This window comes from Streptomyces sp. NPDC052052 (assembly GCF_040680455.1).
Lineage (GTDB): Bacteria > Actinomycetota > Actinomycetes > Streptomycetales > Streptomycetaceae > Streptomyces.
Map to the genome: position 1 here is coordinate 114,617 of NZ_JBFAWU010000017.1, position 55,488 is coordinate 170,104.

Annotated in this window: 55 protein-coding genes and 1 pseudogene (1 of these 56 running past the window's edge); 19 read left to right on the forward strand and 37 right to left on the reverse strand. The window is 70.6% G+C overall.

Annotated elements, in window-relative coordinates; all coding sequences use genetic code 11:
- The 8 genes from lepB to proS all read right to left on the reverse strand — a co-directional run.
- Positions 1-110, reverse strand: the start of a protein-coding gene (lepB, locus tag AB0L71_RS21375) for a signal peptidase I (RefSeq protein WP_365245153.1). 661 nt of this gene lie to the left of the window's left edge; the window shows 110 of its 771 coding nt (coding positions 1-110); it begins with the start codon at positions 108-110; its stop codon lies beyond the left edge, outside the window.
- Positions 111-155: 45 nt separating this feature from the next.
- Positions 156-506: a 50S ribosomal protein L19 gene (gene rplS / locus AB0L71_RS21380; protein ID WP_365245156.1), complete on the reverse strand. Its 351-nt coding sequence runs from the start codon at positions 504-506 to the stop codon at positions 156-158.
- A gap of 160 nt (positions 507-666) precedes the next feature.
- The gene (gene trmD, locus AB0L71_RS21385) at positions 667-1,488 is read right to left on the reverse strand and encodes a tRNA (guanosine(37)-N1)-methyltransferase TrmD (protein WP_365245159.1); all 822 of its coding nucleotides are present in this window, start codon (positions 1,486-1,488) and stop codon (positions 667-669) included.
- Entirely contained in the window at positions 1,488-2,084 is a 597-nt protein-coding gene (rimM, locus tag AB0L71_RS21390; protein ID WP_365245162.1) for a ribosome maturation factor RimM, read from the reverse strand. Before rimM ends, trmD begins: the two co-directional genes overlap by 1 nt.
- A gap of 79 nt (positions 2,085-2,163) precedes the next feature.
- A complete protein-coding gene (locus AB0L71_RS21395; RefSeq protein WP_005311361.1) occupies positions 2,164-2,403 on the reverse strand; it encodes an RNA-binding protein in 240 nt (79 codons plus the stop codon).
- Positions 2,404-2,405: 2 nt separating this feature from the next.
- Positions 2,406-2,843 carry a 30S ribosomal protein S16 gene (rpsP, locus tag AB0L71_RS21400; RefSeq protein WP_365245165.1) on the reverse strand — a complete coding sequence of 146 codons (438 nt, stop codon included), beginning with the start codon at positions 2,841-2,843 and terminating at the stop codon, positions 2,406-2,408.
- 156 nt (positions 2,844-2,999) lie between these two features.
- Positions 3,000-3,593 carry a hypothetical protein gene (locus tag AB0L71_RS21405; RefSeq protein ID WP_030928573.1) on the reverse strand — a complete coding sequence of 198 codons (594 nt, stop codon included), beginning with the start codon at positions 3,591-3,593 and terminating at the stop codon, positions 3,000-3,002.
- A gap of 202 nt (positions 3,594-3,795) precedes the next feature.
- Positions 3,796-5,211: a proline--tRNA ligase gene (gene proS, locus AB0L71_RS21410; protein ID WP_365245170.1), complete on the reverse strand. Its 1,416-nt coding sequence runs from the start codon at positions 5,209-5,211 to the stop codon at positions 3,796-3,798.
- Between the two features lie 274 nt (positions 5,212-5,485).
- Between proS and AB0L71_RS21415 the strand changes: the two genes are divergently transcribed.
- From AB0L71_RS21415 to AB0L71_RS21455, 9 genes are all read left to right on the forward strand, one after another.
- Positions 5,486-6,343 (forward strand): methyltransferase domain-containing protein, encoded by an 858-nt coding sequence (locus AB0L71_RS21415; RefSeq protein ID WP_365245173.1) that lies wholly within the window; start codon positions 5,486-5,488, stop codon positions 6,341-6,343.
- A 159-nt stretch (positions 6,344-6,502) separates the two neighbouring features.
- Entirely contained in the window at positions 6,503-7,441 is a 939-nt protein-coding gene (gene yhfZ / locus AB0L71_RS21420; protein WP_365245176.1) for a GntR family transcriptional regulator YhfZ, read from the forward strand.
- 80 nt (positions 7,442-7,521) lie between these two features.
- On the forward strand, positions 7,522-7,881 hold the full coding sequence (locus AB0L71_RS21425) for a PRD domain-containing protein (RefSeq protein WP_365245179.1): 360 nt from the start codon (positions 7,522-7,524) through the stop codon (positions 7,879-7,881).
- A gap of 277 nt (positions 7,882-8,158) precedes the next feature.
- Positions 8,159-8,515 (forward strand): DUF2620 domain-containing protein, encoded by a 357-nt coding sequence (locus AB0L71_RS21430; RefSeq protein ID WP_365245182.1) that lies wholly within the window; start codon positions 8,159-8,161, stop codon positions 8,513-8,515.
- 40 nt (positions 8,516-8,555) lie between these two features.
- Positions 8,556-9,890: a YhfT family protein gene (locus AB0L71_RS21435; RefSeq protein ID WP_365245185.1), complete on the forward strand. Its 1,335-nt coding sequence runs from the start codon at positions 8,556-8,558 to the stop codon at positions 9,888-9,890.
- A 36-nt stretch (positions 9,891-9,926) separates the two neighbouring features.
- On the forward strand, positions 9,927-10,883 hold the full coding sequence (locus tag AB0L71_RS21440) for a phosphotriesterase (RefSeq protein WP_365245188.1): 957 nt from the start codon (positions 9,927-9,929) through the stop codon (positions 10,881-10,883).
- Positions 10,884-10,885: 2 nt separating this feature from the next.
- Positions 10,886-12,001 carry an aminotransferase class V-fold PLP-dependent enzyme gene (locus AB0L71_RS21445; RefSeq protein WP_365245191.1) on the forward strand — a complete coding sequence of 372 codons (1,116 nt, stop codon included), beginning with the start codon at positions 10,886-10,888 and terminating at the stop codon, positions 11,999-12,001.
- 2 nt (positions 12,002-12,003) lie between these two features.
- The gene (locus AB0L71_RS21450; RefSeq protein WP_365245194.1) at positions 12,004-13,167 is read left to right on the forward strand and encodes an alanine racemase; all 1,164 of its coding nucleotides are present in this window, start codon (positions 12,004-12,006) and stop codon (positions 13,165-13,167) included.
- Between the two features lie 26 nt (positions 13,168-13,193).
- Positions 13,194-14,435, forward strand: coding sequence for a phosphopentomutase (locus AB0L71_RS21455; protein WP_365245197.1), 1,242 nt, complete (start codon positions 13,194-13,196; stop codon positions 14,433-14,435).
- 69 nt (positions 14,436-14,504) lie between these two features.
- On the opposite strand, the gene ffh is transcribed toward AB0L71_RS21455, so the two are convergent.
- The 5 genes from ffh to AB0L71_RS21480 all read right to left on the reverse strand — a co-directional run bounded on the left by ffh (position 14,505) and on the right by AB0L71_RS21480 (position 22,370).
- Positions 14,505-16,052 carry a signal recognition particle protein gene (gene ffh / locus AB0L71_RS21460; protein WP_365245200.1) on the reverse strand — a complete coding sequence of 516 codons (1,548 nt, stop codon included), beginning with the start codon at positions 16,050-16,052 and terminating at the stop codon, positions 14,505-14,507.
- Between the two features lie 301 nt (positions 16,053-16,353).
- Entirely contained in the window at positions 16,354-18,816 is a 2,463-nt protein-coding gene (locus AB0L71_RS21465) for a [protein-PII] uridylyltransferase (protein WP_365245203.1), read from the reverse strand.
- A gap of 29 nt (positions 18,817-18,845) precedes the next feature.
- Positions 18,846-19,184, reverse strand: a complete 339-nt coding sequence (locus tag AB0L71_RS21470; protein ID WP_365245205.1) for a P-II family nitrogen regulator — start codon at positions 19,182-19,184, stop codon at positions 18,846-18,848.
- On the reverse strand, positions 19,181-20,524 hold the full coding sequence (locus AB0L71_RS21475; protein WP_365245208.1) for an ammonium transporter: 1,344 nt from the start codon (positions 20,522-20,524) through the stop codon (positions 19,181-19,183). The genes AB0L71_RS21470 and AB0L71_RS21475 overlap by 4 nt, the downstream gene beginning before the upstream one ends.
- A 370-nt stretch (positions 20,525-20,894) precedes the next feature.
- Positions 20,895-22,370 (reverse strand): hypothetical protein, encoded by a 1,476-nt coding sequence (locus tag AB0L71_RS21480; protein WP_365245211.1) that lies wholly within the window; start codon positions 22,368-22,370, stop codon positions 20,895-20,897.
- A gap of 441 nt (positions 22,371-22,811) precedes the next feature.
- Between AB0L71_RS21480 and AB0L71_RS21485 the strand changes: the two genes are divergently transcribed.
- Positions 22,812-23,471 (forward strand): bifunctional DNA primase/polymerase, encoded by a 660-nt coding sequence (locus AB0L71_RS21485; RefSeq protein WP_365245213.1) that lies wholly within the window; start codon positions 22,812-22,814, stop codon positions 23,469-23,471.
- 123 nt (positions 23,472-23,594) lie between these two features.
- Here AB0L71_RS21485 and ftsY read toward each other — a convergent pair whose 3' ends face one another.
- Positions 23,595-24,806: a signal recognition particle-docking protein FtsY gene (gene ftsY / locus AB0L71_RS21490; protein WP_365245216.1), complete on the reverse strand. Its 1,212-nt coding sequence runs from the start codon at positions 24,804-24,806 to the stop codon at positions 23,595-23,597.
- A gap of 284 nt (positions 24,807-25,090) precedes the next feature.
- Between ftsY and AB0L71_RS21495 the strand changes: the two genes are divergently transcribed.
- Entirely contained in the window at positions 25,091-26,092 is a 1,002-nt protein-coding gene (locus AB0L71_RS21495; protein ID WP_365245220.1) for an LLM class flavin-dependent oxidoreductase, read from the forward strand.
- Between the two features lie 22 nt (positions 26,093-26,114).
- Here AB0L71_RS21495 and AB0L71_RS21500 read toward each other — a convergent pair whose 3' ends face one another.
- The 4 genes from AB0L71_RS21500 to AB0L71_RS21515 all read right to left on the reverse strand — a co-directional run bounded on the left by AB0L71_RS21500 (position 26,115) and on the right by AB0L71_RS21515 (position 32,667).
- Positions 26,115-27,533: a sugar porter family MFS transporter gene (locus AB0L71_RS21500; protein ID WP_365245223.1), complete on the reverse strand. Its 1,419-nt coding sequence runs from the start codon at positions 27,531-27,533 to the stop codon at positions 26,115-26,117.
- A gap of 196 nt (positions 27,534-27,729) precedes the next feature.
- Entirely contained in the window at positions 27,730-31,392 is a 3,663-nt protein-coding gene (locus tag AB0L71_RS21505; RefSeq protein ID WP_365245226.1) for an AAA family ATPase, read from the reverse strand.
- 343 nt (positions 31,393-31,735) lie between these two features.
- Positions 31,736-31,948, reverse strand: coding sequence for a hypothetical protein (locus AB0L71_RS21510; RefSeq protein ID WP_365245229.1), 213 nt, complete (start codon positions 31,946-31,948; stop codon positions 31,736-31,738).
- Positions 31,949-32,385: 437 nt separating this feature from the next.
- Positions 32,386-32,667 carry an acylphosphatase gene (locus AB0L71_RS21515; protein WP_365245232.1) on the reverse strand — a complete coding sequence of 94 codons (282 nt, stop codon included), beginning with the start codon at positions 32,665-32,667 and terminating at the stop codon, positions 32,386-32,388.
- A gap of 145 nt (positions 32,668-32,812) precedes the next feature.
- On the opposite strand from AB0L71_RS21515, the gene AB0L71_RS21520 reads away from it, so the two are divergent.
- Complete coding sequence (locus tag AB0L71_RS21520) at positions 32,813-33,703, forward strand: CAP domain-containing protein (RefSeq protein WP_365245235.1); 891 nt, start codon at positions 32,813-32,815, stop codon at positions 33,701-33,703.
- A gap of 19 nt (positions 33,704-33,722) precedes the next feature.
- On the opposite strand, the gene mutM is transcribed toward AB0L71_RS21520, so the two are convergent.
- The 9 genes from mutM to AB0L71_RS21565 form a co-directional block, all read right to left on the reverse strand.
- Complete coding sequence (mutM, locus tag AB0L71_RS21525) at positions 33,723-34,607, reverse strand: bifunctional DNA-formamidopyrimidine glycosylase/DNA-(apurinic or apyrimidinic site) lyase (protein WP_365245238.1); 885 nt, start codon at positions 34,605-34,607, stop codon at positions 33,723-33,725.
- A 142-nt stretch (positions 34,608-34,749) separates the two neighbouring features.
- Positions 34,750-35,574, reverse strand: coding sequence for a ribonuclease III (gene rnc / locus AB0L71_RS21530; RefSeq protein ID WP_365245241.1), 825 nt, complete (start codon positions 35,572-35,574; stop codon positions 34,750-34,752).
- Between the two features lie 19 nt (positions 35,575-35,593).
- On the reverse strand, positions 35,594-35,767 hold the full coding sequence (gene rpmF, locus AB0L71_RS21535; protein ID WP_003965982.1) for a 50S ribosomal protein L32: 174 nt from the start codon (positions 35,765-35,767) through the stop codon (positions 35,594-35,596).
- A 2-nt stretch (positions 35,768-35,769) separates the two neighbouring features.
- Complete coding sequence (locus tag AB0L71_RS21540) at positions 35,770-36,438, reverse strand: YceD family protein (RefSeq protein ID WP_365245244.1); 669 nt, start codon at positions 36,436-36,438, stop codon at positions 35,770-35,772.
- 232 nt (positions 36,439-36,670) lie between these two features.
- Complete coding sequence (locus AB0L71_RS21545; RefSeq protein WP_365245247.1) at positions 36,671-37,732, reverse strand: cell division initiation protein; 1,062 nt, start codon at positions 37,730-37,732, stop codon at positions 36,671-36,673.
- Positions 37,733-37,830: 98 nt separating this feature from the next.
- Complete coding sequence (coaD, locus tag AB0L71_RS21550; RefSeq protein ID WP_365245344.1) at positions 37,831-38,310, reverse strand: pantetheine-phosphate adenylyltransferase; 480 nt, start codon at positions 38,308-38,310, stop codon at positions 37,831-37,833.
- Between the two features lie 26 nt (positions 38,311-38,336).
- Complete coding sequence (gene rsmD / locus AB0L71_RS21555; RefSeq protein ID WP_365245250.1) at positions 38,337-38,921, reverse strand: 16S rRNA (guanine(966)-N(2))-methyltransferase RsmD; 585 nt, start codon at positions 38,919-38,921, stop codon at positions 38,337-38,339.
- Between the two features lie 126 nt (positions 38,922-39,047).
- Complete coding sequence (recG, locus tag AB0L71_RS21560; RefSeq protein WP_365245253.1) at positions 39,048-41,258, reverse strand: ATP-dependent DNA helicase RecG; 2,211 nt, start codon at positions 41,256-41,258, stop codon at positions 39,048-39,050.
- 180 nt (positions 41,259-41,438) lie between these two features.
- Positions 41,439-43,049, reverse strand: a complete 1,611-nt coding sequence (locus AB0L71_RS21565; RefSeq protein ID WP_365245256.1) for a DAK2 domain-containing protein — start codon at positions 43,047-43,049, stop codon at positions 41,439-41,441.
- A gap of 259 nt (positions 43,050-43,308) precedes the next feature.
- Between AB0L71_RS21565 and rpmB the strand changes: the two genes are divergently transcribed.
- Positions 43,309-43,494: a 50S ribosomal protein L28 gene (gene rpmB, locus AB0L71_RS21570; protein WP_030928661.1), complete on the forward strand. Its 186-nt coding sequence runs from the start codon at positions 43,309-43,311 to the stop codon at positions 43,492-43,494.
- Between the two features lie 101 nt (positions 43,495-43,595).
- Here rpmB and AB0L71_RS21575 read toward each other — a convergent pair.
- Positions 43,596-43,756 (reverse strand): annotated as a pseudogene (locus tag AB0L71_RS21575) (bifunctional hydroxymethylpyrimidine kinase/phosphomethylpyrimidine kinase); the annotation flags it as partial.
- A gap of 60 nt (positions 43,757-43,816) precedes the next feature.
- Entirely contained in the window at positions 43,817-44,788 is a 972-nt protein-coding gene (locus AB0L71_RS21580; protein ID WP_365245259.1) for a thiamine-phosphate kinase, read from the reverse strand.
- A gap of 322 nt (positions 44,789-45,110) precedes the next feature.
- Here AB0L71_RS21580 and AB0L71_RS21585 point away from each other — a divergent pair, with 322 nt between their 5' ends.
- Positions 45,111-45,344: an Lrp/AsnC ligand binding domain-containing protein gene (locus AB0L71_RS21585; RefSeq protein ID WP_365245262.1), complete on the forward strand. Its 234-nt coding sequence runs from the start codon at positions 45,111-45,113 to the stop codon at positions 45,342-45,344.
- 50 nt (positions 45,345-45,394) lie between these two features.
- On the forward strand, positions 45,395-45,850 hold the full coding sequence (locus AB0L71_RS21590) for a DUF3515 domain-containing protein (RefSeq protein ID WP_365245347.1): 456 nt from the start codon (positions 45,395-45,397) through the stop codon (positions 45,848-45,850).
- 48 nt (positions 45,851-45,898) lie between these two features.
- On the opposite strand, the gene AB0L71_RS21595 is transcribed toward AB0L71_RS21590, so the two are convergent.
- The 3 genes from AB0L71_RS21595 to AB0L71_RS21605 all read right to left on the reverse strand — a co-directional run bounded on the left by AB0L71_RS21595 (position 45,899) and on the right by AB0L71_RS21605 (position 48,959).
- Positions 45,899-47,056 carry a D-alanine--D-alanine ligase family protein gene (locus AB0L71_RS21595; protein WP_365245265.1) on the reverse strand — a complete coding sequence of 386 codons (1,158 nt, stop codon included), beginning with the start codon at positions 47,054-47,056 and terminating at the stop codon, positions 45,899-45,901.
- 143 nt (positions 47,057-47,199) lie between these two features.
- Complete coding sequence (locus AB0L71_RS21600) at positions 47,200-48,210, reverse strand: NAD(P)H-dependent glycerol-3-phosphate dehydrogenase (protein WP_365245268.1); 1,011 nt, start codon at positions 48,208-48,210, stop codon at positions 47,200-47,202.
- On the reverse strand, positions 48,207-48,959 hold the full coding sequence (locus AB0L71_RS21605) for a lysophospholipid acyltransferase family protein (RefSeq protein WP_365245270.1): 753 nt from the start codon (positions 48,957-48,959) through the stop codon (positions 48,207-48,209). The genes AB0L71_RS21600 and AB0L71_RS21605 overlap by 4 nt, the downstream gene beginning before the upstream one ends.
- A 149-nt stretch (positions 48,960-49,108) precedes the next feature.
- On the opposite strand from AB0L71_RS21605, the gene cofC reads away from it, so the two are divergent.
- Together cofC and AB0L71_RS21615 are read left to right on the forward strand one after the other, a co-directional pair.
- Complete coding sequence (gene cofC, locus AB0L71_RS21610) at positions 49,109-49,825, forward strand: 2-phospho-L-lactate guanylyltransferase (protein ID WP_365245273.1); 717 nt, start codon at positions 49,109-49,111, stop codon at positions 49,823-49,825.
- A gap of 10 nt (positions 49,826-49,835) precedes the next feature.
- A complete protein-coding gene (locus AB0L71_RS21615) occupies positions 49,836-50,039 on the forward strand; it encodes a hypothetical protein (RefSeq protein WP_327370078.1) in 204 nt (67 codons plus the stop codon).
- 100 nt (positions 50,040-50,139) lie between these two features.
- Here AB0L71_RS21615 and AB0L71_RS21620 read toward each other — a convergent pair whose 3' ends face one another.
- From AB0L71_RS21620 to leuC, 4 genes are all read right to left on the reverse strand, one after another.
- Positions 50,140-50,784: an HU family DNA-binding protein gene (locus tag AB0L71_RS21620; RefSeq protein WP_365245276.1), complete on the reverse strand. Its 645-nt coding sequence runs from the start codon at positions 50,782-50,784 to the stop codon at positions 50,140-50,142.
- 144 nt (positions 50,785-50,928) lie between these two features.
- Positions 50,929-51,156, reverse strand: a complete 228-nt coding sequence (locus AB0L71_RS21625) for a hypothetical protein (protein WP_365245279.1) — start codon at positions 51,154-51,156, stop codon at positions 50,929-50,931.
- 104 nt (positions 51,157-51,260) lie between these two features.
- Positions 51,261-51,854: a 3-isopropylmalate dehydratase small subunit gene (gene leuD / locus AB0L71_RS21630; protein ID WP_365245282.1), complete on the reverse strand. Its 594-nt coding sequence runs from the start codon at positions 51,852-51,854 to the stop codon at positions 51,261-51,263.
- A gap of 5 nt (positions 51,855-51,859) precedes the next feature.
- Positions 51,860-53,284, reverse strand: a complete 1,425-nt coding sequence (gene leuC / locus AB0L71_RS21635) for a 3-isopropylmalate dehydratase large subunit (protein WP_365245285.1) — start codon at positions 53,282-53,284, stop codon at positions 51,860-51,862.
- Positions 53,285-53,456: 172 nt separating this feature from the next.
- Here leuC and ndgR point away from each other — a divergent pair, with 172 nt between their 5' ends.
- Complete coding sequence (gene ndgR / locus AB0L71_RS21640; protein WP_365245289.1) at positions 53,457-54,173, forward strand: IclR family transcriptional regulator NdgR; 717 nt, start codon at positions 53,457-53,459, stop codon at positions 54,171-54,173.
- A gap of 58 nt (positions 54,174-54,231) precedes the next feature.
- On the opposite strand, the gene AB0L71_RS21645 is transcribed toward ndgR, so the two are convergent.
- Positions 54,232-54,729, reverse strand: coding sequence for a DUF4188 domain-containing protein (locus AB0L71_RS21645; protein ID WP_365245292.1), 498 nt, complete (start codon positions 54,727-54,729; stop codon positions 54,232-54,234).
- Positions 54,730-54,821: 92 nt separating this feature from the next.
- Here AB0L71_RS21645 and AB0L71_RS21650 point away from each other — a divergent pair, with 92 nt between their 5' ends.
- On the forward strand, positions 54,822-55,463 hold the full coding sequence (locus AB0L71_RS21650; RefSeq protein ID WP_365245295.1) for a MerR family transcriptional regulator: 642 nt from the start codon (positions 54,822-54,824) through the stop codon (positions 55,461-55,463).
- Positions 55,464-55,488 lie beyond the last annotated feature (25 nt).

Genomic DNA, 55,488 nt, shown 5'->3' on the forward strand with positions numbered 1-55,488 from the left:
ATCGAGGCGGTCAGCCGGTCCGGGATACGCGAGAAGCGCGACCCCTCCTGCGACCCGGTCGGGGGTGCGCAGGAGCGATCGCGCTCCGAGGGCTTGGCTTCCGTGTCCATCGGGGCCAGAGCTTAACCGGCTGTCCTGTGGACGCGGGAGTGAGCTCAGTGGTCGCGCTTCTCCTTGATCTTCGCGGCCTTGCCGCGCAGCTCACGGAGGTAGTACAGCTTGGCGCGACGGACGTCACCGCGGGTGACGAGCTCGATCTTCTCGAAGATCGGGCTGTGCACCGGGAAGGTGCGCTCGACGCCGACGCTGAAGGAGACCTTGCGGACCGTGAAGGTCTCGCTGACGCCCGCACCCTGGCGACGGATGACTACGCCCTTGAACTGCTGGATACGGGAGCGGTTGCCCTCGATCACGCGGACGTGGACGTTGACGGTGTCACCGGCGCGGAACGCCGGGACGTCGGTGCGCAGCGATGCGGCGTTGACGCCATCGAGCAGGGAAGACATGGTGTCTGCTTTCTTCGCCGATGCCACAGGTCATCGACGGGAGGTAGTGAGGATCTGGAAGCGCTGATCGCGTCGGACGGGCGTCGGGACCTTCCCCATGTGCATGGGGCCGGTCACTTCCCCCTGTGGCAGGGGCGCACGCCGGACGTACAGCAGCGGCCTATTCTTCCACGGCTTCCGGTCTGCGCCAAAATCGGCCACCGGGCTCCGGCGACCAGCCGAGTATGGAGAGGATCTCGCGGTCCTTCTTGTCGAAGCCGCTCGCCTCGCAGCGCTCGATGAGATCGGGCCGGTTGAGCGCGGTACGACGGAACGCCTCGTCCCGCCTCCACCGTGCGATCTTCCCGTGGTGACCGCTGAGCAGGACCTCCGGGATGCCTCGGCCGCGCCACTGGGGCGGCTTGGTGTAGACGGGTCCTTCCAGCAGGTCGGCCATCGCGCCGGGGGCGAAGGAGTCGTCCCGGTGCGATTCGGCGTTGCCGAGCACGCCGGGCAGCAACCGGGCCACCGCCTCCGTGATCACCAGTACCGCCGCTTCCCCTCCGGCCAGCACATAGTCGCCGATGGACACCTCGACAACCGGCATGCGGGTCGCGTACTCGTCCATCACCCGTCGGTCGATGCCCTCGTAACGGGCCGGTGTGAAGATCAGCCAGGGCCGCTCGGAGAGCTCCACGGCGAGTTCCTGGGTGAACGGGCGGCCGCTGGGGGTGGGGACCACGAGCACCGGGGAGTGCGCTCCGGCCTCGTACCCGCCCGCCAGCGCGTCGTCCAGGGCCTCGCCCCACGGCTCGGTCTTCATGACCATGCCGGGGCCGCCCCCGTACGGCGTGTCGTCGACCGTGTTGTGCCGGTCGTACGTCCAGTCCCGCAGGTCGTGCACGTGCACATCGAGGCGACCGCGTGCGCGGGCCTTGCCGACGAGGGAGACGTTCAGCGGTTCCAGGTACTCGGGGAAGATCGTGACGATGTCGAGGCGCATCAGGCGTCCTTCCCCGGCCCGGGCGTCTCGTCCCCGTCTTCTCCTGCGTCGTTCTCCGCGTCGCGCGAGGAGGCGATCACCGCCTGGGTCTCGTCGATCAGGCCGGGCGGCGGGGCGATCACCGCGCGCTGCTCCTCCAGATCGATCTCGGTGACGATCTCCTCGACGAACGGGATCATCACCTCGCTGCCGTCGGGCCGCTCGACGATGAAGAGGTCCTGGGAGGGCAGGTGGGAGATCTCGGTGATCCGGCCGATCTCGGTGCCGTCGGTGAGGACCACATCGAGGTCCATGAGCTGGTGGTCGTAGAACTCGTCGGGTTCCTCGGGGAGTTCCGCCGGGTCGACCTCGGCGATCAGGAGCGTGTTGCGCAGGGCCTCGGCGGCCGTACGGTCGCGTACTCCCTCGAAGCGCAGGAGCAGCCGCCCGCTGTGCACCCGGCCGGTCTCGATCGTCAGCGGTCCGGCGCCGGCCGGTTCGGTGGCGAGCACGGCCCCGGGCGCGAGCCGCAGCTCCGGCTCGTCCGTCCGCACCTCGACGGTGACCTCGCCCTTGACCCCATGGGCACGGCCGATCCGCGCGACTACCAACTGCACCTTGTGTCTCTCCTGTCATACGACGACGGGCCGGGGTGGGCGCTTGGCCCTCCCCGGCCCGTGCCGGTGTTCAACTCTGTCAGCGAACCTGATCCACATCGACGAGGTCGACACGGATACCGCGGCCGCCGATGGCGCCCACGACGGTACGCAGTGCGCGTGCGGTGCGGCCGTTGCGACCGATCACCTTACCGAGGTCGTCGGGGTGCACCCGGACCTCCAGCACGCGACCACGGCGCAGGTTGCGCGAGGCGACCTGCACATCGTCGGGGTTGTCGACGATGCCCTTCACGAGGTGCTCGAGAGCCTCCTCGAGCATGCTCAGGCCTCGGTCGACTCGGCCGACGCAGCTGCGTCAGCAGCCTCGTCCGCCTTCTTGTCGGACTTCTTCGCCTTCTGCGTGATGGCCTCGCCCTTGGCCTCCGTGGCGTCGCCCAGAGACTCGAACAGGGCGCGCTTGTCGGCCTTCGGCTCCGGCTGCAGCAGCGGCGCGGGGGCCGGGAGACCCTTGTGGGCCTGCCAGTCACCGGTGAGCTTCAGGATCGCGAGAACCGGCTCGGTCGGCTGGGCGCCGACGGACAGCCAGTACTGCGCACGCTCCGAGTTGACCTCGATGCGCGAGGGGTTCTGCACCGGGTGGTACAGGCCGATCTCCTCGATGGCCCGGCCGTCACGGCGGGTGCGGGAGTCGGCGACGACGATGCGGTAGTGAGGCGAACGGATCTTGCCCAGACGCTTCAGCTTGATCTTGACTGCCACGGAAGTGGTGTCTCCTGGTCTCTGCGTGGTTGGGCACAACGAAGATGCCACGTGGGGTTGCGGTACTCGGGTGCCCGATGGACGCGTCAGCCGGAGGAGAGAGGGGTCCTGTGCGACTGTCGAGTACAGCTAGCCATTGTGCCACACCCCATCGGGTCACCCCACCGCGACCGCGGCTTCCGGGATACGGAACGGCTTTCCGCAGCCACCGCAGACGATCGGCGCCTGCGCCAGGACCGAGGGGACGACGCGCACATTGCGTCCGCAGTCGCAGACGGCCTTGACGCGGACCCCTCCGCCGGAGGAGCCGTGCCGGGCGGCCGGGCCACGGAAGGAGCGCTTGGTGTCGGCGGCGGTGGCGACCGTGTGCGCCTTGAGGGCGCGCTGGAGCCGCTCGATCGTCGGCCGGTACCGGCGCTTCGCCTCGGGGTTGAGCGTGACCAGCGAGAAGCCACTGCTGGGATGGGGCTCCTCGGCGTGGTCGAGACCCAGCTCCTCGGCGATCGCAAGGAATCGACGGTTGTGGTAGCGGCCCGCGCGCGAGGTGTCACGGACACCTCTCGCGGCGGCGATGCCATGGACTGCCTCGTGGAGCAGTCGTTCGAAGGAGAGTTCCGCGCCACAGGCGGACGAGGACTCTCCGATCAGGGACTCTGGTGCGGCCAGATCCGGCAGCTCGGGGTGGTACCGCTGAATGTCGGCCCACGCCTGCGCCAGTTCTGCGGCAAGTACAGGTGGTGTCGTGCTCACGTCGTGAGAACGAGCGCAAGGGCCCCGGTGTTCCGATTCCGGGCCATCCCAAATAATTTGCACGTACCAGTCAGTTGCCATTCATACATCCTGACGAGGGCGGCTACGCCGATCTGTGGAGAAGTCTCACAGCTCGCACCAAGGTGGTGCGTAGACGCTCATACGTCCAGCTACGTAGTCGGCGGCCACGGGCGGCCCCGCGTCAGTAGGCGCGGGCCACCAGGGCGACAGTACCGGGGGTGTCGTCCGCCTCCGGAACCGACCCGTCCTCGGCAACCAGGCACCGCACGGACACGCCGTGCTCCGCGAGCCGGGCCTCCCCCGCCGGCCCGAGGGCCGACCAGCGGATACGTGCCCAGCCGCCCGCGGCCGCCGCTTCCACGGCCTCCGCCTCGGAGGAGACCTCGCGGGTGGACGACTCGCGCCGGCTCCGGGACTGGCGCAGCAGAGTCGCCTGGTCCTCCTCCAGGACCGCCGGGAGCAGGGCGGGCAGGGCCTCGATGGCCACCGGCTCCTTCCCGCCGGGGATCCGCCTGGCCAGCATCGCGGTGCCGTTCTCCAGATCGCGGGGCCCGACCTCGATCCGTACCGGCACTCCCTTCAGCTCCCAGTCGACCACGCGCCGGCCGAACGGGGTGGCGGTGCGGTCGTCGACCTCGGCCCGGATCCCCGCGGCCTGCAGCCGCTGCCCGATGGACCGGACCTCGGCGAGCACCGCTTCGTCCTCCTTGACCGCGAGGACGACCACCTGGACCGGCGCCAGCCGCGGCGGCACCCGCAGCCCGTGGTCGTCGCCGTGCACCATGATCAGGCCGCCGACCATACGGGTCGAGGAGCCCCACGAGGTCTGGTGAACCAACTCCTCCCGGCCCTCCCGGGACAGGTAGCGGGTGTGGAAGGCGCGGGCGAAGTTGGTGCCCAGCTCATGGCTGGTGCCCATCTGCAGGGCCTTGCCGTCGCCCGTCATCGCTTCGAGGGTGAGGGTGTTGACCGCGCCCGCGAACCGCTCGGCCGGGGTCTTGCGCCCCAGGACCACATCGATGCCCAGGACCTCGGCCATGAAGTCCGCGTAGACGTCACGGTGGATGTACGCGGCGTAGTCCCGGGCCTCCTCGGCTGTGGCGTGGGCGGTGTGCCCCTCCTGCCAGAGGAACTCCGTCGTACGGAGAAAGACCCGCGGACGCATCTCCCAACGCACGACGTTCGCCCACTGGTTGATCAACAGCGGCAGATCCCGGTAGCTCTGCACCCACTTCGAGAAATACTCGTTGATGATCGTTTCGGAGGTCGGCCGCACCACCACGGGCTCTTCGAGCTCCTTCCCGCCCCCGTGGGTCACGACCGCGAGCTCCGGCGCGAAGCCCTCGACGTGCTGGGCTTCGCGTGTCAGGTAAGACTGGGGGATGAAGAGCGGGAAGTAGGCGTTCCGGGCGCCGGCCTGTTTGATCCGGGCATCCATCTCCTGCTGCATCCGCTCCCACAGGCCGTACCCGTACGGCCTGATGACCATGGTGCCGCGCACCGGACCGTTGTCCGCGAGTTCGGCCTTGTTGATCAGATCCTGGTACCAGCGGGGAAAGTCCTCGGCCTGGGGCGTGAGAACGGGTGCCTTTGCCATGGCGCGCATCGTACGGCGACACCGCCCGCCACGCGGGGCGACGGGCCCTGCCTCCCCGGACGGTCCGCACAGACGCAGCACCGGAGCAGACGAGTACGGTCGTCCGACCCTGGGAAACGGGCTCGGACGACGCGGATTCACGGGTCGCTGAGACAGCGGCCCCTGGGAGCAGCGGCTCCTGGGAACACACGGGGGGAGCGGGCGCACACACCGGGGGCGCTCGGGCACGACCGATCGGACACGACTCGACCTCTCGGCGGATTGGAGCGCTTCCATGACCCCTACGCTCGTCCGGCACCACAGCTGCGCGGACCCGGCCACCTCGGTGGAATCCGGTGACCGCGCCCGGGACTGGGCCGAGATCCAGGAGCGCATGCTCGCACCTCTGTACGAAGCGGTCTACGAACGGCTCGAAGTGGGGACGGGCACCAGACTGCTCTCCCTCGGCTGCGGCTCCGGCCTCGCGCTGCTGATAGCGGCCGCGCGCGGCGCGCAGGTCACCGGCGTCGACACCGACCCCGAGCGGCTGGCACTCGCGCGCAACCTGCTGCTGCCCGATTCGGGGAGCGGCACCGGGCCCGCTGCCGGACGTCCGCGGGTCCTCGAAGGTGATCCGCCGTCGGCCGCTCCGGCCGACGGGACCCCGTACAACCTGATCACCGCGTTCACTCCGATCGGCTGCTCGCCCGGCGACGGGGAGAGGCTGGTGGACACGCTGCGGTCCGCGGTACCGCTGGCCGCTCGGGGCAGCACGGTCGTCCTGACCGGCTGGGGGCCGCCGGAGCGGTGCGCGGCGACGCCGGTGCTGCGGGTGGCGGGCCGGCTGGGTGGCGGGGCCCCGCGGCGCAGGGGTGGCTGGCGTCCGTCGGGCCGGGACGATCTGGAAGAGGTCGCGTTCCGGGCCGGCCTGAATCCGGACGGCTCCGGCCGGGTGGCGTGCCCGTTCGGGTACGCGGACCTGGACAGTGCGGTGCGGGGGCTGCTGTCGACGCGGTTCTTCGACACGGTGGTACGGGCGACGGACCGGGAGCGATTGGCGAAGGTGGTCGCCAAGGCCCTGCATCCGCACCGGCGCCGGGACGGCACGGTCTGGTTGCCGAACGTCTTCCGCTATCTCGTGTGCACCACGTGAGCCCGGCGCCACCGGCATCGGGTCGCTCGCCCGAGGAGGAACGGCGAGCGAAGACAGCAGCGACGGCGGGGGCAGCCCTGCGCCCCCCGCCCGCACATCCCTCGATGTCCGCCATATCCGCTCTTGCCAATATCCAGGATCCTGTTTATTGTCTGGATGGTGAACGACTTCGATGCCCGCTTCCTCACTCGGAACGGTCTCGCAGCCCAGCAGCTCGCCGTCCTGCTGCTCAACCATGAGCCGGACACCCGTCTGCCCCGCGTGCGCGACTTCGCCGAGGAACTGGGCTGTGGGAACGGAACGGTGCAGGCGGCCCTCCAACTGCTGGAGGACTCCGGGGCGATCGAGACGACCGCGCGGGGCCACCTCGGCACCTTCCTGGTGCGCTCGGACCGCGGCGTGCTGTGGCGCCTCTCGGGGCTCGGCACCCTGCTCGCCGCGATGCCGCTGCCGTACTCACGCAGGTACGAGGGTCTGGCGACCGGCCTGCGCACCGCCTTCGAGCAGGCGGGTGCTCCGTTCGCGATCACGTTCATGCGGGGCGCCGGGGCGCGTACGGCCGCCCTGCTGGAGGGCAAGGTCGACCTCGTCGTGCTGTCCCGCTTCGCGGCCGACCAGCTGATCGCCGAGCACCCGGTGGAGCTGGTCGCCGATCTCGGCCCCGCCACCTATGTGGGCGCGCACGGCATGCTGGTGCGGCACGGCGTCGACCTGGACTCCCCCGGACTGCGGGTGGCCGTCGACCACGCGTCCGAGGATCTGCGGATGCTCGTGGAGCGGACCTTCGCGGGCCGGGACGACATCGAGTGGCTGGAGGTCTCGTACATGCAGCTGCGCGACCTCTTCGCCCGCGACGAGGTGGACGCCACGGTCTGGAACCTGGACGAGGTGCAGGACCGGATCGGGCCCGGCATCGATGTGCTCCCGCTCGGCGACGAGGTCACCCGGGAGCTGTCGCTGCGCAACTCCAGCGCCGCCGTCATCGGCCGGACCCAGGGAGCGAAGGCCCTCGCCGCGGTGCGGGACTCGCTCGACCTGTCCCTGGTGACCCAGCTGCAGAGCGAAGTACTGCGGGGCGCACGCGTGCCCTCGTACTGACCCCCGATCTCCGACGGGGCCCCCGTCGGGCAGCTAGAAAATACAGAATCCTGGCTACTGGAGATATGAGGAGGATCGTCATGGACGACCAGCTCGCACTGCGGATCCAGCTCTTCCGCGAAGGCGGTCAGGTCCGGCCCGAGGTGGCCGACTTCGTCGCCGCCGAGCTGACCGCCCTCGAAGCCGACGGCCGCACCGTCACCGAAGCGACCGCGGGCATGCTGACGAGCCATCTGATGATGGCGCTCACCCGGCTCCTCGACGGCGAACCGATCGAACAGTTCCTCACCGACGAGGAGGTCGCCGCCGAACTGGCCGGCCACCCCGACGCCGTCGCACGCGCCCGCGCCGTATCCGCGCGGGCCGAACGGGAACTGGGCGCCGCGCTCCCCGAGTCCGAGGTCAACTTCCTCGGCATGCACCTGGCCGTACTGGCCTAGTGCCGTGGCAGGCAATGTTCGCCCGCGAAGGAGCGGCGTCCGGTGCGTGCTCTCGGTGTGCCGGCCGGAAGTCCTCGTACTGGACGTACGTGGGCTGTCGGCCGGGGCAGCGAGAGTGCGTGCCGGGCGTCGCGACGGGGCGAACGTTGCCTGCCACGGCACTGGCAGCCGCCGGCCACGGCCACCCCCTGACCGTCCGTCAGCCGTACGGACACACCCCGGGGGGACAGCACGACGCGCAGAGGCGCACAGCACCACGCACAGAGAAGAGACAGCAATGACGAAGATCCTCACCGGTGGAGTCGGCAAGGTCGAGGTCACGCAGGCCATCGGCAAGCTCGGGATCGACTCCCTCGACGTCGTGACCTCCAGCGACATGGACGCCGCGATGAAGCTCCGCGTCGGCCAGGCCGACTTCTACCTCGGTACGTGCCACACCGGCGCCGGCGCCTCCCTCGGCGTCCTCGTCGGACTCATGGGCGGCGCCGCCTGCCACACCTTCGGCCGCAGCGTGCCCACCGAGGAGGAGATCACCGCTCTGATCGCGGAGGGCAAGAAGGTCTTCGGCTTCTCGATGGACCAGATCGACGCCATCGCCCCTCTCATGGCGCGCGCCATCGCCGCCCGCGGCTGACCGGCCACCTCCCCCTCTCCCGGGCACGTAGGAGTAATTCATGAGCACCACCCTCGCCGCTGGGACCAGCCTCGACTTCACGCTGGCCCAGCAGCTGACCGTGATAGCCCTCTGTGCGCTGACGGCGTACATCTCGCACATGGCCCTGGCCGTCTTCAACGACGGTGTCCGGCCGTTCCTGCTGGACTTCATCCAGGGGCGTACCACGCGCAGCGCGACGACCGCGGTCTCGTTCGGTCTCTCCGCCGGATTCATCTTCGGGCTCGGTGCGCCGATGGCCCTCTCCACCGGGGTGCTCAACCCCTGGCTCGTCTTCCTGCCGACCGACATCCTCGGCATCCTGTCGCCGAAGAAGTGGCTCGCTCCGATCCTCGGCGGCGCGTGGGGCGCGGTCGTCGTCTTCGGGCTGAACGGCGCCAACAACGTCGCGCACGACCTGCCCGTCGACTTCATCACTGCCATGCAGCAGATGTCGACGCCGATCCTCTTCCTCTTCACGCTGTTCCCGGTGCTCGCCATCACCAAGCAGTTCGGCCGCAAGTGGGGCGGCATCGCGGGTGTTCTCGAACTCGCGCTGGTCGTCCTCACCATGAACGTCTGGCCGAAGATGTTCGCCGGGGCGCTGGCCATGGCCGTCGGTGTGCTGATGCTGATCGCTCTCGCCGTCGCCAAGGACGTGAAGCAGCGCAAGGCCGACCAGGCGGCCGGTACCAGCGTGGTCGTGCCGGACGACGACCCGATGGCCTCGCTGTTCAGTGCCAGCGCGGCCCGGCTGCGCAGGTACCTCCCGCTGTTCATGGTGCTCGGCGGCGGGGTCTGTCTGCTGGCCCAGATGCACATCTTCGGCGGTGGCGAGGCGACCAGCTTCCTGATCGCCAAGGGCCAGTACTCCGAGGCCGCCCAGGTCGACTTCTACCGTGTCTTCGGCTTCATCCCGCTGATCGCGACGACCGCGCTGGCCTCCGGCGCGTACGGCATCGCCGGATTCACGCTGGTGTACCCGATCGGCTACCTGCTGCCGAACCCGATCCTGGCCGTGGTCGTCGGTGCCGCCGTCTTCGCCGTCGAGGTCCTGGCCCTGTCGTACATCGGCAAGCTCCTCGGCAAGCTCCCCAGCGTCCGTGACTCCTCGGAGCACCTGCGCAGCGCGATCGGCGACACCCTGCAGCTCGCGATCCTCTTCGGTTCGCTGATGGCCGCCAACGCCATGGGCGGCGGTCTCGGCATCCTCATCGTCGGCGGGCTCTACCTGCTGAACGAGTCGATGGGCCGGCCGGTCGTCAAGATGGCCGCCGCTCCCGCCGCGGTGATCGTCGGCGGCATCGTCCTCAACCTCCTGTACTGGCTCGACCTGTTCACCCCGATCAAGGGCTGAGGCCGGCTACGTACACGAAGAAGGAAACCCCCCACGATGATTCCCCCCGCACCGCACGTCCTGCGCACCGTCACCGGTGATCTCGCAGTCGGTTCCGTGGCCGGCCCCGCCCTCGCCCATGAGCACCTCGTCCTCGACCTGGACCACAGGGGCGATGGCGCGGCCGTCCTCGATCCGGTCCGCCATGCCGCGGCGGTCACCGCCGAACTCGCCGTCCTGCGCGAGGAGTTCGGCCTCGCTCTCGTCGTCGAGCTGACCTGCCGCGGCATGGGCCGCGACATCGAGGCGCTGGCCCGCATCGCCCGGGACGCACGGATCGCCGTCGTCGCCGCGACCGGCTGGTACTACGAGCCGTTCCACACCCCGGAGATCGACGATGGCAGCGTCGAGGAGCTCACTGCCGTCCTCGTCCGGGAGATCGACGGCGGAATCGGTTCCACCGGTATCCGCCCCGGGGTGCTCGGCGAGATCGGCAGCCACGGCGACACCCCGACCGGGCCCGAGACCAAGGTGCTGCGCGCCAGCGCGCGAGCCGCCCTCGCCACCGGGCTCTCCGTCTCCACCCACGCCCAGCTCGGCCACGGCGGACTCGCCCAGCTGGAGCTGCTGACCGGCGAGGGCCTGCCGGCCCACCGCATCGCCATCGGCCACCAGGACCTGCTGGACGACCCGGCCGTCCACCGGGAACTCGCGGCGAGCGGGGCGTACGTGGCCTTCGACACCGTCGGCAAGGACAGCTACCAGAGCGACGACACCCGGCTGCGGCTGCTGCTCGCGCTCATCGAGGCCGGGCACGCCGACCGAGCACTGCTGAGCTGCGACATCTCCCGCCACGGCTACCTCCGCGACGAGGGCGGCCAGGGATACGGACATCTCTTCCGGAACTTCCTGCCCAGGGTCCGCGCGGCCGGTGTCGACGACGACCTGATCGACCTGATGACCCGCCGTAATCCGCTGCGCTTCCTGACCGGCGCGCGCGAGGAGAAGTCCTGACCATGAACCCCGTACTTCCGCAGACCTTTCCGCTCGCGACGGTGGAGCTGGACGACGCGATCGCCCGGCAGTTCCGGCTCCTGGAGGCCACCGCCGCGCACTTCGAGGGCCCCCAACTCTTCGAGGCGGACGCCGGTGTCGTCCCCGGACTCGGCCGCCCCCGCACCACCGCCCGGGTCGAAGCCGTGCTCGCGGACTTCTTCGGCGCCGAGGACGCCGCCTTCGTCCAGGGCGCCGGCACCGGCGCGATCCGTGCCGCGCTGAACGCCGCCGTACAGGCGGGCGACCCGCTGCTCATCCACCGGGCCCCCGTCTACCGCACCACCGAGGTCACCCTGCGCGGCATCGGTGTGGAGACCGTCGAGGTCGACTTCAACGACGCGCAGGCGCTGAACGAGGCGTTGGCATCCGGCCGGTTCCGCTGGGCCTACGTCCAGCACACCCGGCAGCGGCTCGCCGACTCCTACGACCCCGCCGAGGTCCTGGCCGCCTGCCGGGCCGCCGGAGTCCGCACCCTCGTGGACGACAACTACGCCGTCATGCGCACCCCGGCCGCAGGGGTGGAACTCGGCGCCGACGCCTCCTGCTTCTCCCTGTTCAAACTGCACGGCCCCGAAGGGGTCGGCATCGTGGTCGGCGCCCGCGATCTGGTCGAGCACATCCGCCGCGACAACTACTCCGGTGGCGGGCAGGTCCAGGGCCATCAGGCGCTCGACGCCCTGCGCGCCCTCACCCATGTACCGGTGATGTGGTCCGTGCAGTCGCGGGTCGGTGCCGAGGTCGCCGAGCGGCTCGCGGCGGGCGAGGTGGACGGTGTCGCCGAGGTGCGGATCGCCAACGCCCAGGACCGCTGCCTGCTGGTCCGCCTCGACCGGCCCGTCGCGAAGGAACTGCCCGCCGTCGCCGCCCGCTTCGGGGCGGCCCCGTACCCCGTGGGTTCCAACTCGCGTTACGAGATCGCGCCGCTCTTCTACCGCATGTCCAGCTCCGCGCTGGACGACTCCCCCGAGCTGGCCGACTGGACCGTACGCATCAACCCGATGCGGGCGGGCGCGGATCTCGTCATCGACATCCTGCGCCGCTCGCTCGACGCGCTGAACGACCCGAAGGACGACTGACCGTGTTCCTCGACACCGTGCTCACCCGCAACCCCGAGCTCGTCGACGCCGCGGCCTTGCTGCACCGGCGGGGTGACATCCCGCCGGACACGTATGTGATGGACCTCGACGCCGTCGAGGCCAACGCCGCGCTGCTGGCCGCCGAGGCCGAACGGCTCGGTATCAGCCTCTGGTTCGTCGTCAAACAGCTGGGCCGCAACCCCGAACTGATCAGGGCCGTCGCCCGGCACATCCCCCGGTCCGCCGCGATCGACCCGCCCGAGGCGCGTACGCTGCACGCCGCGGGCGCCCGGCCCGGCAACCTCGGCCACCTGGTCCAGATCCCGCGTCACGAGCTGCCCGAGATGCTGGCCTGGCGTCCCGAGACCGTCACGGTGTTCGACCTCGCGAACGCCCGGGCGGTGTCCGAGGCGGCCGAGCGGCTCGGCTTCGTCCAGGACGTGCTGGTCCGTCTCGAAGGCGCCGAGGGCACCGTCTACCCCGGCCAGGAGGGCGGCGTTCCGCTCCCCCGCCTCGACGCCTTCGCCGAAGCCGCCGAGCAGCTGCCCGGCATCCGGATCGCGGGCGTCACCGCCTTCCCGTGCGTCCTGTGCGACCCGGCGACCGGCACCCCCCGCGCCACCCCGTCGTTCGCGCTCGCGCTCAAGGCCCGCGAGGTCCTGGCCGCGCGGGGGCACGAGCACCTGAAGCTGAGCGCCCCCAGTGCCACCTCGATGGCCTCCCTCCCGCTGCTCGCCGAACTCGGCGCCACCCACGGCGAACCCGGTCACGCCCTCACCGGCACCACCCCGCTGCACGCGCTCGACCCGCACCAGCCGGAGAAGCCCGCGTACGTGTACGTCAGCGAGATCGCGCACACCCTCGACGACGGCCGCCCGGCGATCCGCGGCGGGGGCTTCTACGCCCGGTCCCACATCCGCAGCGCCCTGCTGCCCCGCACCGGCGTACGCCTCGGCGTCCAGGACGCGCCCGCCGAGAACATCGACTACTACCGGCTGCTCGACGCGCCCGCCGACGGCCAGGACGTCCAGCTCGGCGACACCGCGCTGCTCGCCTTCCGCACCCAGATCTTCGTCACCCGCTCGACCGTCGCCGTCGTCTCCGGGCTCGCCTCCGGCAGCCCCCGGCTGAACGGTCTGTACGACGCCCAGGGCCGGGCCCTGTGAGACCGGCCCCTGAACAGGAGGCACCCATGGCCAAGACCGTCATCGTCGTCATCGACGGATTCGGTGTCGGCGCCATGCCCGACGCGGGCGCCCTGCGCCCCGGCGACATCACCGCCGACACCTGCGGACACGTCCTCGACCACTGCCGCGAGGCCCTCGGCCGGCCGCTGCGCCTGCCAGTGCTCGGCTCGCTGGGGCTCGGCCTCGTCCACCCGCACCCGGACCTCGCCCGCCGGACCCCGCTGCCGGTGGCCGCGGGCCGTGCCGCGCTCGGCTACCCGGGCGCCGACACCTTCGCGGGTCACCAGACGATGATGGGCGCCGACTTCAGCCGGGTCACCGTGGCCCGGCTCGCCGACCACCTGGACGAGGTGACCGCCGCCCTCGAAGCGGCCGGTCACCAGGTCACCACGCTGGACGGCAAGCCCCTGCTCGCCGTCGACGGGGCGGTCCTCGTCCACGACAACCTGGAGGCCGACCCCGGGATCAACTGGAACGCCTCCGGCCGCCTGGAGGACCGGTCCTTCGACGGGCCCGGCGGGATCGTGGCGATCGCCCGGACCGTCCGCGCGGTCGCGCCGGTCGCCCGGGTCATCGCCGTCGGCGGGCACGCGGACGGCCCGCTGGCGCAGTTCGTGCGCCCCGGCGACGCGGGAACCGTCGGCCTCGACACCCCCGCCACCGGCTTCTACCGCAACGGCGGTCTGGAGGTCCAGCACCTGGGCGCCCCGCTCGACCACTCCCGCCAGCTTCCCGAGCTGGCCGCCCGCGCCGGCATCCCGGTCACCCTGGTGGGCAAGGCCGCGGACATCCTGGCCTGCGACGCGGCGCGCCGGCACCCGGCGGTGAAGACCGCCGACGTGTTCGCGCACACCCTCGAGGCGGTGCGTGCCACCGGGGACGCGCTCGTCGTCGCCAACGTCCAGGAGACCGACCTGGCCGGACACCAGCAGGACACCGAGCGCTACGGGCACCTGCTGGAACAGGTGGACGCCGGGCTCGCCGGGCTCCTGGCGCTGCTCGACCACCCCGGAGACCGGCTGATCGTCACCGGCGACCACGGGAACGACCCGACGATCGGGCACGCCTACCACACCCGTGAGTACGTGCCGGTGCTGATCCACCGGCCCGGCACGAACGGCGTGGAGCTGCTGCCCGACGCGGACAGTCTCGCCGACGTCGGCGCCACCGCGGCCCAGTCGCTGTCCCTCGACCCGGCGGGCCTGGCCAACGGCACCACGCTGCGGCCGGGACGGCTCGCCGCGTAGGACCGCGCGTACATGCCCGAGGGGCGCCCGCCGATGGCGGGCGCCCCTCGGGCATGTCGGGCCGGGCGGTCAGCCCATGAACTTCTTGAACTCGTCCGGCAGCTCGAAGTCCTTGCCCCCCTGCTCCGGCAGACCGAAGGCGCCGCCCTGCGCCGCCTGCTCACGACGGGCCGCGGCCGCCTGCTCCTCGGCCTTGCGCTTCATCGGGTTGCCGCTCTTGCGCTTGCCCTTGGCCTGCTTGACCTGCTTCTTCTGCCGGCCGGGACCGCCGCCCATGCCCGGGATCCCGGGCATCCCCGGCATGCCGCCGCCCTGGGCCATCTTCGACATCATCTTGCGCGCCTCGAAGAACCGCTCCACGAGGTTCTTCACAGCGCTGACCTCGACCCCGGAACCCTTGGCGATACGGGCCCGGCGAGAGCCGTTGATGATCGTCGGCTCGGCGCGTTCCTTCGGGGTCATCGACTTGATGATCGCGGCGGTGCGGTCCACGTCGCGCTCGTCGATGTTGTTGATCTGGTCCTTGATCTGCCCCATGCCGGGCAGCATCCCGAGCAGCTTGGAGATGGAGCCCATCTTCCGGACCTGCTCCATCTGGGCCAGGAAGTCGTCGAGCGTGAAGTCCTTGCCCTTGCTGGACGCCAGCTTGGAGGCCATCTTGGCGGCCTCTTCCTGGCTGAAGGTCTTCTCCGCCTGCTCGATCAGGGTGAGCAGGTCACCCATGTCGAGAATGCGGGACGCCATGCGGTCGGGGTGGAAGGCGTCGAAGTCCTCGAGCTTCTCACCGTTCGACGCGAACATGACCTGCTTGCCCGTGACGTGGGCGATCGAGAGGGCGGCACCACCGCGGGCGTCGCCGTCGAGCTTGGAGAGCACCACGCCGTCGAAGCCGACGCCGTCGCGGAAGGCCTCGGCGGTGTTGACCGCGTCCTGACCGATCATCGCGTCGACGACGAAGAGGATCTCGTCCGGGCTGACGGCGTCGCGGATGTCCGCGGCCTGCTGCATCAGTTCCTGGTCGATGCCGAGACGGCCGGCGGTGTCGACGATCACGACGTCGTACTGCTTGGACCGCGCGTACTCGATCGAGTCCTTGGCGACCTGGACCGGGTCGCCGACGCCGTTGCCCGGCTGCGGGGCGTACACCGCGACCCCGGCGCGGTCGGCGACCACGCTGAGCTGGTTGACGGCGTTGGGGCGCTGGAGGTCACAGGCGACGAGCAGCGGCGAGTGGCCCTGGCCCTTGAGCCAGAGGCCGAGCTTTCCGGCGAGGGTGGTCTTACCGGCACCCTGGAGACCCGCGAGCATGATCACGGTGGGCGGGGTCTTGGCGAACCGCAGCCGCCGGGTCTCGCCGCCGAGGATGCCGACGAGCTCCTCGTTGACGATCTTGACGACCTGCTGGGCGGGGTTCAGCGCCTGGGAGACCTCGGCGCCGCGCGCCCGCTCCTTGACGCTGGAGATGAAGGAGCGGACGACGGGCAGCGCGACGTCCGCCTCCAGCAGGGCGATACGGATCTCGCGGGCCGTGGCGTCGATGTCCGCCTCGGACAAGCGGCCCTTGCCCCGGAGGTTCTTGAAAGTCGCGGCAAGGCGGTCGGAGAGAGTATCGAACACGGCGCTCGTCGGTCCTCTGGGGTCGGGGTCGGTGGATCGCCCTCTAGGGTATCTGGCTCCGGGGTGCGAACGCCCTTGCCCGTCGAACCGGGCCGGGGACCGGGGCGGTCGCCCCTAGGGCGTGTTTCGAAAGTACCGCCTGCTCGGCGACGCCTGGCACGCACGCTCGCCGCGTTGTCGGGCTCACCCCGATACACCGGTATCGGGGCGACCCTCCGCCTTGCGATCGCACGCACCAGACGCCGCCGAGCCTGCCCTTCGGGCAGACGACGCCACTTTCGAAGCACGCCCTGGCCACGCCTCAGCGCAGGGCTTCCTCCAGAGCCTTGGCCAGAGCCGCCGCCTCCTCGTCCGGAAGCACACTGCCGTCCTCCCGGGTGACGTAGACCGTGTCCACCGCGTTCGCCCCCAGCGTCGACACATGCGCACTGCGCACCCGGACCTCGCACTGCTCCAGTGCCCGGCCGATCCGGTGCAGCAGCCCCGGGGCGTCCTGGGCCCGCACCTCGATCACCGTCGCCAGCTGTGAGGCGGCCGCCGCGACCGTCACCCGTGGCGGCGGGGCCTTCAGCCCGCGCCGCCGGGGGTAGGCGGCCTCGCGTTCGGCGAGGCGGGCCCGGATGTCCAGGGAGCCGTCGAGGACGCGCACCAGGTCGGCGCGCAACCGGGCGGCCTGCGGCAGGGAGCCGTACTCGGCCGCGACCCGCCAGCTGAGCAGCAGCAGGCCGGCGTCGGAGTCGGCCGCGCCGAGCTCGCTGGGGAGTTCCACGGCCCGCAGGTCGGCTGCCCGCACGGTGAGGCGGTGCAGGGCCAGCACGCCCGCCACCGCGGGAAGCACTCCGGGACGGTCCGGCAGGGCGATGAGGAGCTCGACGCCGACGGGTTCCGGTTCGCCGTCCTCCAGCGGGGGCTCGGCCTGGGTGTGCAGGGCGAGCACGGGTTCGCCGGTGCGCAGGGCCTCGACGGCTAGGCGTTCCTGTTCGGCGCTGGGGGCGGCGGGTTCCGGTTCCGCCGGGGCCCGGCCGGCGAGCACGGCGGCGACGCGTGCGACGAGGTCGGCGACGAGGGAGGCGCGCCAGCGGGACCAGGCGGCGGGCCCGGTGGCCAGTGCGTCGGCCTCGGTGAGGGCGTGCAGGAGCTCCAGGGTGGAGGGGGTGCCGACCGCGGTGGCGACGGCGCGGATGGCCGCCGGGTCGTCGAGGTCGCGGCGGGTGGCCGTCTCGACGAGCAGCAGGTGGTGGCGGACCAGGGTGGCGATGACGCCCACGTCGTGCTGGTCGAAGCCGATCCGGGCGGCCATGTCACGGGCGATGACCTCCCCGGCCACGGAGTGGTCGCCGGGCCAGCCCTTGCCGATGTCGTGCAGGAGCGCGGCGACGAGGAGGAGGTCGGGGCGGCCTACCCGCCGGGTGAGGGAGGAGGCGCGGACGGCCGCTTCGACGAGGTGGCGGTCGACGGTCCAGGTGTGCACGGGGTTGCGCTGGGGGCGGCAGTGGACGCGTTCCCAGTCGGGGAGCAGCCGGGTGATCAGCCCTTCGGCTTCGAGCGCCTCCCAGACGGGGACGGTGGCCTCGCCCGCGCCGAGGAGGGTGACGAGTTCCTCACGGGCCTCGGCGGGCCAGGGCACCGGCAGCGGACGTGCGGCGGTGGCGAGGTGGCGTACGACATGGCGGGAGAGCGGGAGCTCGGACTGGGCGGCCGCCGCGGCGGCGCGCAGGACGAGCACGGGGTCCCGGTCGGGGCGGGCGGAGCGGGCGAGGACGACTTCGCCGTCGGCCTCGACGACGCCTTCGGCGAGCGGTGTGCGTTCCACGGCGGCGGCCTTGCCGCCTCCGAGGATCGTGCGCAGCCGGGGGCGCGCGGAGCGGGCGCGCAGGACGCGGTTGACCTCGCGCCAGGTGACGTCGGTCGCGTACGAGATGGTGCGGGCGGCTTCGTACACCTGGCGGAGCAGCGCGTCCGCGTCGAGCAGGCCGAGGGCGCCGGCGACCTGGTCCTGTTCCTGGAGGGCGAGGCGGTCGGTGGCGCGGCCGCTGGTGAGGTGGAGGGCGTCGCGGGCGTCGAGGAGGATGCGGCGGGCTTCGGCGAGGCCCTCGCGGGGGGCGTCGGCGACCCAGGACGCGGCGACGGCGCGCAGGGCGACGACGTCGCGCAGTCCGCCCCGGGCCTCCTTGAGGTCGGGTTCGAGGAGGAACTGCAGCTCGCCCTGGCGTTCGGCGCGTTCGCGGCAGAGTTCGTCGAGGGCGGGCAGATGTTTGTGGGCCTGGTTGCGCCAGTCGGCGAGGACCGCGGTACGCAGGGCGGCGACGAGGCCGAGGTCTCCGGCGACGGGCCGGGCGTCGAGCAGCCCGAGCTGGGCCTTGAGGTCCTCGCCGGCCGTCCTGCGGGCTTCGGCGGGGGTGCGTACGGAGTGGTCGAGGGCGAGTCCGAGGTCCCAGACGGGGTACCAGATGCGGTCGGCGAGGGAGGCGAGGGCCCCGGCGTCGGCGCTTCCGTCGTGCAGGAGCAGGAGGTCGAGGTCGCTGCGCGGGGAGAGTTCGGCGCGGCCGTATCCGCCGACGGCGACGAGGGCGGCGCCGCGCACGCCGGTCTGTGCGGCCGCGGCGGTGAACAGCGCGGTGAGCCAGTCGTCGGTGAGGGAGGCGAGGGCGGAACGGCGCGGCGGCCCGGACCGCGTCTCCTCCTGGAGGAGACGCAACCGGGCCGCCGCGTAGCTGCTGGGTTCCGAGCCTTCGGATTCGGTGGTCACTTCGGTGCTCGTCACCCGGCTGCCTTTCGTTTCGGGAGCGTCGGTCAGAGTGCGTCCGGGCCGCGTTCGCCCGTACGTACGCGAATCGCGGTGTCGACCGGGACGCTCCAGACCTTCCCGTCACCGATCTTGCCGGTCCGGGCGGCCTTCACGACCACGTCGATGAGCTCGTCGGAGTCCTCGTCCTCGACGAGGACCTCGATGCGGATCTTGGGAACGAGGTCGACGGTGTACTCGGCACCCCGGTAGACCTCCGTGTGTCCGCGCTGACGCCCGTAGCCGCTGGCCTCCGTGACCGTGAGGCCCTGGACGCCGAAGGCCTGGAGGGCCTCCTTGATCTCGTCCAGCCGGTGCGGCTTCACGACTGCGGTGATGAGCTTCATGCGTCCACCTTCTTCGTCTGCGGGGCTGCCGGCGCGGAGGAGTTGGTGCGCGAGGCCGCGCCGCCGCCCGCTCCGCTGAAGTCGTACGCGGTCTCGGCGTGCTCGACCTGGTCGACGCCGGAGATCTCGTCGTCCTCGGAGACCCGCATCCCGATCGTCTTGTCCAGGAGGAAGGCGAGGACCGCGGAGACGACCAGAGAGTACGCGAGCACCGCGAAGACACCGACGGCCTGCTTGCCGAGCTGGTCGAGGCCGCCGCCGTAGAAGAGGCCCTTGGCGTCGGACTGGACACCGCCGGTGGCGAAGAAGCCGACGAGGAGGGAACCGATGACACCGCCGACGAGGTGGACGCCGACGACGTCCAGGGAGTCGTCGTAGCCGAACTTGTACTTCAGTCCGACGGCCATGGCGCAGACGACACCGGCGATGGCGCCGACCGCGATCGCGCCGAGCGGGCTGACGCAACCGCCGGACGGGGTGATGGCGACGAGACCGGCGACCGCGCCGGAGGCCGCGCCGAGCGTGGTGAAGGAGCCGTGGCGGATCTTCTCGTACCCGAGCCAGGCGAGCATCGCGGCACCGGTGGCGACCTGGGTGTTGACGAACATGACCGCGCCGACGCCGTCGTCGTTGCCGAGCCACGATCCGGCGTTGAAGCCGAACCAGCCGAACCAGAGCAGTCCGGCACCGAGCATCACCAGCGGGAGGCTGTGCGGCCGCATCGGGTCCTTCTTGAAGCCGACGCGCTTGCCGATGACGAGGATCACGCCGAGTGCCGCGGCACCCGCGTTGATGTGGACGGCCGTACCGCCGGCGAAGTCGATGACGCCGAGGTCGAAGAGCCAGCCGCCTGCGCCCCACACCCAGTGCGCGACGGGGAAGTAGACAACGGTCACCCACAGCGTGAGGAACAGGGCCCAGGAGGTGAACTTCACCCGGTCGGCGAGGGCGCCGCTTATCAGGGCAGGGGTGAGGATGGCGAACATCAGCTGGAAGACGGCGAACACGTAGACAGGGATCGTGTAGCCGTCCCAGAGCTCGGTGACACCGATCCCGCTGAGACCGAAGTAGTCCGAGCTCCAGCCGATGACGGAGCCGACATCGGAGCCGAAGGCAAGGCTGAATCCGTAGAGCACCCACAGGACCGAGACGATCCCGAGGCTGATGAAGCTCATCATCAGCATGTTGAGAGTGCTCTTGACGCGGACCATGCCTCCGTAGAAGAAGGCCAGGGCAGGGGTCATGAGCATCACCAGGGCGGAGCAGATGAGCATGAACCCGGTGTTGGCGGCAGACAGCGTCGGGGCTTCTGCGGCTAGCGTCGTGATGCCTGGGGGCATCGGCGTCTCCTCGTCGTCGGTGCGGCCGCGTGCGGGCGATGGGGGGAAGGGACCCCGTGCGGGACCACTGGGAAAAGGTGCGGGCCGGTTATGCGCCATGAGCCTCGCCCAGCGCCGTTTCCACCGATGCCGCACGGTGTTTCGCGGCAGTGACGAAGAGAATCGGCGTGTTACGTCTCCATGAACCGACCGTGGCGTGTCCGGGGCCTGCGCCACTCTGTGGTCCGGGCCGCATACGGTGCGGTTACGACTCTCCCGTACGGGCAGGACAACGCGAACCGGCCACGCCGACCACCCGTTGACCTGGCCATGGGGGAGCCGGAGTCGGTCTGTGCGGGGTGGTCGCCGTGGCCGGGGTCGAAGGTGCGGCTCAGACCGCTTCCGCGGTCTCGGGCAGCTGCTCGGTGAGGAGATCGGTGAGCCCGGCGACTGCGGAAACGTCCCCGAAGTCCCTGGCCGCGATGTCGACGGTCTTGCGGAGCCGGGTGTTGACGCGCTCGGAGCGGACCTTCCTGGCGACGTGCAACGCCTGCTTGGCCAGCACCGTGGACTGCTCGGGCTCGCGCTGGAGCAGATGGACGGTGGCGAGGCCGATCAGGTTGAGTGCGTAGGACCGCTGGTGCTCGTCGTCCTCGCCGAAGAGCTGGACGGCCTTCTCCATGAGGGGTGAGGCGAGCGCGGCGTACGTGGGGCTGCGGCCCGCGACATAGGCGAGGTCGCGGTACGAGTGGGAGTTCTCGCCGTTGAGCTCGGCCTCCGAGAAGAAGCGGATCCAGTCGGGCTCGGGCTCGCCGTCGATCCCCACGTCGAGGAAGGTGTCCTCGGCCATCCGGACGGCACGTCGGCACTTGCTCGGCTGACCCATGTTGGCGTACGCGCGGGCCTCCATCGCATACAGCATGGCCTGGGTGCGCGGGGTGGCGCAGTCCCGGCTGCCGTATTGCGCCAGATGGATGAGTTCGAGGGCGTCGTCGGGCCGTCCGAGGTGGATCATCTGGCGGCTCATGCTGGACAGGACGTACGAGCCGAGGGGTTTGTCACCGGCCTCTTTCGAGGCGTGCAGCGCGAGGACGAAGTACTTCTGGGCGGTGGGATGGAGGCCCACGTCGTAGCTCATCCAGCCCGCCAGCTCCGCCAGCTCCGCCGCGCAGCGGAACAGCCGCTTGGCGGTGGCGGCCGGCTGCGGTTCCTGTAAGAGGTCGGTCACCTCGTGGAGTTGTCCGACGACGGCCTTGCGGCGCAGTCCGCCTCCGCACTGTGCGTCCCACTGGCGGAACATCACGGTGGTGGACTCCAGCAGGTCGAGCTCGGGGGCGGAGAGCCTGGAGGGGCGGCGGTCCGTCGCGGCCGGCTCCGGAACCGTGGGCCCGGTGGCGGCGACGGGCACCAGCCACCGCTGCATGGGTTCGATCAAGGCGGGCCCCGCGGCGAGCGCGAGCGAGGAGCCGAGAAAACCACGGCGGGCGAGCATGAGATCGCTGCGGGAGAACTCGCTGAGCAGAGCCACGGTCTGCGGGCCCGCCCAGGGCAGGTCGATGCCGGACACGGACGGTGACTGGTGCGTGGCGGGCAGCCCGAGGTCCTCGATGGCGACGACGGAACCGAAGCGCTCCGAGAAGAGCTCGGAGAGGATGCGCGGGATCGGCTCGCGCGGCCGCTCCCCGTCGAGCCAGCGCCGCACCCGGGAGGTGTCGGTGCTGATGTGGTGGGCGCCCATCTGACGGGCCCGGCGGTTCACCTGGCGCGCCAGCTCGCCCTTCGACCAGCCGCTGCGCACGAACCATGAGCTCAACTGCTCATTGGGGCGCTTTCCGGCACTCGAATCACCCGCGCCGCTGCCACTCACTGGAACGCCCCCATCCGGCTGAATACTGTCGCGCGAACCAATATCAGAAGGGCCTGATCGCCTGCCACTCACACGAAGGCTGTGCACGATCGAACAAAAAATCGGAATGCCTCCGGCATACCCACGCACGCACCTACTGCCACGGTTCGCGTACCGACGGTAATCCTACGATCACCGCCGCTGCGAGGGCGTCGGCGGAATCGCCACCATTCGCCACCCCTTCGAATGAACGCCACCGTCGCCGGGCGCGATTCACTTGACACAGGACGATCGGCAGTGGGCGCAGTGATGCGCGGCAGAGCGCGTCGGCCGGATCGCACGCCCCGGAGCGCACCGGGGCGCCAGGGGTCGACGGTGTCGATGGTGTCGGCGGCGTCGACGACGTGCCGCGATCGCGCTCCGCAACGTAACCACCCGCGACCGGGAGACGTTGGAGGGGGCATGGGCTTCTCGATCGGCGGCATCCGCGAGATGCGCACCGGCTCACGGCGCCGCGCCCGTGCGGCCGAGTGCACGGCAGTGGCCGAGTACACAGGACTGTGGGGCTGGGCCGTCGCACCGGGCGCCCGCGCCTCGGCCGGCCGCTGCTCGTGCGGGGAGGCGCAGTGCCCGTCCCCCGGCGCCCATCCGCTGGACTTCGCTCCCGAGATCCCCGCAGGGGCCGCACTCGACACGGTGGCGGACGCATGGGCCCGGGTGCCGGGCGCCTCGATGCTGCTCCCGGTGGGCCGCAGCTTCGACATCCTCGACGTCGCCGAATCGGCCGGGCGGCGGGCCCTGGTACGCATGGAGCGGATGGGGCTGCCGCTCGGCCCGGTCACGGTGACACCGGCCGGCCGGGCACAGTTCTTCGTGGCCCCGGGGGCCGCCGCCGAGCTCCCCCGGCTGCTCTACCGGCTGGGGTGGGACGACGCGCGGCTGGACCTGCGGGCCCTCGGCCCCGGCTGCCACATCACCGCCCCGCCTTCCGACGAGGGCGGCCTCGGTCCGGTCCGGTGGCTGCGCCCGCCGACGCTGGACACCGCGGCCGCGCTGCCCCAGGCGCGGCTGCTGCTGGGCACGCTGGCGTACAGCTGCCATCGCGCGCCCCCGCGCGGCTGAGCCGCCTCGGCTCAGGGTGGATCCGGGCGCGCACAGTCGCCCGGCCCGCGGCCGAGCCGGACAGCAGAAGAGCCCGACCGCGGGTGCGTCCTGCGGTCGGGCTCTTCCTGGTGCGTGCGGCGGTCAGTCCCCGATCAGGGCGTCCACGAACGCCCCCGGCTCGAACGGAGCCAGGTCGTCCGGCCCCTCGCCGAGACCGATCAGCTTCACCGGGACACCCAGCTCGCGCTGGACGGCGACGACGATGCCGCCCTTGGCGGTGCCGTCCAGCTTGGTGAGCACGATGCCGGTGATGTCGACGACCTCGGCGAACACACGGGCCTGCACCAGGCCGTTCTGCCCGGTCGTGGCGTCGAGGACGAGCAGGATCTCGTCGAGCGGACCGTGCTTCTCCACGACGCGCTTGACCTTGCCGAGCTCGTCCATGAGCCCGGTCTTGGTGTGCAGCCGTCCCGCGGTGTCGATGAGGACGACATCGGCGCCCTCGGCGATCCCTTCCTTCACCGCATCGAAGGCGATCGACGCGGGGTCGCCTCCCTCGGGCCCACGCACGGTGCGGGCGCCGACGCGCTCGCCCCAGGTCTGCAGCTGATCGGCGGCGGCGGCCCGGAAGGTGTCGGCCGCGCCGAGGACGACGCTGCGGCCGTCGGCGACGAGCACCCGGGCCAGCTTGCCGGTGGTGGTCGTCTTGCCGGTTCCGTTGACGCCGACGACCATCACGACACCGGGGGTGTCGACGCCGCTCTCCGTCTTGACCTCACGGTCGAAGTCGGTGCCGAGCAGGGTGAGGAGCTCTTCGCGCAGCAGCGCGCGCACCCCTTCGGGGGTACGGGTGCCGAGCACCCGGACGCGTTCCCGGAGCCGCTCCACCAGCTCCTGGGTGGGCGCGACACCGACATCGGCGGTGAGGAGGGTGTCCTCGATCTCCTCCCAGGTGTCCTCGTCGAGGTTGTCGCGGGACAGCAGCGTGAGCAGCCCCTTGCCGAGGGAGTTCTGCGAGCGGGCGAGCCGGGCACGCAGCCGCACCAGCCGGCCCGCGGTGGGCTCGGGCACCTCCACCGCGGGGGCGGCGGGCACCTCCTCCTCGACGGCCTCGGGGGCCTCCTCGACCGGGGCCTCGGCCGAGGGAGGAGCGACCTCCTCGATGGTGCGGCGCGGTTCCTCGCGCGGCGTTTCGGCTTCCTCACCGACATGGGGCTCGGCGGGAGGAGTGATGGTCGGCGTGCTCGACGGCGCCGGGGGCAGCTGCTTCTTCTTGCGGCCGCTGACCACGAGCCCGCTGATCACGCCGACCGCGACCAGTGCGATGACTACAGCAAGGATGACGAATTCCATAACCCACCCAGTATCAGTCACGTCCGACCGTGGAAGCTGCCCCGAAGGATCACCTCCACACCCCCATGCCCCTTATGCACCTTTTGGTGGTACATCGCACTCCACGCCGCGAGGCTCCACGAAACCCCCGAAGACCCCTGGGGACCCGAGCCCCCGGACAGTGCACCGGCCGGGCCGGAAAACCCCTCGCCCAGCCCGGAGCGGAGGCGACACACCCCTACACTTCTGACGCTGCGTCAGATAACGTCCCGCCCCCGATCCCGCCCGACCAAGGGACACGTCTCATGGCCTTCACAGTGGTCCGGTTCAATCTCGTCGACCCGAACGCCACCCCGACGTCGCTCTCGGCCCGCTACCGCGCCGCGCTGGAGATGGCCGCGTACGCCGACGGGCACGGCGTCGACACCGTGCAGACCGAGGAGCACCACGGCACCGCCAACTCCTGGCTGCCCTCCCCCTTCGTCTTCGCCGGCTCGGTCCTCGGCGCCACCCGTCGGATCACGGTCACCGTCTCGGCGGCCATCGGGCCGCTGCACGATCCACTGCGGCTGGCCGAGGACATCGCGGTTCTGGACCTGCTGAGCGCGGGCCGGCTGGTCACGGTGGCCGGGATCGGCTACCGGCCCGAGGAGTACGAACAGGCCGGTGTCGAATGGGGCAGGCGGGGCCGGCTCCAGGACGAACTCCTGCAGACGCTCCTGCGCGCGTGGACCGGGGAACCGTTCCCGTACCGGGGCCGTACGGTCCGGATCACGCCGCGCCCGTACACCCAGCCGCATCCGCTCCTGCTGGTGGGCGGAAGTTCGCGAGCGTCGGCGCGGCGGGCCGCCCGGTTCGGGCTGCCGTTCTTCCCGAGCGCGCACCTGCCGGAGCTGGAGGCGTACTACCAGCAGCAGTGTGCGCGTTTCCGGACGGATGGCTTCTGCATGATGCCGTCCGCCGAGATTCCGCTGCTGCATGTGTCCGAGGATCCGGAGCGGACCTGGGCCCGGTACGGGGAGCACTTCCTGCACGAGGCCCGTACGTACGCCTCGTGGCAGTCCAAGGACATCCGCTCGGCCGTGCGGTCCGCCGCGACGACGGTGGCGGAGCTGCGGGACGAAGGGGTCTACCGGGTCGTCACCCCGGACGAGTGCGCGGGCCTGGCCGGGGAGCTGGACAGTCTGGTCCTGCATCCGCTGTGCGGCGGGATGCCGGTCGAGGAGGGGTGGCGCAGCCTGCGGCTGTTCTGCGCGGCGGTCGAACGCCGACCGGACGGGCCCGGCGGGCCCGGGGCAGCCGCGTGAAGCAGCTGCGCGACGGCAGGGATCAGCCCATCTCCTCCAGCGCCTTGCCCTTGGTCTCCCTCACGAACTTGAGCACGAAGGGGATCGAGAGCGTGGCGAAGCAGGCGTAGATGATGTACGTGCCCGAGAGGTTCCAGCTGGACAGGCTCGGGAAGGTCGCGGTGATCGCCCAGTTGGCAATCCACTGGGCGGACGCGGCGACGCCGAGCGCGGCGGCACGGATCCGGTTCGGGAACATCTCGCCGAGGAAGACCCAGACCACGACTCCCCACGACAGGGCGAAGAAGAGCACGAACACATGGGCCGCGAGGAGTGCCACGATGCCGTGGGGGTGGGGCAGCTTGCCGTTCACCAGGTGGGCGGAGAAGGCCCAGGCCTCGAAGGCCAGTGCGATGGCCATACCGGTGGAGCCGACCAGTGCGAGCGGTTTGCGGCCCACCCGGTCCACCAGCACCATCGCGATCACGGTACCGATGATGTTGACGATCGACGTGGTGAACGAGTAGAAGAACGACTGCGTCGGGTCGATGCCCACGGACTGCCACAGCGTCGCCGAGTAGTAGAACGCCACATTGATGCCGACGAGCTGCTGGAAGACCGAGAGGCCGATGCCGACCCAGACGATCGGCAGGAGGCCGAAGCGACCGCCGAGCAGATCCTTGAACGTGGACTTCCGCTCACGGCGCATGGCGGTCTCGATCTCGGCCACCCGGGCGTCGAGGTCGACGTTCTTGCCCTCGACCTCTTCGAGGACCCGACGGGCCCGGTCCAGCTTGCCGACCGAGATCAGGAATCGCGGCGACTCGGGGATCGCGAACGACAGGAGCCCGTACAGGGCGGCCGGGACGACCATCACTCCGAGCATCCACTGCCAGGCCTCGATACCGCCGATATTGCCGCGCTGGTCCCCGTCGGCGAACTGCAGAATGCCGTAGTTCACCAGCTGGGAGATGGCGATGCCGATGACGATCGCCGCCTGCTGGAAGGAGCCGAGCCGGCCGCGGTAGGCGGGCGGCGCGACCTCGGCGATGTAGGCCGGGCCGATCACCGACGCCATGCCGATGGCGAAGCCGCCGATGATGCGCCACATCGCCAGGTCCCAGAGCGCGAACGGGAGCGCGGAGCCGACGGCGCTGATGGTGAAGAGCGCGGCGGCGATCCGCATGCAGTGGATGCGGCCGATGCGGTCGGCGATGCGCCCCGCCGTGGCCGCGCCGATCGCACAGCCGATCAGGGCGATGGCGATGACCTGGGCGAGGGTTCCCGGACCGATGTCGTACCGGCTGCGGATCGCCTCGACGGCGCCGTTGATGACGGAGCTGTCGTAGCCGAACAGGAAGCCGCCCATGGCGGCGGCCGCCGTGATGAACACGACATGGCCGAGGTGCTCAGGATGGGCCTCCTGGGCTCCGGACGCCGATCCCTGCGCTGTGCTGGTCACATGTACTCCTGATGCCTGGCCACGGCTTTCTTCCCAGTGGCGCACAGGTTTGCGATCACCACCACTCGAACCGGAGAACGGCACGACGGACGTACGGGTGCGCATCCCGGATTTCGCATGGGTGAGCGCGTCACGGACGAAGGAGCGTCAGGAACACCGAAAGGCGCAGGGGATCACCGAGGATTCGGCCGGCGGGTCAGCGGAGCCGCTGGCTGATGACCTTGGAAACGCCGTCCCCCTGCATCGAGACGCCGTACAGCGCGTCGGCGACCTCCATCGTCCGCTTCTGGTGCGTGATCACGATCAGCTGGGAACTCTCCTGGAGCTCCTCCATGATCCGGATCAGCCGCTGGAGATTGGTGTCGTCGAGCGCCGCCTCGACCTCGTCCATCACATAGAACGGGCTCGGCCTGGCCTTGAAGATCGAGACCAGCAGCGCCACCGCCGTGAGCGAGCGTTCCCCGCCGGAGAGCAGCGAGAGCCGCTTGACCTTCTTGCCGGGCGGCCGGGCCTCGACGTCCACACCGGTCGCGAGCATGTTGTCCGGGTCGGTCAGGACGAGCCGCCCCTCGCCCCCCGGGAAGAGCCGTGAGAAGACGCCCTCGAACTCGCGAGCCGTGTCCCGGTACGCCTCGGTGAACACCTGCTCGACCCGCTCGTCGACCTCCTTGACCACCTGTATCAGATCGGCCCGGGTCTTCTTCAGGTCTTCGAGCTGTTCGGAGAGGAACTTGTGCCGCTCCTCCAGCGCCGAGAACTCCTCGAGGGCGAGCGGATTCACCTTTCCGAGTTGCTGATAGGCCCGTTCGGCCGCCTTCAGCCGCTTCTCCTGCTCGGTCCGGACGAAGGGCTTCGGCTGATTGCGCGGATGCTCCGGGTCCTGCGGCAGTTCCTCGCCGTCGGCGGCCGGTGACGGCGGTACGAGCTCGTCGGGGCCGTACTCGGCGACCAGACCGGCCGGCTCGACCCCCAGCTCCTCCAGTGCCTTCGTCTCCAGCTGCTCCATCCGCAGCCGCTTCTCGGCCCCGAGCACCTCGCCGCGGTGGACGGAGTCGGTGAGCTTGTCCAGCTCGCTCTTGAGCTCACGGCCCTGGTTGCGCTCGGCCGTCAGTCCCCGTTCCCGCTCCTCCTTCGCCGCCTCGGCCGCGACCCGTTCCTGCTCGGCCCGTACGACGGACACCTCGACATGAGCCAGCAGCTGACGTGCGCCGGACGCGACGGCGGAGGCCACTGCCGCCTCGTGCCGCAGCCTGGCGCGGCGCTGCTCGGCACGGGCCCGGGCCTCGCGTTCGGCGCGGGCACCCCGGTCGAGGGCGTCGGCACGGCCCGCGAGCCCCTTGACCCGCTCCTCATGGGTACGCACCTGGAGGCGCGCCTCCATCTCGGTCTGACGGGCGTTGGCGCCATCGGCGGCGAGCCGGTCGCGTACGGAGGTGTCCGGCTCCTCGTCGACCGGCATCTCCTCGGCGACGAGCAGCCGCTCGGCCAACACCTCGGCCTCCTCCGTCGCCCGCTCCAGCGCCTCCTGGGCCCGGGCGGCGGACGCGGCCATCCGCTCGGCCTCACCGGCGGCGCCACGTGCCTGACCGGCCAGACGCCCGAGCTGCTGGGCCACCCCGGACTTCTCCCGGTCGGCGGCCCGACGCCGCTCCCCCAGCTCCTCGACCAGCCGGGCGCTTGCGCCGCGCCGCTCCCCCGCGAGCCGCTGGGCCTCCGTCAACTCCTCGCAGAGCACGGCCAGTTCCTCCAGCTGTGCGGCGGCCTCGTCGACCGAAGCCTGCACTTCCAGGAGGCTCGGCGCCCCGGCGGAGCCACCGTGCGCGAAGTGCGCCGAGAGGATGTCGCCCTCGGCGGTGACGGCCGTCAGCCCGGGGTGCAGGGCGACGAGATCCTCGGCGTCCTCCAGGGTGCCGACCACCACCATGTCCCGCACCAGCCTTCGCACGGCGCCCACCAGTTCGACCGGGCCGCGGACAAGACCGGCCACGGCAAGCGGCCCTGCGGCGGACGGATCGGTCACACCCACTCCGTCGACGCCCAAGGCGCCGCCGGTACCAGAGTCACCGCCAGAATCAGAGACACCGCCAGAATCAGAGGCATCGCCAGTTTCGGAGACGTCCCGCCGTTCGGATGCCCCGCCCAGCAGCAGCGCGGCCCGCCCCGCGTCCTGCTTGCGCAGCAGCCGGATCGCCTCCGCCGCCGTCGTGGGGTCCGCCACCGCGACGGCGTCCGCCGCCGCGCCCAGGGCCGCGGCCACCGCGACCTCGTGGCCCGGCGCCACCGTCAGGAGTTCCGCGGCCGGTCCGAGCAGACCCGACAGGCGGTCCCGCGCACCCAGGAGCACCCCCGTGCCGTCCTTGCGGCGCAGTCCGAGGGCGAGTGCCTCGTGACGGGCGGCGACCGCCGCCCGCTTCCGTTCGGCGGCGGTGGCGGCCTCCCGGGCCTCGGAGTGCGCCGCCTGGGCCCGGGCGAGTTCCTGTTGGGCGGCCTCGTGCTGCTCGCCCAGCTCCGCGTCGTCCGCGTCCAGCCCTTCGACCTCGGCCTTGAGCTGTTCGTACTCCTCCTGGGCGGCGACCGCCCGCTCCTGCGCCTCGTCCCGGGAAGCGGCCAGCCGGTCGATCTCCGCCTGCGCCGAACCCGCCCTGCTGCGGGCAGCATTGACCTGCCCGTTCAGCCGGGCGAGCCCCTCGCGGCGGTCCGCGATGGCGCGGGCGGCATCCTTGAGCCTGCGCTCCTCGACCGCCAACTGCCGTTCCAGTTCGGCGCGGTGCGCGGACGTGTCCTCCAGCGCGCGCTCGGCGGCCTCCAGCGCGGCCTCCAGTTCCGCCTCCTGCTCACGGATCCGGGCGGCCTCCCGCTCCATGCTCTCGGGGTCCCGGAACCCGGTGCCGCGCCGCTCCTCCTCGGGCGCCGCGTTCGCGCTCTTCACCCGCGCGTCGGCCAGCGAGACCGTGCCGCGCACCCGTTCGGCCAGCTGCGACAGCTCGTACCAGGTCTGCTGGGCCCGCTGCAGCCGCGGCACCAGCCGCCGCACCTCGTCCTCCAGCTCCGCCTCACGCGTCAGGGCCGCCTTGAGGTTCGCCTCCGCGGTCTCCCTGCGCTGCTTGAGCGCGGCCTCGTCGGCGATCTCGGTCTGCAGCGCGGTGCGCAGCCGCACCAGGTCATCGGCGAGCAGCCGCAGCCTGGCGTCGCGCAGATCGGCCTGGATGACGGCGGCCCGGCGCGCCACGGCGGCCTGCCGGCCCAGCGGTTTCAGCTGGCGTCGCAGCTCGTCCGTCAGATCCTGGACGCGCGCCAGATTGGCGCCCATGGCGTCCAGTTTCCGCAGCGCCTTCTCCTTCCGCTTGCGGTGCTTGAGCACGCCCGCGGCTTCCTCGATGAAGGCGCGCCGCCCCATGGGATCGGCGTGGAGGACGGAGTCCAGCTGGCCCTGGCCGACGATGACGTGCATCTCCCGGCCGATACCGGAGTCGGAGAGGAGTTCCTGGATGTCCAGGAGCCGACAGGTGTCGCCATTGATCTGGTATTCGCTGCCGCCGTTGCGGAACATGATCCGAGTGATCGTCACTTCGGCGTACTCGATGGGCAGAGCGCCGTCGGAGTTGTCGATGGTGAGCGATACCTCCGCCCGCCCGAGCGGCGGGCGTCCGGTGGTGCCGGCGAAGATCACGTCTTCCATTTTTCCGCCGCGCAGGGACTTCGCCCCTTGCTCCCCCATGACCCAGGAGAGCGCATCCACCACATTGGACTTGCCGGACCCATTGGGACCGACGACACACGTGATCCCGGGTTCGAACCGCAGTGTCGTGGCGGAGGCGAACGATTTGAAACCACGCAGGGTCAGGGCCTTGAGATGCACGCCGCCGGACTCTACCTTTCGCTCTCGGTTTCACTGATGAAGGTGCAGGGCACATCAGACGGTAAGGGAAGGGGCGTATGACCCGGGCAGGTGCCGCACGGATCCAAGCGGAAAAGTGGCGCGGGGCCCGAGCAGAAAAGAAAGAAGGGACGCCGAAGCGCCCCTTGTGAATCGTGTGCTGTGCTCTGGTGCAACTGTTCTGGTGCATCGGCGCATGACGGATCACGGACATGTCACAGACGTGACAGACCAAGAGCAATGATCTTCAATGATCCGGCGACGATCCGGGGGAAGATCTCGGACGGCTGACGCGGACAGCCCGACCGGCCTGGAGGGCCATCGGTCAGGTCAGTACCGGCTGCGCCTGAGATACGTCGATGTCGATGCTGTCGAGCAGCGACTCTTGGTGCTGGGCGGCGGCATTGAGAGCGTCGTTCTCGTGCTGGATCCGTACGAGCTCGGATTCGAGGTCCTGGACGCGCTGCTGGAGCCGTCGCATCTCGGCGAGGAGTCGCGGATCGGAACCGCCGACGTAACCGAGAAGCGCCTTTGCCATGATGGATGGTCCTCCACACTGAGTGACCGACCGATGCGGTGTGGGTCGTGAGGGAATCGCACCCGCGGTGTCCGGTAGTGCTCTGTACTCACTGCTGTTCTGCTGCCCAACAGCTCCGCCGAACAGTTCAGGTGCGCGGGGATTTCAGCGTCTCACCAAAAAGTTTGACGGTCAACACGATCACACCCCGTAGAGCGAGGCGGCCCCGGGCGCACGGCTTGACGATCATGCGGCGCGACTCTCCTGCGGGGCCCTCGGGGGCATGGAGATCATTCTTGATGTCGCAGCCTGGCACGCCAACCGATTCTTGGCAACCACCCGGTCAATTCGCAGGTCATTTCATGTGTCCGCAGATGAGCGACCACCCCGTCGCTCTGCGCCGCCCACCGAACACCAATCGAACGCAGCCCCCGTGACAGCGGCGTACCGAGCCCGTGTCAGCGGATCGCGAAGCCGTCGTATCCCCCGCGCGGCGTGTCCCAGATCTCAGTAACTCCGTCGACGTGCCCGGGTGTGTCGTCCGAACACAGCCAGGCCAGCAGGCGGTGGCAGTTCTCGTGCTGTCCCTCGGCCACGACCTGCACCCTGCCGTCGTCGAGGTTGAGGGCGAATCCCGTGAGGCCGCCGATCTCCAGAGCCTGCGCCCTGGTGAACCAACGGAAACCCACTTGCTGCACTCGGCCACGCACCCAGGCGGTGAGCCGCACATCTTCGTTCATGTCCGAACGCTATCGGCCCCAATACTCCGGGGGCACATCCTGCCGACAGGGCATGCACTACAGTCCCCTGGCAACGACCTCACTCCATCGGGTGAAGTGCGTTGAAACCGAAAGCAACGTCCAAACCGTCAGGAGGGCTCAGCAGATGGGACGCCACCGACGCTCCGCCGAACCTCCTGCCGCTGAGCACGGCGGAGCGGGGGACTCGCGTCGGCACCGGGGTGCGCGCCGCAGGGCACGGTCCGCGACGGCTGCCCGTACGGGGCTGATCGGCGCGTCCGCGGCCCTTGCCGTGGGCGCCGTGGCGGTGGCCTCCGGGCTGCTGCCCGGCGGCGGTGGCTCCGGCGACGGAGGCAGTACGGCTGCCGACCGGATCCGCACCGAGTCGGCGCCGGATCTGCTGACCCAGGGCGAGTCCGGCACCCCCGCGGCCGGCAGCGGGACCGGACGCACCGATGGGCCGGCGAAGGCCTCGTCGACGTCCCCGTCGAAGTCGACCGCTGGGGCCGAGCCGTCCCGCTCCCCGACGTCGTCCGCGTCCGGTGCGGCGGGCGCCGGGAAGAGCACCGCCCCGGCGGCGGCCGGGAAGTCGTCCGCGGCCGCGACGGCTGCGGCCTCCGCTCCGGCTTCCCGGACCTCCGCGGCGCCGTCGTCGTCGGCCGCCTCCGCGCAGGCCGCTGTGCTCGCCCTCGTCAACCAGGAGCGCGCGAAGGCCGGCTGCAGCCCGCTCACCGCCAGCGCCTCGTTGACCTCGCTCGCCCAGGACTTCAGCGACGACATGGCTGCCCGCGGCTTCTTCGACCACACCGACCCCGATGGGCTGTCCCCCTGGGACCGCGCCGCCAAGGCCGGGATAGAGGGGCTCGGCGGCGAGAACATCGCCCGCGGCCAGGCCACCGCGCAAGCGGTGATGGACTCCTGGATGAACAGCGACGGGCACCGCGCGAACATTCTCAACTGCGACTACAGAACGCTCGGCGTCGGCGTGCACCGCGGCGCGGGCGGCCCCTGGTGGACCCAGGACTTCGGCTTCTGAGACGTCCGCGGACGAGGTCCTACCCGAGCCCGGTGGTCCGGGACGGGGAGACCGTGCGCGGCGGGCGCTGGCAGCGCGGGCAGAAGTAGCTGGAGCGGTTCATCCACGGGCGGCGGCGCATCGGCGTGCCGCAGCGGTGGCAGGGCTCGTCCTCCCGGCCATAGGCGTCGAGTGAGCGGTCGAAGTAGCCGGACTCGCCGTTCACGTTGACGTAGAGGCTGTCGAAGCTGGTGCCGCCCTGGTCGAGCGCCGCTGTCATCACGTCGCGGACATGGCCCAGCAGCTCGGCCGACTTCGGACGGGTGAGGGTCGCGGTCGGCCGGTCGTAGTGCAGTTTGGCGCGCCAGAGCGCCTCGTCCGCGTAGATGTTGCCGACTCCGCTGATCAGCGTCTGGTCGAGCAGGGCGCGCTTGACCGTCGTGCGGCGCAGTCGCAGAGCCGCGTGGAACGCCGTGTCGTCGAACGCCGGGTCCAGGGGGTCACGGGCGATGTGTGCGATGGTCTCGGGCAGCCCGTCGGGAGTGTTCTCGTGGACCGAGAGCCCGCCGAAGGTCCGCTGGTCCACGAAGCGCAGCTCGGTGCCGAGTGAGTCGGCGAAGCGTATCCGGATGCGCAGGTGCTTCTCGTCGGGGGCGTCCTGCGGCTGCACGAGCAGCTGGCCGCTCATGCCGAGGTGGCCGAGCAGCGAGCTGGACGCGTCGTCCAGCGGCACCCACAGATACTTGCCGCGGCGCATGGCCGGTCCGAAGCGGGTGCCGTCGAGACGGGCGGCGAAGTCCACACCACCCGCGAGATGGCGGCGGATCGCGCGCGGGTGCAGCACCTCGACATCACCGACCGTACGGCCGGTGATCCAGCGCTCGAGACCGCGTCGTACGACCTCAACCTCGGGCAGCTCGGGCACGGTGTCGCTCCTGGGTGGGACGTAGGAAGTGGGACGTGGAAAGTGGGACGGAGGAGGTGGGTCGGAAGGAGACCGGGGCACCGGGAAGAGTGCCCGGGCGCGGAAAACCCCTCGGTGCGCAGGGCACCGAGGGGTTCTCGGGTCAGGCCGAAGCGGCGTCCGTGGACGACGCGGGGTCGGCAGGGGTGTCGGCGGCCCCTCCGTCGGCAGCGGCCTTCGCCGCGGCCTGCCGCGCCTCCGCGGCGGCACTGATCTCGCGCCAGGCGGACTCCGCCGCCTGTTGCTCCGCTTCCTTCTTGCTACGGCCGGTGCCGGTGCCGTACGAGACACCACCGACGCGGGCGGCAGCAGTAAAGGTCTTCTCGTGGTCCGGGCCGGTCTCCGTGACGAGATACTCGGGCACGCCGAGGCTCTCGCTCGCGGTGAGTTCCTGGAGGCTGGTCTTCCAGTCCAGGCCTGCGCCGAGGTTCGAGGACCTGTCGATCAGCGGGTCGAAGAGCCGGTGGACCAGCTCCGAGGCCGCGCTGAGGCCTTGATCGAGGTAAACCGCGCCGATCACCGCTTCAAGGGTGTCGGCGAGGATGGACGCCTTGTCCCTGCCACCCGTGCCCTCTTCACCGCGGCCGAGCCGGATGAAGGAGCCGAGTTCGAGGCCGCGGCCCACTTCCGCAAGCGCACGCGAGTTGACCACCGCGGCCCGCAACTTGGCCAGCTGGCCTTCGGGCAGGTCGGGGTGGGTGCGGTACAGCGTGTCCGTGACCACCAGGCCGAGCACCGAGTCCCCGAGGAACTCGAGCCGCTCGTTGGTGGGCAGACCGCCGTTCTCGTATGCGTACGAGCGATGGGTCAGCGCACGCACCAGAAGGGCGGACTCGAGGTGGTACCCGAGCCGCCCTTCCAGAAGCGTGTGGGGCGAGGCTGTGTTGACGTTGTCTGCCTGCTTCTTGGCGTTGGACAACTCAGACATCGGGCCTCTCACCAGCCGCTCAGACCTCGAGAACCTGGCGCTTGTTGTACGTGCCGCAGCTGGGGCACGCGATGTGCTGCAGCTTCGGCTCCTGGCAACGCTCGCACGAAACCAGGGTGGGGACCGCAGCCTTCCACTGCGACCGGCGGTGGCGCGTGTTGCTGCGCGACATCTTCCGCTTCGGAACAGCCACGGCTACTTCTCCTGCTTCTCGTCGACGCCCGCTTCGGCGCCGCCCATGTTGTCCTTCTCGCCGTCCTGAACGGTGTCGGCGAGTCCTTGCAGTGCCGCCCAACGAATGTCGACGGCATCGTGATGGTGTCCGGGGTTCTCGTCCAGCCTGATTCCGCATTCGGAACACAGACCGGCACAGGACTCCCGGCACACCGGCTGCATCGGCAGTGCGAGCACCACCGCATCGCGCAGCACTGGTTCGAGGTCGAACAGGCCGTCCTCGATGAAGAGCCTGTCCTCGTCGTCCTCGGCGTCGTCGGCCGGTTCCGCCTTGGGGCGGCCACGGTCGTCGGCGTCAGGGTACGAGAACAGCTCCTGGAAGTCCGCCACGACCTCTTGGTGCAGCGGCTCCAGACACCTTACGCACTCCCCCTCGGCCGACGCACGGGCGGTGCCTGTGACAAGCACCCCTTCCATGACCGATTCGAGGCGGAGGTCCAGCTCCACGGGTGCGCCTTCCGGCACCCCGATGACCCCGTCGATGCCCAAGGCCGGTGAACCGGGTGCGTCCACCGAGCGGGTCAGCCGCTGGAGGGCACCGGGACGCCGACCCAGCTCGTGCGTGTCGAACACGAGGGGGTTTCGGTGGTCGAGGTGGCCGTTCAGGGCTTTTCCTGCTTTCGAGATCATGTGCATCACACATCGTGGGGAGGGGCTGACCGGAATCGGATTCGAAACGGGCAGCCGGGATCGCGGCCATACGCGCGACCGAAGAGCCAGGATACTTGACGCACCGCTCAGCTCCCAATCCGGTTCGAACAGCCCTCGGTCCGGCCCGGTCCGGTGCCGCCTGGTCCGGTCCGGCCCGGTCCAGTGCACCCGGTTCCGGACCGTCGGGAGGCCCCGGCCGCACCCCGCCCGGTCAGCGCTCCTGTTCGTACCGGCGGAGCTGGTCCAGGTCGATCATGCTGGTGTCGAACAGGCTGGTCTCGTCGAGGGCGCTCTCCCCCTGCGGCTGGAGCGCGGGCGGGGCCTGCATCGGCTGCTGCTGCCAGCCGTCGTACCCGTGGACCGGGGCCTGGGCCGTGGCCGGGTCGTATCCCTGCTGCTGGTAGGGGTCGTACTGCTGCTGATAGCCGTAGGCGTCCTGCTGCGGCTGCTGGTAGGCGTACGTCTCGGCGTAGCCCGGCTGGGCCTGGGCGGGGAAGTGCGGCTGGGTCTGCTGGTGCACCGGCTGCGGTTCCGGAGCGGTGGACTCGGCGAGGCCGGCCCAGTGGTCCTCGTCGCTCAGGTGCACCGGGTTGCCCGCCGCGTCCTGGGCGGCCACGAGCGCGCCGAGTTCGTCGGTGGGAACCCGGCCGTGCAGCTTCTGCCGGCCGCGGCCGACCGCCTCCAGGGTCTTGGCCAGCACGGCCTCGAAGGCGCCGAGCTTGGTGTCGACGTACTCGTCCGCACGGCGCTGGAGCGTGGCCGGGTCGGTGCTGCGCTCGGGGGCCTCGGCGAAGTCCGGGTCCTCGTACCCCTGCTCGTCGAAGGCCTGGCCACGCCCGAGGAGCTTCTCGCGGCCCCGGTCGACGGAGCCGATGGTCTTGGTGAGGACGACCTCGAAGTTGGCGAGCTTGCTGTCGACGTACTCGTCGGCCTCCGCCCGGACCTCCTCGGCCTCCCGGCGGGCCTCGCCGAGAATGCGGTCGGCCTCGCTGCGGGACTGCCTGACGACCTCGGTCTCGGAGATCAGTGAGGCGCGTTCGGCCTGTGCGCCCTCGATGATCCGCTCGGCCTCCTGGCGGGCCTGCTGGACCATCTGCTCCTGGCCGCCGATGAGCTCCTGGGCCTGGGCGAGCGAGCCGGGCAGGGCCTCACGCACCTCTTCGAGCATCGCGAGCAGCTCGGCGCGGTTGACCACGCACGAAGCCGACAGGGGCATGGACCGGGCGCTCCCGACCGCCTCGACGATCTCGTCGAGCTTCTTCTGCACGTCCACCGTGTGCTCGCCACTCTCTACAGCTGATTGGAGACGGACGGGACGACTGTACGGCCAGTCGGCACCCACCCGACACCCGCCGGCGGGCCGTCAGTTCCTCAGCGCTGGGCGAGACGCTCGGTGAGAGCCTCGTGGACCACCGGGGGCAGCAGGTGGGAGACGTCGCCGCCCCAGGTGGCGACCTCCTTGACCAGGGAGGACGACAGGAAGCTGTACGTGGGGTTCGTCGGCACGAAGAGCGTCTCGACGCCGGAGAGCCCGTTGTTCATCTGGGCCATCTGCAACTCGTAGTCGAAGTCGCTGACGGCCCGCAGGCCCTTCACGATCGCCGGGATGTCGCGCTGCTTGCAGAAGTCGACCAGAAGGCCGTGGAAGGACTCGACCTGGACGTTGCCGAAGTCCGCGGTGACCTCACGGATCAGCTCGATCCGCTCCTCCACCGTGAACAGCCCCTTCTTGGACTGGTTGATCATCACCGCGACGTGTACGACGTCGTACAGCTTCGAGGCGCGGCCAATGATGTCGAGGTGTCCATTGGTGATGGGGTCGAAGGACCCCGGACAGACGGCGCGGCGCAACTTGATTCCCTCGCTCTCCGGTCCGGTCATCGTGCGTCTTCGCACGTAGAGGCGGCGCGACCGTACCAAAGGGTTCCCTCGCCGTAGCGACGGGCCCGTAGTGGCTCGAATCCCTTGGGCCAGCTGAATTCTCCGCCTCTGGTGCTGCGTTCCACGGTGACGAGGGCATCGCCCGTGAGCCACCCCTGAGCACGGAGTGTGAGGAGGATCTCGCCAAGATCGTCGTCGGTCACTGCGTACGGCGGGTCCAGGAACACCACGTCGTACGGCTCCGCGGGCGCCGGACCCGTCACGATCTGTTCGGCTTTGCCGGTACGGACTTCGGCGCCGGGCAGGCCGATTGCACGGACGTTGTCCCGGACGGTGCGGACGGCCCTGGGGTCGGCCTCGACGAGCAGGGCATGGACCGCGCCGCGGGAGAGCGCCTCCAGACCGACGGCGCCCGAGCCCGCGTACAGGTCCGCGATACGAATGCCCTGAAGGCTGCCCAGGAGGGCTTCCCAGGTGGAGAAGAGGCCTTCGCGCGCACGGTCGGAGGTGGGGCGGGTGCCGTTGCCGGGCGGAACGGCCAGGCGGCGTCCACCGGCCGAGCCGGCGATCACGCGGGTCATGGGTGTCTGGTCCTCGGTTCGTGGGCGGCCCGCAGGGAGCTGCGGCGCCGTGCCACCCACGATATGGCGTCGTCAGAGTTGGGGCCCGCGCACCCGTCGGCCCCTGCCGGTCCTTGTCGGCCGTTGTCAGCCCTTGTCGAGGTACTGCTCGCGTTCCTTGTCGAGCAGTGCGTCCAGCGCGGTCCGCAGCGCGGGCAGGTGTTCCAGCTCCGGGTCGGCGGCGACGACCTCGGCGGCCTCCTCCCGGGCGGCGGCGATGACCTCCTCGTCGTCGATGACGGTGAGCATCCGCAGCGACGAGCGGACCCCGGACTGCGCCTGCCCGAGGACGTCCCCCTCGCGGCGCTGTTCGAGATCGATCCGGGAGAGCTCGAATCCGTCGAGGGTGGCGGCGACGGCGGAGAGCCGGGCACGCGCCGGGCTGGCCTCGTGGGCCTCGCTGACCAGCAGGCAGAGTCCGGCGGCGGAGCCACGGCCGACCCGGCCGCGCAGCTGGTGCAGCTGGGACACCCCGAACCGGTCGGCGTCCATGATCACCATGGCGGTGGCGTTGGGGACGTTGACGCCGACCTCGATGACGGTGGTGGCGACGAGAACGTCGACCTGGCCCGCGGCGAAGCGGCGCATCACGTCGTCCTTGTCGTCGGGGTTCATCCTGCCGTGCAGCACCTCGATGCGCAGACCGGCGAGCGGGCCCCGGGAGAGCTGTTCGGCGATCTCCAGGACGGCGAGCGGCGGCCGCTTCTCGGCATCCTCCTCGGGCGCCTTCTTCTTTCCCTTCCCGCCCGCCGCCTCGTCCTCGGCGTCGTCGCCGATGCGGGGGCAGACCACGTAGGCCTGGTGCCCGCTCTCCACCTCCTCCCGGACCCGTTCCCAGGCGCGGCTGAGGAAGTGCGGCTTGTCCTTGGCGGGGACGACATGGCTGGCGATCGGCGAGCGGCCGGCCGGGAGCTGGTCCAGTACGGAGGTCTCCAGGTCGCCGAAGACGGTCATGGCGACCGTGCGGGGAATGGGGGTCGCGGTCATGACGAGGAGGTGCGGCGGCTGCTTCCCCTTCGAGCGCAGCGCGTCGCGCTGCTCCACCCCGAAGCGGTGCTGTTCGTCGACGACGACCAGACCCAGGTCGTGGAACTGCACCTTGTCCTCGATCAGCGCGTGGGTGCCGATCACGATCCCGGCCTCGCCGGTGACGAGGTCGAGGAGTGCCTGGCGACGGGCCGCCGTCCCCATGGAGCCGGTGAGCAGCACCACCTTCGTGCCATGCTCGGAGCCGCCCAGCATTCCTCCCTCGGCCAGCTCGCCCATCATGTCGGTGATGGACCGGTGGTGCTGCTGGGCGAGCACCTCGGTGGGCGCGAGCATGGCGGCCTGCCCGCCCGCGTCGACCACGCCGAGCATCGCGCGCAGCGCGACCATGGTCTTCCCGCTGCCCACCTCGCCCTGGAGGAGCCGGTGCATCGGGTGCTCGGCCGCCAGGTCGTCGAAGATCTCCCCGGAGACCTTCTGCTGCCCTTCGGTGAGGGTGAAGGGCAGCTTGGCGTCGAAGGCGTCGAGGAGGCCGTCGGGCCGCGGTCTGCGGGCCACGGCCGGCAGCTGGGTGTCGGAGTACCGGCGGCGGGCCAGGGCGACCTGGAGGACGAAGGCCTCGTCCCACTTCAGCCGGTCCCTGGCCTGTGCGATGTCCTCCTTGGTCCGGGGCCGGTGGATCTTCAGCAGCGCTTCCGGGAGCGGGATGAACCCACGGCCTTCGAGCAGCCTGGGCGGCAGCGGGTCGACGGCCTCCTGCGCGCCGGGGAGCACGGTGTCGACGGCCTTGGCGATCCGCCACGAGTCGAGCTGCTTGCACGCCGGATAGATCGGCAGCAGCCGCCCCGCGAAGGCGTCCACCGCCTCGGTGGCCTCGTCGGTGTCCTCGACGTCCAGCAGCTGGTAGGTGGGGTGGGCCAGCTGCATCCTGCGGTTGAAGACGGAGACCTTGCCGGCGAACATGGCGCGCCGCCCCGGCAGCAGTTCCTTGTGCGGCTTGTGGACTCCATGGCCGAAGAAGACCAGCTGGAGGCGGCCGCTGCCGTCGGTGAGGGTCACTTCGAGGCGCTTGCCCCGGCCGTTGTTGAACATCATGACGCGGGCGTCGGCGACCTGGGCGACGACCGTCACGTGCTCGTCCAGAGGGAGGTCGGTCAGCGCCGTGAGCCGGCCACGCTCCTCGTACCGCCGCGGGTAGTGGTGCAGCAGATCACCGACCGTGTGCAGGTCGAGGTGGTCGGCCATCACCTTGGCGGTGGCTCCGCCGAGCAGCTTCCTGAGGGGTTCATCGAACGCAGACACGCGATCCATTGCACACCACACCACTGACAGATGTCCGGCGGGCACCACCCGGAACCCCCGAATCCGCTGCGTGTACCAGGCCCGCACGGCCAGGGTCCGGCGTCCGTGGCCGCTCCGTCCGGCGCGTCGCGCGGTCCGGCCCCGTGGGCTCGGGACCGGCCCCGGCCCGCACCTCCGGCACCCGCCCGGCTACTCCACCCCGACCAGGAGCGGGGCGCACTGGCGGCCGCCGCGGTACACCACCGTGTCGACCGCCAGATAGCCCTCGCGCACATGCTCCTCCAGCACCTCGGCCAGGGAGTCGGGGACGTCCTCGCCCAGGACCAGGGTGACGAGTTCGCCACCGGCCGAGAGCATCCGGTCCAGCACCTTCCGGGCCGTTTCCGGCACGGCCTCGCCGATGACCGCCACATCGCCGTCGATCAGACCGAGGACGTCGCCGGCCTGGCAGATGCCCGCCATGGTCCAGGACTGCCGCTCGGCGACGGTCAGTTCGGCGTACCGGGTGGCGCCGGCGGCGGCGGTCATCGCCACCACGTCCTCGTCGAAGCTGCGGTCGGGTTCGTGGACGGCGAGGGCGGCAAGGCCCTGGACGGCGGCCCGGGTCGGGATCAGGGCGACCCTGATGCCTTCGGCGCGGACCTGTTCGGCCGCGGCCGCCGCGGTGTGGCGCAGCTCCGTGTCGTTGGGCAGCAGGACCACCTCGCGGGCGTGCGCGCGGCGGATCGCGTCGACGAGTTCGCCGCTCGCGGGCGGCTCCCCGGGGCGTGCCAGGACCGTGGTGGCCCCGGCCTCCTCGCACAGCCCGCGGAGCCCGTCGCCGGGGACCACCACGACGACCGCGCGCTGCACGGGTTCGGCGGGGTGGTGCACCCGGTCCGCGTCGAAGTGGGTGATCCGGATGCGGTACGGCCGTCCGGCCTCGATTCCGGCCTCCACCGCCGCACCCGCGTCGTCGACGTGCACATGGACGTTCCACAGCCCGTCGCCGCCCACCACCACCAGCGAGTCGCCGAGTCCGTCGAGCCGGGGCCGCAGCCGGTCGACGGCTTCGTCCGTGGCCTCCAGGAGATAGACGACCTCGAAGGCCGGCCCGTCCTGCGGGCAGTCCTCCGACGCCGTGACGACGGGCACGGGCCCGGTGCGCGGGCGTTCGGGCGTCTGCCCGCCGACCGCTTCGACGAGCGCCCCGAGCACCGTCACCAGGCCCCGCCCACCGGCGTCCACGACGCCCGCCCGCCCGAGGACGGCCAGTTGTCCGGGGGTGGCTTCCAGTGCGGTGAGCGCCCCCTCGTAGGCCGCGCGTGCGACCGCCCGGGTCCCCGCGTCGTCCCCGGTGCGTCCGGCGGCCCCGGCGGCCGCGTCGGCCACGGTCAGCACGGTGCCCTCGACGGGGTGGGCGACGGCGTCCCGGGCGGCGACGGCGGCCGTGGTGAGCGCCCGGCGCAGATGGTCCGCGTCGTGTCCCTCGGCCAGTACCCCGGCCATCCCGCGCAGCAGTTGGGCCAGGATCGTGCCGGAGTTCCCCCGGGCGCCGATCAGCGCTCCGTGCGCCATGGCCCGTACCGCGTCGGCGGTCAGGGGGACGGTGGCCTCGGTCTCATGAGCGGCGAAGACCGCTTCGACTGCTTGGGCCGCCGACTCCAGGGTCAGGTAGAGGTTCGTTCCGGTGTCGCCGTCGGCGACGGGGTACACGTTGATCGCGTCGATCGCCTCGCGCTCCCGGCCCAGCGCCTGCAAGGCCAGTGAGCACCAGGTACGCACCGCGACGGCGTCCATGTCGTCGGCGGGCTGCGGCACCTGTCGGTCCTCCTCGAAAACGGCCGTGGGCGGCCGGCTGCACCGCAGCGTAGCCGCGTGCGTCCGGTTCGGCGGGGACGGGGGCGGAGCGGGGGCCGGCGAAACCCATGGTAGTTTCGTTGTGTCGGAGCAGCCGTTGTATGCTGCTTCGGTTGCCCGGCGAGAGTCGGGCCATTCCTTCGGTGCCGCCACTTCATTCACCATGATTCCGGCGCGCCGGAATTCACTGTAAGTGCATCTGAAGTCTTTGGAGTGACCCGTGGCTGCCAACTGCGACGTCTGCGGCAAGGGGCCGGGCTTCGGCAACAACATTTCGCACTCGCACCGCCGTACGTCTCGTCGCTGGAACCCCAACATCCAGCGCGTGCGTGCCGTGGTCGGTCGGACGCCGAAGCGGCTCAACGTCTGCACCTCGTGCATCAAGGCCGGCAAGGTCGCGCGCTGACGTTCCCGTCGTAGCGCAGCCTTCCGGTTGCCCGAAAAGCCGGTCCATCTCGGTGGACCGGCTTTTTGTTGTGCCCTGCACCGGGATCTCGTGCTCTCCGGGTTCCGGGCGGTGACGGCGGTCAGCACGCTCGCCCCCCGTGCACACCGGGCGCCCGCATCGGCTTGGGGCCGGCCCGGCGGCCCGCACCGCCACCGGAACCGGATCCGGCGACGGTGAGCACACGGCGGGCGCGGCAGCGGACCGAGGCACAGGCCGTGATCCGCGGTCCCGACAGGTGACGTCCGCCCGTCGAGGAGCGGCGGGCAGGGCCCGCCGGAGCCTACTGGGCGTCCTCGATGTCCCCGAAGTGGTCCCAGCCGCCCTTGCTGGTCCAGGGCGCCCCGTCGACCGTGACCTGGGGCAGCGCCGAGGGATTGAGCACTTCCCCGATCACCTTCCAGCGGGCGGGCAGCTTCACGTCCGGCGGGAAGGTGGCGACGATCGCGTGGTCCTCTCCCCCGGTCAGCACCCACTGCAGCGGATCCACGCCGACGGCCTGCCCGATGTCGGACATCTGCGACGGGATGTCGACGAGTCCGGAGCGCAGATCGATCCGGACCTTGCTGGCCTCGGCAATGTGCCCCAGGTCGGCGACGAGTCCGTCGCTCACGTCCGTCATCGCGGTGGCGCCGAGTCCGGCGGCGGCGGGGCCTGCGTGGTAGGGCGGTTCCGGACGCCGGTGGGCCTCGACAAAGGCGCGGGGCGAGCGGAAACCGCGGGAGAGCACGGCGTAACCGGCGGCGGACCAGCCGAGCCAGCCGGTCACCGCGACGACATCGCCGGGCCGGGCGCCGGAACGGGTGACCGGTTCGTGGTTGCGCAGATCACCGAGTGCGGTGATCGAGACGGTGATCGTCCCGCCTCGCACCACATCGCCGCCGACCACGGCCGCCCCGGCGACCTGGCACTCGTCACGGAGGCCGTCCATCAGCTCGGCGGCCCAGGTGACCGGGAGTTCGGCGGGGACGACCAGGCCGAGCAGCAGCGCGGTGGGCACGGCGCCCATGGCGGCGATGTCCGCGAGGTTCTGGGCGGCGGCCTTGCGGCCCACGTCGTACGCCGTCGACCAGTCACGGCGGAAGTGTCGTCCCTCCACCAGGATGTCCGTACTGGCCACGACCCTGCGGTCGGGAGCGGACACCACCGCGGCGTCGTCGCCGGGGCCGAGCCGTACCGCCGGAGTGGTGGTGAGCCGGGAAGTCAGCTCTCTGATCAACCCGAACTCCCCCAACTCCCCCACGGTTCCCTTCACCGAGTCTCACCTCTCATCCATCGTCCCGGACGTCCGTCCGGGCTGCTTCAGCGGCCGGGGACCCGGACCGTGGACCGGCCGCCGCCGCAGGGAGCAGTCTGCACCGGTTCTCATCGGCGTGTCTGTCCCTCGTTCGCACCGCCGCACGTGCGGTCGCGGGCCGTCATTGCTGTCGGTACTGTCAAGAGTTGCGTCAACGTGCCTTGTACGTACGCCACGCTGTGGACGTCAACCGTCCCGTAGTCTCCCCGCGGCCCCCGGCAACGCGATACCGTGGCGTCCCTTTCCCCCACATGATCCTCGTGGCCGCCCTGGAGGTTCCGTGGTACAGGCGTACATCCTTATCCAGACAGAGGTGGGCAAGGCGTCGACCGTCGCCGAGACCATCGCCAAGGTTCCGGGAGTGATCCAGGCAGAGGACGTCACCGGTCCCTACGACGTGATCGTGCGTGCCCAGGCGAACACGGTCGACGAACTGGGCCGGATGGTGGTCGCCAAGGTCCAACAAGTGGAAGGCATCACCAGAACCCTGACCTGCCCGGTCGTTCATCTGTAGTCCCCGTCTACGCTGGGCCGGTGACTTCGACGCGCCGGCTCGGCTTCCGCATGTTCCTCGGCCCGTCCGTCGCCGCACTGCTGCTGGCGGCGACGGGCTGCTCCTCGACGGACGCCTCCTCGTCGGTCACGGTTCCCACACCGTCACCGGAAGCCGCGGCGTACTGCCGTGCTCTGCAGAAGGAACTGCCGAAGACCGTTGCCGGGCTCGACCGCGGTGACACCGGGACGAAGTCCGAACTGACCGCCCAGTGGGGGGGCGGAGAGATCGTACTGCGGTGCGGTGTGCCCCGGCCCGAGAAGATGGACGACCCCATGGCGAAGGGGACCGAGGCGAACGGCGTCAACTGGTTGCTGGAGCAGCCGGAGGGCGCCGGTCCGCGGTTCACGACGACCTATCGCAAGGCGTACGTCGAAGTGAGTCTCTCGACGGCGTACGCCCATGACGCGAGCCCGTTGGCCGCGTTCGGCCCGGCCGTCCGCAAGACGGTCCCCAGCAGCCTGTAGGGCGCGCACCCCGATGCGGAGCGCACGCCCCACGGCACGGGACTCCGCTCAGCGCAGTCCGGTCGACCGGTTCAACGCGGCCTGGATCAGCCGGTCCACCAGTTCCTGGTAGCTCACGCCGCTCTCCTGCCACATGCGCGGGTACATGGAGATCGGGGTGAAGCCCGGCAGGGTGTTGACCTCGTTGATCACGAAGCCGCCGTCCTCGGTGAGGAAGAAGTCGGCACGCACCAGGCCCTCGCAGGACACCGCCTCGAAGGCGTCGACGGCGAGGCGCTGCACCTCGGCCGTCTGCTCCTCGGTGAGCGGTGCGGGCACGATCCCGGAAGCCGAGTCGATGTACTTGGCCTCGAAGTCGTAGAAGTCGTGCGAGGTGACCGGGGGGATCTCGGCGGGCAGGCTGGCGCGCGGCCCGTCCTCGAACTCCAGCACCCCGCACTCGATCTCCCGGCCGCGCAGCAGCGACTCGACCAGGAACTTGGGGTCGTGGCGGCGGGCTTCCTCGATCGCCTCGTCGAGACCGGCGAGGTCGTCGACCTTGGTGATGCCGATCGACGATCCGGCCCGGGCGGGCTTCACGAAGAGCGGCCAGCCGTGGTCCCCGGCGAAGTCCACGATGCGCTTGCGGGCGGCGGAGGGGTCCGTGTCCCATTCGCGGGGACGCACCACGAGGTACGGGCCGACCGGCAGCCCGAACGAGGTGAAGACCCGCTTCATGTACTCCTTGTCCTGGCCGACCGCCGAGGCGAGCACCCCGGCTCCGACGTACGGCACACCGGAGAGCTCCAGGAGTCCCTGGAGGGTGCCGTCCTCGCCGTACGGGCCGTGCAGGACGGGGAAGACGACGTCGACGTCGCCCAGTGCCTTGGGGACCGCGCCGGGCTCGCTGTACACCACCTCACGGCTGCCGGGGTCGACGGAGAGCACCACGCTGCCCTCGGAGGACTCGGTCAGCTGGGCCATGTCCGGCACCTTGCGGTCCGTGATGGCCATGCGTTCGGGGTCGTCGGTGGTGAGCGCCCAGCGGCCGTCCGTCGTGATGCCGATCGGCAGGACGTCGTACTTGGTCCGGTCGATGGCGTTCAGGACGGCGCCGGCTGTGACGATCGAGATGCCGTGTTCGGAGCTGCGACCGCCGAACACGACGGCCACACGCGGCTTGCGGAGCTGCTGCTTCGGGCTCTGGGGGAGGTTCTCGCTGCTCATATCGCGTCGAGCGTACCTTCTGGTACCACGCGCGTCTGCGCCGCCGGGGCCGCCGGAGCGAGGAGCGCCGACGTTCACCGGACTGCGCACCCCCGAAGGCCCGTCGTCCGGATCGGGCCCCGGTTCCTCCCCGGACGAACTCGTCAACGTCGCTCGGACTTCGCGCTGCGCGACATCAGCTCGCCCAGGGCGACCATCGGCGGCTTGCCCTCGTGGACGATGCCGACGACCGTCTGCGTGATCGGCATGTCCACTCCGTACCTGCGCGCCAGATCGAGCACCGACTCGCAGGACTTGACGCCCTCGGCGGTCTGCTTGGTGACCGCGATCGTCTCCTCGAGCGTCATTCCCCGGCCGAGGTTGGTGCCGAAGGTGTGGTTGCGCGAGAGCGGCGAGGAGCAGGTGGCCACCAGGTCGCCGAGGCCCGCGAGTCCGGAGAAGGTCAGCGGGTCGGCCCCCATGGCGAGGCCGAGCCGGGTGGTCTCGGCGAGGCCTCGGGTGATGAGCGAGCCCTTGGCGTTGTCGCCGAGTCCCATGCCGTCGGCGATTCCCACGGCGAGACCGATGACGTTCTTGACCGCACCGCCGAGTTCGCAGCCGACCACGTCGGTGTTGGTGTAGGGACGGAAGTACGAGGTGTGGCAGGCGGCCTGGAGGCGTTGGGCCACGGACTCGTCCTGGCAGGCGACGACGGCGGCGGCGGGGCGGCGTTCGGCGATCTCCTTGGCCAGGTTGGGGCCGGTGATGACGGCGATGCGGTCCGCGGACACCTTGGTGACGTCCTCGATGACCTCGCTCATCCGCTTCGCGGTGCCGAGTTCGACGCCCTTCATCAGCGAGACCAGGACGGTGTCGGAGCCGAGGTGCGGGGCCCAGTCGGCGAGATTGGCGCGCAGCGTCTGCGAGGGGACCACGAGCACGGCGAAGTCGGCGCCGTGCAGTGCCTCCACGGCGTCCGTGGTGGCCCGCACCGACGCGGGGAGTTCGATCCCCGGCAGGTACTCCGGGTTGGTACGGGTCGTGTTGATCGCCTCGGCGACTTCGGCCCGACGGCCCCAGAGGGTGACCTCGCAGCCCGCGTCGGCGAGGACCATGCCGAAGGCCGTGCCCCATGAGCCGGTTCCGAAGACGGCCGCCTTTGCGGGGTGCGTCACTTGGGCCCCTTCTCTTCGGCCTTGCGCCGCTGTTCCGCACGGACCTTGCGGTAGTCGTACAGCTCCTCGGGCGCCTTCTCACCGCGCAGGATCTCCAGCTGCGCGGTCACCGCGGCCATGATGGTCTCGGTCGCCTCGCGCAGGACCTCCGGCGTCGGCTCCATGTCGTAGAACCGGGAGAGGTCGACCGGCGGTCCGGCCTGCACCTGGAGGGTCTTGCGGGGGAAGAGCCTGATCTTCTTCTCCTTGGCGTACGGAGGCATGACCAGGTGGGCGCCCCACTGGGCGACGGGGATGACCGGGGCCTTCGTCATCAACGCGACGCGGGCCGCACCGGTCTTGCCGGACATCGGCCACAGACCGGGGTCGCGGGTGAGGGTGCCCTCCGGGTAGAAGGCGACGCACTCCCCGCGCTCGATGGCGTCCACCGCGGCCCTGAAGGCGTCCAGTGCGTTGGTCGACTCGCGGTACACGGGGATCTGTCCGATGCCGCGCAGCATCATGCCGACGACGGGGGCCTTGAAGAGGCCGGCCTTCGCGAGGAACCGCGGCACGCGTGTGGAGTTGTACTGGAAGTGGCCGTAGGAGAGCGGGTCCAGATACGAGTTGTGATTGACCGCAGTGATGAATCCGCCGTCGGCCGGAATGTGCTCCATCCCGCGCCAGTCACGCTTGAACAGAACCACCAGAGGCGGTTTTGCGATGACCGCCGCCAGGCGGTACCAGAAGCCGATTCTGCGGCGGGACACTCGGACACCTTCCTTTAAGGACCTGAACTCTGCCTGGCTACCGACGGTCAAGTCTCACCCCAGGCCCCTGCTCTGTCGAGAACACCGTACGCCCCGCCTCCGGGACCGACCCTCCGGGTTCTCGCACCGGCAGGCGAGAATAGGCGGCGATGCGCATCGAGAGGGAGATCGCCACGAACACCGCCCCGGCCGGCCGCTGGTCCCTGGTCGTCCCGTTGAAGCCCTTGGCGCGGGCGAAGAGCAGGCTCACGCCCGCGACAGGCGCCGTGCTGCGCCCGCGGCTCGCCCTCGCCTTCGCCCGGGACACCGTGGCCGCCGCACTGTCCTGCCCGTCGGTGCGGGATGTGGTGGTCGTCACGGACGACACGGAGGCGGGCGCGGCACTCGCGGCCCTCGGGGCGCGGATCGTTCCCGACGAACCGGACCTCGGGCTCAACGCCGCTCTGGCCCATGGTGAGCGGGCGGTACGGACCGACCGGCCCGGGGCGGCTCTCGCCGCCCTCAACGCGGACCTGCCCGCCCTCCGCCCCGGGGAACTGGCCCGGGTGCTGCACTATTCCGCCGCATTTCCTCGCGCATTTGTCACCGATGCGGCAGGGACCGGGACGACATTTCTGTCGGCCGCGCCCGGAGTGGAATTGCGGCCGGATTTCGGTATCTCGTCCCGGGCCCGGCACCTGGACTCCGGTGCCGTGGAAATCAGCCTGCCCGGCATCGATTCGGTCCGCCAGGACGTGGACACCGGCGACGACCTGCGGGCGGCGCTGGCCCTGGGCGTCGGCCCGCACACGGCGGGGCACCGGACCGTGGAAGCCCTCCGGGGCACCGGGTTCCAGCCTTCGGCACCCCCCTCGGCGGACCGATAGGCTGCCGTTCATGCAGGCGACCTCGTACACGTACGACCCCGAGACCCGCACCGGCAGTGTGCTGCTCGACGACGGCACTCCGGTGGAGTTCGACGCCCGGGCCTTCGACGCCGGCGGTCTGCGGCTGCTGCGTCCGGGCCAGCGGGTGCGGATCGAGGGCACCGGAGAGGGTGCGGATCTGCGGATCACCCTGGTGACGCTGCAGACGTTCTGAACCGCCCGGTAGGGACCGCCCGGTCAACAGCCCGCGGGCCGGGCTCCCCCGAGGGAACCCGGCCCGGCGCGTGTGAGCGGCGCTGCGCCGCTCGGCCTCGCTACTTCCGCGCAGTGGCCTTCTTGGCCGTGGTCTTGCGCGCGGTGGTCTTCTTCGCCGGCGCCTTCTTCGCGGTGGTCTTCTTCGCGGGTGCCGTCTTCTTCGCTGCCGCGGTGGTCTTCTTCGCCGCCGCCGTGGTCTTCTTCGCGGTGGTCTTCTTCGCCGCCGCCGTGGTCTTCTTCGCCGCTGCCGTGGTCTTCTTCGCGGCCGTGGTCTTCGCCACAGCCTTCCTGGCGGTGGTCTTCTTCGCCACGGCCTTCTTGGCGGTGGCCTTCTTGGCCGCGGCCTTGGCCGTCGTACGCGTGGAAGCACCGCCCGAGAGGCTGCCCTTGGGCGCCTTCTTCACGGCCACATCATGCTTGGGGAGCTTCTTCGAACCGCTCACCAGGTCCTTGAAGCCCTGCCCCGCACGGAATCGGGGCACCGAGGTCTTCTTGACCCGCACTCGCTCACCCGTCTGCGGGTTGCGGGCGTAGCGAGCAGGACGGTCGACCTTCTCGAACGAGCCGAATCCGGTGACCGAGACCCGGTCCCCTGCGACAACCGCGCGGACGATCGCGTCGAGTACCGCGTCAACGGCATCCGCGGCCTGCTGACGGCCGCCGAGCTTGTCGGCAATCGCTTCTACGAGCTGCGCCTTGTTCACGTCTTCCCCTTCGGAGACATTGCCAGAACGAAAGTGTTCAAGCGTTTTCGCACGTTAGGCAGATATATACCGCAAATCAAACACGAAACGGGCTAATCACCCCAGTGCCGCAACGAAGTCGGACGCTGCACAGTTCCCCAGAGGTCAGTCACCTTCGGGGAATCGCCCTTCATCGAGGTCCTTCATCAACCGGTCCAGACGCCTTGCCGCATAGGGGAGATCGTGCTTAGCCGCGGCCGTGATGACCAACAGCTTCCGGGACAGCGCCATCCTTACGCCCTCCGGGACTTGCAGTGCGCGCACCCTTGTGTGCGCTTCCTTCAATCGGTCGGCGACTTGGCCGTAAAGCTTGAGTTGGCTGTCGCGTTCCATGCACCGATTGTGCCATCTGGGGCAAGTTGTCGCCCGACGGGGTCTCAACAAGCGACTGCGCCCCCTGCCGGGCGGCAGGGGGCGCAGTCCTTGAAACGCGCTGTTCAGACCTTAGTTGTACGCGGCTTGAAGGTCGGCCTTGCGGTCTCATAAGCGGCGATGTCCGCTTCGTTCCGCAGGGTGAGGCCGATGTCGTCCAGCCCGTTCAGCAGACGCCAGCGGGCGTTGTCGTCAAGGTCAAAATCAGCCGTGATGCCCTCGGCGCGGACCTGGCGTGTCTCCAGGTCGACGGTGACCTCGACCGTGGGATCGGCCTCGGTCAGCTCCCAGAGGGCGTCGACGACACTCTGGTCGAGCACGACGGTCAACAGCCCGTTCTTCAGCGAGTTGCCGCGGAAGATGTCGGCGAACCGGGAGGAGATGACGGCCTTGAAGCCGTAGTTCTGCAGCGCCCACACGGCATGTTCGCGCGACGAGCCGGTGCCGAAGTCGGGACCGGCCACCAGCACCGTGGCGCCGCTGCGCTCCGGGCGGTTGAGGACGAAGTTCTCGTCCCGGCGCCAGGCCTCGAAGAGTCCGTCCTCGAAGCCGTCGCGGGTGACCTTCTTCAGCCAGTGGGCGGGGATGATCTGGTCGGTGTCGACGTTGCTGCGGCGCAGCGGGACGGCCCGGCCGGTGTGTGTGGTGAAAGCTTCCATGATTCTCAGACTCCGGCGGGCGTACGGACGTCGGACAGGTCGGCCGGCGAGGCCAGGTGCCCCAGCACGGCGGTGGCGGCGGCGACCTGCGGGGAGACCAGGTGCGTACGGCCGCCCTTGCCCTGCCGGCCCTCGAAGTTGCGGTTCGAGGTGGAGGCGGAGCGCTCGCCGGGGGCCAGCTGGTCGGGGTTCATGCCGAGGCACATCGAGCAGCCGGCGTGGCGCCATTCGGCACCCGCGGCGGTGAAGACCTTGTCCAGGCCCTCCTCGACGGCCTGCAGGGCGACCCGGACGGAGCCCGGGACGACCAGCATCCGCACGCCGTCCGCGACTTTGCGGCCCTCCAGGATCGCGGCGGCGTTACGCAGGTCCTCGATCCGGCCGTTGGTGCAGGAGCCCACGAAGACGGTGTCCACGCTGATCTCGCGCAGCGGCTGCCCGGCGGTCAACCCCATGTACTCCAGGGCCTTTTCGGCGGCGTTGCGCTCCGAGGCGTCCTCGTACGAAGCCGGGTCGGGGACGTTGGCCGACAGCGGCGCGCCCTGGCCGGGGTTGGTGCCCCAGGTGACGAACGGCGACAGTTCGGCGGCGTCGATGACGACCTCGGCGTCGAACACCGCGTCGTCATCGGTGCGCAGCGTCTTCCAGTACGCGACGGCGGCGTCCCAGTCCTCGCCCTGCGGGGCGTGGTCGCGGCCCTTGAGGTAGTCGAAGGTGGTCTGGTCCGGGGCGATCATGCCCGCCCGGGCGCCGGCCTCGATCGACATGTTGCAGATGGTCATCCGGGCTTCCATCGAGAGCTTCTCGATGGCCGAGCCGCGGTATTCGAGGATGTAGCCCTGGCCGCCGCCGGTGCCGATCCGCGCGATGATCGCGAGGATCAGGTCCTTGGCCGTGACACCGTCGGGGAGTTCGCCGTCGATGGTGATCGCCATGGTCTTCGGGCGGGCCATCGGCAGGGTCTGGGTGGCCAGGACGTGCTCGACCTGGCTGGTGCCGATGCCGAACGCCAGCGCGCCGAAAGCGCCGTGCGTGGACGTGTGGGAGTCACCGCAGACGACCGTGGTGCCGGGCTGGGTCAGACCCAGCTGCGGGCCGACCACGTGCACGACGCCCTGCTCGACGTCGCCCAGCGGGTGCAGTCGCACGCCGAACTCCGCGCAGTTCTTGCGCAGGGTCTCCAGCTGGGTGCGGGAGACCGGGTCGGCGATCGGCTTGTCGATGTCGAGGGTCGGGGTGTTGTGATCCTCGGTGGCGATGGTGAGGTCGAGGCGCCGGACAGGCCGTCCTGCCTGACGGAGGCCGTCGAAGGCCTGCGGGCTGGTCACCTCGTGCAGCAGGTGCAGATCGATGAAGAGGAGGTCGGGCTCACCATCGGCGCGCCGGACGACGTGGTCGTCCCAGACCTTCTCCGCGAGTGTCCTACCCATCGCATTCCCTCCGGCCGGCGTCTTCGCCGGCCCAACTAGAGATTCCGTGTGCCGCCGCCCGCCCCCCGTGTGGGCGGTGGCTACGGGCCGTTGTGTGGCCGCCCCACCAGGTTCGCAACTTCCGTCGGAAATTGAACTTGCGTTTCACAGAGTGAGACGCAAGTATCGTCGTATGGACAACTCTAGCGGCGTCGGCGTTCTCGACAAGGCGGCTCTGGTACTGAGCGCTCTGGAGTCCGGTCCGGCCACCCTCGCCGGGCTGGTCGCGGCGACCGGGCTCGCACGACCCACGGCCCATCGACTGGCCGTGGCACTGGAACACCACCGCATGGTGGCGAGGGACATGCAGGGCCGATTCATCCTCGGCCCCCGGCTGGGAGAACTCGCGGCGGCAGCGGGCGAGGACCGCCTGCTGGCCACGGCGGGACCGGTACTCACCCATCTTCGCGACATCACCGGCGAGAGCGCGCAGCTCTACCGGCGACAGGGCGACATGCGCATCTGCGTGGCAGCGGCGGAACGACTGTCCGGTCTGCGGGACACCGTGCCGGTCGGCTCCACACTGACCATGAAGGCCGGCTCGTCGGCCCAGATCCTGATGGCCTGGGAGGAGCCGGAGCGCCTGCACCGGGGGCTCCAGGGCGCCCGTTTCACGGCGACGGCGCTCTCGGGCGTACGGCGCAGGGGCTGGGCCCAGTCGATCGGCGAGCGCGAGCCGGGCGTCGCCTCGGTCTCGGCGCCGGTGCGCGGGCCGTCGAATCGAGTGGTCGCCGCCGTCTCGGTCTCCGGACCGATCGAGCGGCTGACCCGGCACCCCGGCCGGATGCACGCCCAGGCGGTCATCGACGCGGCAGCCAGGCTCAGCGAGGCCCTGCGCCGCAACGGCTGACGCCGCGAGGAGAAACCTTCCGGCCGCCCCAGCGTCGTGGCGGCCCCTTCCCGGAAACTCACTCCACGGACGAGCGGTGCGCGAAACGGTCCGCCGCCCGGCGCCCCCGCTTCTCGAGCGGCAGGACGCCCGTCGCCGCGGCCAGCCCGTAGGCCGGCATGTCGGCGTAGATCGATTCATAGCCGCCCTCGGGCACGACGTATGCCTCGTGCCACAGCCCCACGTGCTGCCGGGACTTCTTCTCCTTGCGGTTCATCACCGCCCACGCCTTGCGATGGAACATGTCGGGAGCGCTCGCGTACGCGTACAGCTTCTCCTTCGACTCCCAGTACTGGACGACGTAGTACGTCCGCGGCGAACCGGTCAGCAGCGTGTAGCCGAGCAGACCACGGCTCCTTTCCTTGCCCAACTCCCGCAGCATGCGCGGCATCGCCGCCAGCACGGGCAGCCAGTGATGCACGCCCCGGAAGTGGTTGATGCGCATCCCGATGAGGAGGACGACCACCTCCCCCTCGGCTGCGGCAGTCATCCGTCCCGGATTCGGCTTCGCGAACATGGCCGTGCCCCCTTCTCCGATTGGATAGCTCCACTCTCCAATGGTTGGATAGTGGCACTGCCCAAGAGGTGGCGCAAGGGAAGGCACGACATATGCGGCTCTCGGAACTGAGCGAGAAGAGCGGCGTCACGACCGCGACGATCAAGTACTACCTGCGTGAGGGGCTGCTGCGGCCGGGCCACCGGATCAGCGCGACACAGGCCGAGTACGACGAGAGCCACCTGCGCCGGCTGCGCCTGGTGCGCGCCCTGATCCAGGTGGGCCGGCTCCCCGTGGCTACCGTCCGCGAGGTCCTCTCCCATGTCGACGACGAGTCCCTGGGCCGGACGATCCGCCTGGGCGCCGCGCTGTGGTCGCTGCCGCACGGCCCGGATCCCGACGAGGAGGCCCCCGAGACGGTGGCGGCCCGCGAGGAGGTCGAACGGCTCCTCGACCGGCTCGACTGGTCGAGCGTGCAGGAGATCGGTTCCCTCTCCCCCGCCCATCGCGCGCTGGTCTCGTCGGTGGCCACCCTGATCCGGCTCGGCTATCCCTGCGACACCGAGTACCTGGCCGGGCAGGCCCGCCTGATGCACCAAGTCGCCGTCCAGGACCTGGACATGATGGAGACGCACCCCACCGAGGCGGAGCAGGTGGAGACGGCGGTCGCCGCGGCCGTGCTCTACGAGCCGCTGCTGATGGCGCTGCGCAGGATGGCCCAGGAGGAGGAGTCGACCCGGCGGTACGGACTCTGAGGGAACAACAGAAGGGCCCTTCACC

What these genes read in the sequence shown, in the direction of transcription:
- rplS (WP_365245156.1), bottom strand. Translation starts at nt 506, where the DNA reads ATGTCTTCCCTGCTCGATGGCGTCAACGCCGCATCGCTGCGCACCGAC.
- trmD (WP_365245159.1), bottom strand. Translation starts at nt 1,488, where the DNA reads ATGCGCCTCGACATCGTCACGATCTTCCCCGAGTACCTGGAACCGCTG.
- AB0L71_RS21395 (WP_005311361.1), bottom strand. Translation starts at nt 2,403, where the DNA reads ATGCTCGAGGAGGCTCTCGAGCACCTCGTGAAGGGCATCGTCGACAAC.
- proS (WP_365245170.1), bottom strand. Translation starts at nt 5,211, where the DNA reads ATGGCAAAGGCACCCGTTCTCACGCCCCAGGCCGAGGACTTTCCCCGC.
- AB0L71_RS21415 (WP_365245173.1), top strand. Translation starts at nt 5,486, where the DNA reads ATGACCCCTACGCTCGTCCGGCACCACAGCTGCGCGGACCCGGCCACC.
- AB0L71_RS21425 (WP_365245179.1), top strand. Translation starts at nt 7,522, where the DNA reads ATGGACGACCAGCTCGCACTGCGGATCCAGCTCTTCCGCGAAGGCGGT.
- AB0L71_RS21430 (WP_365245182.1), top strand. Translation starts at nt 8,159, where the DNA reads ATGACGAAGATCCTCACCGGTGGAGTCGGCAAGGTCGAGGTCACGCAG.
- AB0L71_RS21435 (WP_365245185.1), top strand. Translation starts at nt 8,556, where the DNA reads ATGAGCACCACCCTCGCCGCTGGGACCAGCCTCGACTTCACGCTGGCC.
- AB0L71_RS21440 (WP_365245188.1), top strand. Translation starts at nt 9,927, where the DNA reads ATGATTCCCCCCGCACCGCACGTCCTGCGCACCGTCACCGGTGATCTC.
- AB0L71_RS21445 (WP_365245191.1), top strand. Translation starts at nt 10,886, where the DNA reads ATGAACCCCGTACTTCCGCAGACCTTTCCGCTCGCGACGGTGGAGCTG.
- AB0L71_RS21455 (WP_365245197.1), top strand. Translation starts at nt 13,194, where the DNA reads ATGGCCAAGACCGTCATCGTCGTCATCGACGGATTCGGTGTCGGCGCC.
- AB0L71_RS21470 (WP_365245205.1), bottom strand. Translation starts at nt 19,184, where the DNA reads ATGAAGCTCATCACCGCAGTCGTGAAGCCGCACCGGCTGGACGAGATC.
- AB0L71_RS21475 (WP_365245208.1), bottom strand. Translation starts at nt 20,524, where the DNA reads ATGCCCCCAGGCATCACGACGCTAGCCGCAGAAGCCCCGACGCTGTCT.
- AB0L71_RS21485 (WP_365245213.1), top strand. Translation starts at nt 22,812, where the DNA reads ATGGGCTTCTCGATCGGCGGCATCCGCGAGATGCGCACCGGCTCACGG.
- ftsY (WP_365245216.1), bottom strand. Translation starts at nt 24,806, where the DNA reads ATGGAATTCGTCATCCTTGCTGTAGTCATCGCACTGGTCGCGGTCGGC.
- AB0L71_RS21495 (WP_365245220.1), top strand. Translation starts at nt 25,091, where the DNA reads ATGGCCTTCACAGTGGTCCGGTTCAATCTCGTCGACCCGAACGCCACC.
- AB0L71_RS21510 (WP_365245229.1), bottom strand. Translation starts at nt 31,948, where the DNA reads ATGGCAAAGGCGCTTCTCGGTTACGTCGGCGGTTCCGATCCGCGACTC.
- AB0L71_RS21515 (WP_365245232.1), bottom strand. Translation starts at nt 32,667, where the DNA reads ATGAACGAAGATGTGCGGCTCACCGCCTGGGTGCGTGGCCGAGTGCAG.
- AB0L71_RS21520 (WP_365245235.1), top strand. Translation starts at nt 32,813, where the DNA reads ATGGGACGCCACCGACGCTCCGCCGAACCTCCTGCCGCTGAGCACGGC.
- rnc (WP_365245241.1), bottom strand. Translation starts at nt 35,574, where the DNA reads ATGTCTGAGTTGTCCAACGCCAAGAAGCAGGCAGACAACGTCAACACA.
- AB0L71_RS21540 (WP_365245244.1), bottom strand. Translation starts at nt 36,438, where the DNA reads ATGATCTCGAAAGCAGGAAAAGCCCTGAACGGCCACCTCGACCACCGA.
- rsmD (WP_365245250.1), bottom strand. Translation starts at nt 38,921, where the DNA reads ATGACCCGCGTGATCGCCGGCTCGGCCGGTGGACGCCGCCTGGCCGTT.
- recG (WP_365245253.1), bottom strand. Translation starts at nt 41,258, where the DNA reads ATGGATCGCGTGTCTGCGTTCGATGAACCCCTCAGGAAGCTGCTCGGC.
- AB0L71_RS21590 (WP_365245347.1), top strand. Translation starts at nt 45,395, where the DNA reads ATGTTCCTCGGCCCGTCCGTCGCCGCACTGCTGCTGGCGGCGACGGGC.
- AB0L71_RS21595 (WP_365245265.1), bottom strand. Translation starts at nt 47,056, where the DNA reads ATGAGCAGCGAGAACCTCCCCCAGAGCCCGAAGCAGCAGCTCCGCAAG.
- cofC (WP_365245273.1), top strand. Translation starts at nt 49,109, where the DNA reads ATGCGCATCGAGAGGGAGATCGCCACGAACACCGCCCCGGCCGGCCGC.
- AB0L71_RS21615 (WP_327370078.1), top strand. Translation starts at nt 49,836, where the DNA reads ATGCAGGCGACCTCGTACACGTACGACCCCGAGACCCGCACCGGCAGT.
- AB0L71_RS21625 (WP_365245279.1), bottom strand. Translation starts at nt 51,156, where the DNA reads ATGGAACGCGACAGCCAACTCAAGCTTTACGGCCAAGTCGCCGACCGA.
- leuD (WP_365245282.1), bottom strand. Translation starts at nt 51,854, where the DNA reads ATGGAAGCTTTCACCACACACACCGGCCGGGCCGTCCCGCTGCGCCGC.
- leuC (WP_365245285.1), bottom strand. Translation starts at nt 53,284, where the DNA reads ATGGGTAGGACACTCGCGGAGAAGGTCTGGGACGACCACGTCGTCCGG.
- ndgR (WP_365245289.1), top strand. Translation starts at nt 53,457, where the DNA reads ATGGACAACTCTAGCGGCGTCGGCGTTCTCGACAAGGCGGCTCTGGTA.
- AB0L71_RS21645 (WP_365245292.1), bottom strand. Translation starts at nt 54,729, where the DNA reads ATGTTCGCGAAGCCGAATCCGGGACGGATGACTGCCGCAGCCGAGGGG.
- AB0L71_RS21650 (WP_365245295.1), top strand. Translation starts at nt 54,822, where the DNA reads ATGCGGCTCTCGGAACTGAGCGAGAAGAGCGGCGTCACGACCGCGACG.